Source organism: Streptomyces sp. H51, from assembly GCF_035656535.1.
GTDB lineage: Bacteria > Actinomycetota > Actinomycetes > Streptomycetales > Streptomycetaceae > Streptomyces.
Genome location: NZ_JAYMHD010000043.1, coordinates 1 through 55,645, shown reverse-complemented (window position 1 = coordinate 55,645; position 55,645 = coordinate 1). Strand labels below are relative to the sequence as shown.

The 55,645-nt window shown below is 72.9% G+C and carries 53 protein-coding genes (1 of these 53 cut by a window edge); 34 read left to right on the top strand and 19 right to left on the bottom strand.

What is annotated here, in order from left to right:
- Positions 1–1,148 carry the 3' portion of a hypothetical protein gene (locus tag VKA29_RS12795; RefSeq protein ID WP_324785564.1) on the top strand. 295 nt of this gene lie to the left of the window's left edge, so 1,148 of the gene's 1,443 nt are visible here — the last part of the coding sequence; its start codon lies off the left edge, out of view; the stop codon is at positions 1,146–1,148.
- A 300-nt stretch (positions 1,149–1,448) separates the two neighbouring features.
- On the opposite strand, the gene VKA29_RS12790 is transcribed toward VKA29_RS12795, so the two are convergent.
- A complete protein-coding gene (locus VKA29_RS12790; RefSeq protein WP_420718479.1) occupies positions 1,449–2,837 on the bottom strand; it encodes a PH domain-containing protein in 1,389 nt (462 codons plus the stop codon).
- Positions 2,834–3,337, bottom strand: a complete 504-nt coding sequence (locus VKA29_RS12785; RefSeq protein WP_324785563.1) for a PH domain-containing protein — start codon at positions 3,335–3,337, stop codon at positions 2,834–2,836. Before VKA29_RS12785 ends, VKA29_RS12790 begins: the two co-directional genes overlap by 4 nt.
- A 31-nt stretch (positions 3,338–3,368) precedes the next feature.
- Here VKA29_RS12785 and VKA29_RS12780 point away from each other — a divergent pair, with 31 nt between their 5' ends.
- Positions 3,369–4,520, top strand: coding sequence for an NADH-quinone oxidoreductase subunit D (locus VKA29_RS12780; protein WP_324785562.1), 1,152 nt, complete (start codon positions 3,369–3,371; stop codon positions 4,518–4,520).
- A 16-nt stretch (positions 4,521–4,536) separates the two neighbouring features.
- Here VKA29_RS12780 and VKA29_RS12775 read toward each other — a convergent pair whose 3' ends face one another.
- Complete coding sequence (locus tag VKA29_RS12775) at positions 4,537–5,601, bottom strand: SAM-dependent methyltransferase (protein ID WP_324785561.1); 1,065 nt, start codon at positions 5,599–5,601, stop codon at positions 4,537–4,539.
- A 122-nt stretch (positions 5,602–5,723) separates the two neighbouring features.
- Here VKA29_RS12775 and VKA29_RS12770 point away from each other — a divergent pair, with 122 nt between their 5' ends.
- The 3 genes from VKA29_RS12770 to VKA29_RS12760 all read left to right on the top strand — a co-directional run bounded on the left by VKA29_RS12770 (position 5,724) and on the right by VKA29_RS12760 (position 8,355).
- A complete protein-coding gene (locus tag VKA29_RS12770) occupies positions 5,724–6,926 on the top strand; it encodes a sensor histidine kinase (protein WP_324785559.1) in 1,203 nt (400 codons plus the stop codon).
- 74 nt (positions 6,927–7,000) lie between these two features.
- Complete coding sequence (locus tag VKA29_RS12765) at positions 7,001–7,672, top strand: response regulator transcription factor (protein WP_324785558.1); 672 nt, start codon at positions 7,001–7,003, stop codon at positions 7,670–7,672.
- Positions 7,673–7,722: 50 nt separating this feature from the next.
- Positions 7,723–8,355: an AAA family ATPase gene (locus VKA29_RS12760; protein WP_324785557.1), complete on the top strand. Its 633-nt coding sequence runs from the start codon at positions 7,723–7,725 to the stop codon at positions 8,353–8,355.
- A 45-nt stretch (positions 8,356–8,400) separates the two neighbouring features.
- On the opposite strand, the gene VKA29_RS12755 is transcribed toward VKA29_RS12760, so the two are convergent.
- Both VKA29_RS12755 and VKA29_RS12750 read right to left on the bottom strand, forming a co-directional pair.
- On the bottom strand, positions 8,401–9,507 hold the full coding sequence (locus tag VKA29_RS12755) for a DUF5937 family protein (RefSeq protein WP_324785555.1): 1,107 nt from the start codon (positions 9,505–9,507) through the stop codon (positions 8,401–8,403).
- Positions 9,508–9,614: 107 nt separating this feature from the next.
- Entirely contained in the window at positions 9,615–10,964 is a 1,350-nt protein-coding gene (locus tag VKA29_RS12750) for a threonine aldolase family protein (RefSeq protein WP_324785554.1), read from the bottom strand.
- Positions 10,965–11,150: 186 nt separating this feature from the next.
- Between VKA29_RS12750 and VKA29_RS12745 the strand changes: the two genes are divergently transcribed.
- The 10 genes from VKA29_RS12745 to VKA29_RS12700 all read left to right on the top strand — a co-directional run bounded on the left by VKA29_RS12745 (position 11,151) and on the right by VKA29_RS12700 (position 19,543).
- Complete coding sequence (locus VKA29_RS12745) at positions 11,151–12,116, top strand: Rossmann-like and DUF2520 domain-containing protein (protein ID WP_324785553.1); 966 nt, start codon at positions 11,151–11,153, stop codon at positions 12,114–12,116.
- Positions 12,113–13,153: a pantoate--beta-alanine ligase gene (gene panC / locus VKA29_RS12740; RefSeq protein WP_324785552.1), complete on the top strand. Its 1,041-nt coding sequence runs from the start codon at positions 12,113–12,115 to the stop codon at positions 13,151–13,153. The genes VKA29_RS12745 and panC overlap by 4 nt, the downstream gene beginning before the upstream one ends.
- A gap of 11 nt (positions 13,154–13,164) precedes the next feature.
- Positions 13,165–14,970: an L-aspartate oxidase gene (locus tag VKA29_RS12735; protein ID WP_324785582.1), complete on the top strand. Its 1,806-nt coding sequence runs from the start codon at positions 13,165–13,167 to the stop codon at positions 14,968–14,970.
- Positions 14,971–14,975: 5 nt separating this feature from the next.
- Complete coding sequence (nadC, locus tag VKA29_RS12730) at positions 14,976–15,962, top strand: carboxylating nicotinate-nucleotide diphosphorylase (RefSeq protein ID WP_324785551.1); 987 nt, start codon at positions 14,976–14,978, stop codon at positions 15,960–15,962.
- Positions 15,963–15,967: 5 nt separating this feature from the next.
- Positions 15,968–16,765, top strand: coding sequence for a type III pantothenate kinase (locus tag VKA29_RS12725; RefSeq protein WP_324785550.1), 798 nt, complete (start codon positions 15,968–15,970; stop codon positions 16,763–16,765).
- 183 nt (positions 16,766–16,948) lie between these two features.
- A complete protein-coding gene (locus tag VKA29_RS12720) occupies positions 16,949–17,641 on the top strand; it encodes a hypothetical protein (protein ID WP_324785581.1) in 693 nt (230 codons plus the stop codon).
- 46 nt (positions 17,642–17,687) lie between these two features.
- Positions 17,688–17,864, top strand: a complete 177-nt coding sequence (locus tag VKA29_RS12715; RefSeq protein WP_324785549.1) for a hypothetical protein — start codon at positions 17,688–17,690, stop codon at positions 17,862–17,864.
- Positions 17,865–18,013: 149 nt separating this feature from the next.
- Positions 18,014–18,418: a BlaI/MecI/CopY family transcriptional regulator gene (locus tag VKA29_RS12710; RefSeq protein ID WP_324785548.1), complete on the top strand. Its 405-nt coding sequence runs from the start codon at positions 18,014–18,016 to the stop codon at positions 18,416–18,418.
- A 9-nt stretch (positions 18,419–18,427) separates the two neighbouring features.
- Complete coding sequence (locus tag VKA29_RS12705; protein WP_324785547.1) at positions 18,428–18,976, top strand: amino-acid N-acetyltransferase; 549 nt, start codon at positions 18,428–18,430, stop codon at positions 18,974–18,976.
- A 231-nt stretch (positions 18,977–19,207) separates the two neighbouring features.
- Complete coding sequence (locus VKA29_RS12700) at positions 19,208–19,543, top strand: histone-like nucleoid-structuring protein Lsr2 (protein WP_324785546.1); 336 nt, start codon at positions 19,208–19,210, stop codon at positions 19,541–19,543.
- Here VKA29_RS12700 and VKA29_RS12695 read toward each other — a convergent pair.
- The gene (locus tag VKA29_RS12695; RefSeq protein ID WP_324785545.1) at positions 19,522–20,175 is read right to left on the bottom strand and encodes an SCO3374 family protein; all 654 of its coding nucleotides are present in this window, start codon (positions 20,173–20,175) and stop codon (positions 19,522–19,524) included. The genes VKA29_RS12700 and VKA29_RS12695 overlap by 22 nt on opposite strands.
- A gap of 440 nt (positions 20,176–20,615) precedes the next feature.
- Here VKA29_RS12695 and VKA29_RS12690 point away from each other — a divergent pair, with 440 nt between their 5' ends.
- A complete protein-coding gene (locus tag VKA29_RS12690) occupies positions 20,616–23,141 on the top strand; it encodes an ATP-dependent Clp protease ATP-binding subunit (RefSeq protein ID WP_324785544.1) in 2,526 nt (841 codons plus the stop codon).
- Positions 23,142–23,224: 83 nt separating this feature from the next.
- Here VKA29_RS12690 and VKA29_RS12685 read toward each other — a convergent pair whose 3' ends face one another.
- A complete protein-coding gene (locus VKA29_RS12685; protein ID WP_324785543.1) occupies positions 23,225–23,842 on the bottom strand; it encodes an HAD family acid phosphatase in 618 nt (205 codons plus the stop codon).
- A 496-nt stretch (positions 23,843–24,338) separates the two neighbouring features.
- Here VKA29_RS12685 and VKA29_RS12680 point away from each other — a divergent pair, with 496 nt between their 5' ends.
- Positions 24,339–24,941, top strand: a complete 603-nt coding sequence (locus tag VKA29_RS12680; RefSeq protein ID WP_324785542.1) for a M23 family metallopeptidase — start codon at positions 24,339–24,341, stop codon at positions 24,939–24,941.
- A gap of 100 nt (positions 24,942–25,041) precedes the next feature.
- On the opposite strand, the gene VKA29_RS12675 is transcribed toward VKA29_RS12680, so the two are convergent.
- Positions 25,042–25,638, bottom strand: coding sequence for a helix-turn-helix domain-containing protein (locus tag VKA29_RS12675; RefSeq protein ID WP_324785541.1), 597 nt, complete (start codon positions 25,636–25,638; stop codon positions 25,042–25,044).
- A gap of 117 nt (positions 25,639–25,755) precedes the next feature.
- Between VKA29_RS12675 and VKA29_RS12670 the strand changes: the two genes are divergently transcribed.
- The 4 genes from VKA29_RS12670 to VKA29_RS12655 all read left to right on the top strand — a co-directional run bounded on the left by VKA29_RS12670 (position 25,756) and on the right by VKA29_RS12655 (position 29,488).
- Positions 25,756–27,345 carry an MDR family MFS transporter gene (locus VKA29_RS12670; protein WP_324785540.1) on the top strand — a complete coding sequence of 530 codons (1,590 nt, stop codon included), beginning with the start codon at positions 25,756–25,758 and terminating at the stop codon, positions 27,343–27,345.
- A 352-nt stretch (positions 27,346–27,697) separates the two neighbouring features.
- Positions 27,698–28,129, top strand: a complete 432-nt coding sequence (locus VKA29_RS12665) for a helix-turn-helix transcriptional regulator (protein WP_324785539.1) — start codon at positions 27,698–27,700, stop codon at positions 28,127–28,129.
- 55 nt (positions 28,130–28,184) lie between these two features.
- Entirely contained in the window at positions 28,185–28,628 is a 444-nt protein-coding gene (locus VKA29_RS12660; RefSeq protein ID WP_324785538.1) for a VOC family protein, read from the top strand.
- On the top strand, positions 28,625–29,488 hold the full coding sequence (locus tag VKA29_RS12655; protein WP_324785537.1) for a class I SAM-dependent methyltransferase: 864 nt from the start codon (positions 28,625–28,627) through the stop codon (positions 29,486–29,488). The genes VKA29_RS12660 and VKA29_RS12655 overlap by 4 nt, the downstream gene beginning before the upstream one ends.
- 23 nt (positions 29,489–29,511) lie before the next feature.
- Here the strand turns inward: VKA29_RS12655 and cseC are convergent, their stop codons facing one another.
- The 5 genes from cseC to VKA29_RS12630 form a co-directional block, all read right to left on the bottom strand.
- Complete coding sequence (gene cseC, locus VKA29_RS12650; RefSeq protein WP_324785580.1) at positions 29,512–30,843, bottom strand: two-component system sensor histidine kinase CseC; 1,332 nt, start codon at positions 30,841–30,843, stop codon at positions 29,512–29,514.
- Between the two features lie 17 nt (positions 30,844–30,860).
- A complete protein-coding gene (cseB, locus tag VKA29_RS12645; RefSeq protein ID WP_324785536.1) occupies positions 30,861–31,556 on the bottom strand; it encodes a two-component system response regulator CseB in 696 nt (231 codons plus the stop codon).
- 97 nt (positions 31,557–31,653) lie between these two features.
- Complete coding sequence (locus tag VKA29_RS12640; RefSeq protein WP_324785535.1) at positions 31,654–32,298, bottom strand: hypothetical protein; 645 nt, start codon at positions 32,296–32,298, stop codon at positions 31,654–31,656.
- On the bottom strand, positions 32,286–32,825 hold the full coding sequence (locus tag VKA29_RS12635) for a SigE family RNA polymerase sigma factor (protein WP_324785534.1): 540 nt from the start codon (positions 32,823–32,825) through the stop codon (positions 32,286–32,288). Before VKA29_RS12635 ends, VKA29_RS12640 begins: the two co-directional genes overlap by 13 nt.
- A gap of 222 nt (positions 32,826–33,047) precedes the next feature.
- Positions 33,048–33,959, bottom strand: coding sequence for an A/G-specific adenine glycosylase (locus tag VKA29_RS12630; RefSeq protein WP_324785533.1), 912 nt, complete (start codon positions 33,957–33,959; stop codon positions 33,048–33,050).
- Between the two features lie 151 nt (positions 33,960–34,110).
- On the opposite strand from VKA29_RS12630, the gene VKA29_RS12625 reads away from it, so the two are divergent.
- Complete coding sequence (locus tag VKA29_RS12625) at positions 34,111–34,977, top strand: hypothetical protein (RefSeq protein WP_324785532.1); 867 nt, start codon at positions 34,111–34,113, stop codon at positions 34,975–34,977.
- 383 nt (positions 34,978–35,360) lie between these two features.
- Here the strand turns inward: VKA29_RS12625 and disA are convergent, their stop codons facing one another.
- Both disA and radA read right to left on the bottom strand, forming a co-directional pair.
- A complete protein-coding gene (gene disA / locus VKA29_RS12620) occupies positions 35,361–36,485 on the bottom strand; it encodes a DNA integrity scanning diadenylate cyclase DisA (protein ID WP_324785531.1) in 1,125 nt (374 codons plus the stop codon).
- A gap of 80 nt (positions 36,486–36,565) precedes the next feature.
- Positions 36,566–37,975, bottom strand: coding sequence for a DNA repair protein RadA (radA, locus tag VKA29_RS12615; protein ID WP_324785530.1), 1,410 nt, complete (start codon positions 37,973–37,975; stop codon positions 36,566–36,568).
- Positions 37,976–38,125: 150 nt separating this feature from the next.
- Here radA and VKA29_RS12610 point away from each other — a divergent pair, with 150 nt between their 5' ends.
- Positions 38,126–39,877, top strand: a complete 1,752-nt coding sequence (locus VKA29_RS12610) for a sigma-70 family RNA polymerase sigma factor (RefSeq protein WP_324785529.1) — start codon at positions 38,126–38,128, stop codon at positions 39,875–39,877.
- Positions 39,878–40,003: 126 nt separating this feature from the next.
- Here VKA29_RS12610 and VKA29_RS12605 read toward each other — a convergent pair whose 3' ends face one another.
- Positions 40,004–40,906, bottom strand: coding sequence for a hypothetical protein (locus VKA29_RS12605; RefSeq protein ID WP_324785528.1), 903 nt, complete (start codon positions 40,904–40,906; stop codon positions 40,004–40,006).
- 71 nt (positions 40,907–40,977) lie between these two features.
- On the opposite strand from VKA29_RS12605, the gene VKA29_RS12600 reads away from it, so the two are divergent.
- The 4 genes from VKA29_RS12600 (at position 40,978) to ilvD (ending at position 45,839) form a co-directional block, all read left to right on the top strand.
- Positions 40,978–41,910 (top strand): Ppx/GppA phosphatase family protein, encoded by a 933-nt coding sequence (locus VKA29_RS12600; RefSeq protein WP_324785527.1) that lies wholly within the window; start codon positions 40,978–40,980, stop codon positions 41,908–41,910.
- 315 nt (positions 41,911–42,225) lie between these two features.
- Entirely contained in the window at positions 42,226–43,050 is an 825-nt protein-coding gene (locus tag VKA29_RS12595; RefSeq protein WP_324785526.1) for a sugar phosphate isomerase/epimerase, read from the top strand.
- Positions 43,047–43,652: a TetR/AcrR family transcriptional regulator gene (locus VKA29_RS12590; RefSeq protein WP_324785525.1), complete on the top strand. Its 606-nt coding sequence runs from the start codon at positions 43,047–43,049 to the stop codon at positions 43,650–43,652. The genes VKA29_RS12595 and VKA29_RS12590 overlap by 4 nt, the downstream gene beginning before the upstream one ends.
- A 333-nt stretch (positions 43,653–43,985) precedes the next feature.
- Complete coding sequence (ilvD, locus tag VKA29_RS12585) at positions 43,986–45,839, top strand: dihydroxy-acid dehydratase (RefSeq protein WP_324785524.1); 1,854 nt, start codon at positions 43,986–43,988, stop codon at positions 45,837–45,839.
- A 172-nt stretch (positions 45,840–46,011) separates the two neighbouring features.
- On the opposite strand, the gene VKA29_RS12580 is transcribed toward ilvD, so the two are convergent.
- Positions 46,012–48,108 (bottom strand): serine/threonine-protein kinase, encoded by a 2,097-nt coding sequence (locus VKA29_RS12580; protein WP_324785523.1) that lies wholly within the window; start codon positions 48,106–48,108, stop codon positions 46,012–46,014.
- A 181-nt stretch (positions 48,109–48,289) separates the two neighbouring features.
- On the opposite strand from VKA29_RS12580, the gene VKA29_RS12575 reads away from it, so the two are divergent.
- From VKA29_RS12575 to proC, 6 genes are all read left to right on the top strand, one after another.
- Positions 48,290–48,616: an SH3 domain-containing protein gene (locus VKA29_RS12575; RefSeq protein WP_324785522.1), complete on the top strand. Its 327-nt coding sequence runs from the start codon at positions 48,290–48,292 to the stop codon at positions 48,614–48,616.
- 85 nt (positions 48,617–48,701) lie between these two features.
- Entirely contained in the window at positions 48,702–48,989 is a 288-nt protein-coding gene (locus VKA29_RS12570) for an SH3 domain-containing protein (RefSeq protein ID WP_324785579.1), read from the top strand.
- A 42-nt stretch (positions 48,990–49,031) separates the two neighbouring features.
- Positions 49,032–49,532, top strand: coding sequence for an EamA/RhaT family transporter (locus tag VKA29_RS12565; RefSeq protein WP_324785521.1), 501 nt, complete (start codon positions 49,032–49,034; stop codon positions 49,530–49,532).
- Between the two features lie 151 nt (positions 49,533–49,683).
- A complete protein-coding gene (locus tag VKA29_RS12560; RefSeq protein ID WP_324785520.1) occupies positions 49,684–50,544 on the top strand; it encodes an ABC transporter ATP-binding protein in 861 nt (286 codons plus the stop codon).
- Entirely contained in the window at positions 50,541–51,398 is an 858-nt protein-coding gene (locus tag VKA29_RS12555) for an ABC transporter permease (protein WP_324785519.1), read from the top strand. Before VKA29_RS12560 ends, VKA29_RS12555 begins: the two co-directional genes overlap by 4 nt.
- Before the next feature lie 127 nt (positions 51,399–51,525).
- A complete protein-coding gene (gene proC / locus VKA29_RS12550; protein ID WP_324785517.1) occupies positions 51,526–52,338 on the top strand; it encodes a pyrroline-5-carboxylate reductase in 813 nt (270 codons plus the stop codon).
- Positions 52,339–52,404: 66 nt separating this feature from the next.
- On the opposite strand, the gene VKA29_RS12545 is transcribed toward proC, so the two are convergent.
- Complete coding sequence (locus tag VKA29_RS12545) at positions 52,405–52,986, bottom strand: cysteine hydrolase family protein (RefSeq protein WP_324785516.1); 582 nt, start codon at positions 52,984–52,986, stop codon at positions 52,405–52,407.
- Between the two features lie 75 nt (positions 52,987–53,061).
- Between VKA29_RS12545 and VKA29_RS12540 the strand changes: the two genes are divergently transcribed.
- Positions 53,062–54,063: a GlxA family transcriptional regulator gene (locus VKA29_RS12540; protein WP_324785515.1), complete on the top strand. Its 1,002-nt coding sequence runs from the start codon at positions 53,062–53,064 to the stop codon at positions 54,061–54,063.
- On the opposite strand, the gene trpS is transcribed toward VKA29_RS12540, so the two are convergent.
- Positions 53,997–55,028: a tryptophan--tRNA ligase gene (trpS, locus tag VKA29_RS12535; protein WP_324785514.1), complete on the bottom strand. Its 1,032-nt coding sequence runs from the start codon at positions 55,026–55,028 to the stop codon at positions 53,997–53,999. The genes VKA29_RS12540 and trpS overlap by 67 nt on opposite strands.
- Positions 55,029–55,645: the final 617 nt, after the last annotated feature.

The window sequence follows — 55,645 nt, the reverse complement described above, 5'->3', positions numbered from 1 at the left end:
GCGCGCTGCGCGCCAAGCTCGAGCAGCGGCTGCGGGCGAAGCGTTCCGAGCTGGCGGGGCTGCGCAACGAGCACGCCGCGCTGCTGCGGCGGTACGCCACCGCGGAGACCGAGCGCGCGAGCGCCCTGGAGGGCCGGCGCCTGCTGGAGATCGAGACCACGACCGACACGCCGGTCACGCGCGCGCTGCCGCCGGTGCCGGTGCCGGCACCGAGGACGGAGCCGGTGGCGGGGGCCGGGGCTGTGGCTGTTCCGGCGGAGGCCGACGGTAACGCCGACGGGAACGCCGCAGGGAACGCCGCCGGAGACTCCGACGTGAAGGCGGCGGCTCCCGGGGTCTTCTCGCCCGAGGGCGCCGAGCTGTTCCTGCGGGCCGACGCGGCGCTGAAGCGGTTCGCCGGGGAGGGCGGCCGCTCCGAGGACGACGCGGCCGCCGGAGCGGAGAGCGGCGAGCAGGCCGAGGGCGCCGAGGCGGCGGAGGAGACGGCGGACGACGCCGAAGCCTCCGGGGTGTCCGAGAACGCTGCCGACGGCGCCGAGGGCGCCGAGGGCGCGGAGGTCTCCAAGCAGTCCGAGGACGACTCCCGGCCGTCCCGGCGGCCCGATCAGTCCGGGAACCTCGCGGACTCCCGGCAGCCCCAGGTCGTCCCGGCCTCCGTCGAGGAGGACGGCGCCGCGAAAGGCGAGCCGGTGAGGACGGGCACCGCCGCTGCGGAGGCGGCGCAGGAGGACGAGGCACAGGGGAAGCCGGAGGCGGTCGACGGGCACGAGCGCGCGGCCGCCACCACCCCGGGCAAGCCCGCCCAGCCCGCGCAGCAGCCGTCCGGGCACTTCGTCGCGCCGACCGCGGTGGCCGTCGTGCCGCCCGCTCCGGTGCGGCGTCCGGCGGTCGAGGGCGGGTTCGACTTCTTCGGTACGAAGGGCCAGCCGTCGCAGGGCGCCGCCCTGGAGAACGTGCACAACGCGGACCTCGCCGACGTGGTCGGGCAGGAGGCGCTCGCGCTGCACAAGGCCGAGGCGGAGTCGGAGTTCAAGCCGGCGGACGCGGAGTCGCGCGGCGTCGGCCAGGTCATCGACCTGACGGCGCACGACGAGACGGAACCGATCAAACTGCAGGGTCTGCGCAACGTGCGCAGCGCGGTCTCCTGACGCCGAGCGCGAGGACGGTCGCGGGAGCGAGGACGGTCGCGGGAGCGGGAGCGGGAGCGGGCGTGGGCGCGGGTACGCGGGTGCCGTAGCGCCCCGTACGGGTTCGCGCCCGACGACCGAGCCGGGCGGGTCCTCGCCCGGCGGGGCCGACATGGGGAGCCGTCGCCCACGACCGCCCCGACGGGATCGGCCCCCACGCTCTCAGCTCTCGCGCTCAGCTCTCGCGCCGGCCGCGCTGTCGCAGCCGAGACGCCCTCCGCTCCGCGCCCACCCAGCGGGCGGGGGACAGGCCGACACCGGTCAGGCCATCCACCGGTCGGGCCGTGCCGTCCGTCGGCCCGTCCGTGAACGCTCGGCCTGTGCCCGCAGCAGCTCCGCCGCCTCCCGCGCGTCCCGCAGCCGCGCGGTGACGGTCTTGTCGGCCCCGGTGTCCACGTGCACGTCCGCGAGCCGCCACAGCCGCTGCCACGGCCCCTGGGTCAGCCGCACGCTCTGCACCTTCGCGTGCGGCACGAGTTCCAGCCTGCGGCGCAGCAGCCCGCGCCGCGCGGCGAACACCGTGTCGGTGACGGAGAGCCCGTGCCCGCGCCACCACACCGGAACGCACCACCCGGCGCGCCGCGGCGGCCGTGCCCACGGATCCGCCCACGGGTCCGCCCAGGACCCGGCCGCCCGTTCGGCCGACGGCACGACGACGCCGGGCAGCACGCGCGCGACGACCGCCTCGGCGAGCTCGCGCGGGGCGACCGGCGCCAGCACGGAGTTGGCCGACCCGGCCACGTCCAGCTCCACCCGCACCCAGCCGCGCCGCCGCCACAGCAGCGGCTCCACGATCCGTACGGTCTGCACCCGCCCCGGCGGCACCGTCTCGTGCGTGCGGTCGAGCAGACCGTGATCGATCCGCAGTCCGTCGGGGGACTCGGACACCGTCCAGTCGTACTCCGCGACGAACCGTCCCACGCTGGTCGCGCCCGCCGTCCCCAGCAGCGGCAGGGCGCTGGCGAGCACCGTCCACACGCTGTGGGTGGCCAGCCACAGCACGGGCGGCACGACGAGCGCGGCGGCCAGCGAGCCCCAGGTGGCGCCCGTCAGCACGAGGGAGAGCGCGAGGTGACGCGGGGGCGTGCGCAACAGCTCGTGGGTCGGCGCCTCGCCGAGTTCGCGCGCCGTCTCGGGGGTGAAACCGGCGGCGCGCGCGAGGAGCTCCGCGCGGAGCGCACGCGCCTCGCGCTCCCCGAGGAAGGCGAGCTCGTCCTTCTTGCCGGCGCCTATGACGTCCAGCCGCAGTTTCGCGACGCCCGCCACGCGCGCGAGGAGGGGCTGGGTGACGTCGACGGCCTGGACGCGTTCCAGCCGGATGTGCGCGGTGCGCCGGAAGACCAGCCCGGTGCGGATGCGCAGTTCGGTGTCGGTCACCGCGTAGTGGGTGAACCACCAGCTGAGGAAGCCGTACAGGGCGGCGGCCGGGACGACGACGGCGAGCGCGATCAGGAGTGTGGTGGTGGTCAGCCGGGTCAGCTGGCGCTGCGCCTGGTCGGGGTCGTGGACCGCCCAGCCGATGACCACGGCGACCGGCGCCCACGCCCGCCTGAGCGGCGTCACAGGGTGCAGCCGCCGCTCCACGACAGCCACGGGAGGACCGGCGTCGTGGGCGTGGTGGGCGTCGTCGGCGGCCGGAGGCGTCGTCACAGTCCCGCCGATCGGGCCTCGCCGAGCTCGGTGAGCCGGTCGCGCAGCCGTTCCGCCTCGGCCGGGTCGAGGCCGGGAATGGTGGCGTCGGTCGCCGCGGCCGCGGTGTGCAGCTGCACGCTGGCCAGCCCGAAGTACCGCTCGACGGGACCCGAGGTGACCTCGACGAGCTGCATCCGCCCGTACGGCACGACGGTCTCCTCGCGCCACAGCACCCCCCGGCTGATCAGCAGGTCGTCGGCGCGCTCGGCGTACCGCCACGAGCGCCAGTTGCGGCCGAGCAGCACCCAGCCCCAGCCCGTCAGCGCGAGCGGCACCAGCGCGAGGGCCGCCCAGGCCGGGCCGGCGAGGAATCCGAGCAGCAGCCCGGTGACGAGGGCGCCCGTCCCCAGCCACACCACCAGCAGCAGCCGGCGCATCCGCAGCAGCCCCGGCGGAAGTCCGGTCCACGCCGGCCCGGCCTCCGCGGCACCCGCCTTCCGAGTGCTCCCCGTCTCCATACGGTCAGCCTACGTAGGGGAGACTGTGTCCATGACTCCTACGACGGAGACCATGGTCGGCATCGGCGGCGCCGCGGAGAGCACCGACATGGTGCTCAACATCGGGCCCCAGCACCCGTCCACGCACGGTGTGCTGCGGCTGCGGCTCGTGCTGGACGGTGAGCGCATCACGCGCGCGGAGCCGGTGATCGGTTACATGCACCGGGGCGCGGAGAAGCTCTTCGAGGCGCGCGACTACCGCCAGATCATCATGCTCGCCAACCGCCACGACTGGCTGTCGGCCTTCTCGAACGAGCTGGGTGTGGTCCTCGCCGTGGAGCGCATGCTCGGCATGGAGGTCCCCACCCGCGCGGTGTGGACGCGCACCCTCCTCGCGGAGCTCAACCGGGTGCTGAACCACCTGATGTTCCTGGGCTCCTACCCGCTGGAACTCGGCGGCATCACGCCGATGTTCTACGCCTTCCGGGAGCGCGAGACCCTCCAGACCGTGATGGAGGAGGTCTCCGGCGGCCGGATGCACTACATGTTCAACCGCGTCGGCGGCCTGAAGGAGGACCTGCCCGCGGGCTGGACGGCACGCGCGCGGGCCGTCGTCGCCGACGTGCGCTCGCGCATGGACGTCTACGACGACCTGGTGCTCGGCAACGAGATCTTCCGCGGGCGCACGCGGGGCGTGGGGGCGCTCGCGCCGGAGACCGTGCACGCGTACGGCGTGAGCGGGCCGATCGCGCGCGCCTCGGGGGTCGACTTCGACCTGCGCCGCGACGAGCCGTACCTCGCCTACGGGGAGCTGCAGGACACCCTGAAGGTCGTCACCCGGCGGGAGGGCGACTGCCTGGCCCGCTTCGAGGTGCTGCTGGAGCAGACCCACAACGCCCTCGACCTCGCCGACGCCTGCCTCGACCGCCTCGCCGACCTGCCGCCCGGCCCGATCAACCAGCGGCTCCCGAAGGTGCTCAAGGCGCCCGAGGGCCACACCTACGCGTGGACCGAGAACCCGCTCGGCATCAACGGCTACTACCTGGTCAGCAAGGGCGAGAAGACTCCGTACCGGCTCAAGCTGCGCTCCGCCTCGTACAACAACATCCAGGCCCTGGTGGAACTGCTGCCGGGAACGCTGGTCGCGGACATGGTGGCGATTCTGGGCTCGCTGTTCTTCGTCGTCGGGGACATCGACAAGTAGCCCCGCGCGCGCAGCCCTAAGCGCCGTCCAGGAGCGTGTCCGGGATTCCCACAGGCTGCAGCAGCCAGCCGAAGTCGCCGAGGCCGCCCGGAGCGGTGAGCTCGGCGGCTTCGCCGGCGCTCGCGAGGGCGCGCACGTAAGCGGCGGGGTGTGTGGTCGCCAGGGTGAGCGGGGGGCGTGCGCCCGTGATGCCCAGCGCGCGCAGCGCGTCGCGCTGCCGCATCAGGCGCGCGCCGGGGAGCGTGCGCTCCGTCGCCGGCATCGTCGGGTGCGCCGTGAGCCGCGCCATGCCGTGCGCCGCGCACGCGTCCAGCGCGACGTGCGCCGTGATGTCGCACGACCCGTCCGGCACGGGCGCCGCCGCGCGCCCCTCCCGGAACCCGGTGAGCGTCCCGAACGGGGGGCGCGCGTCCCGGCGGTGCGCGTAGTCGACCGCGACCGCGAGCCCCCGGTCGAGCGTCGCGACCGCGGCGGCCCAGGCCTCGTCCCGGGGCAGCCCGATCTCGGCCCGCAGCCCCTCCTCGGCGCCCAGCGGCCACCACCGGGCGAGCCACTCCGCCTCCGCGCCGCGGACCGGCTCCCCGAGCCGCTCGGTGCCGTCCCGTCGTACGAGCACCCGCCGTGGCAGGCCGGTCGAGTCGGTCTCGGCGATCTCCACCGGAACGTTGTCCAGCCACTCGTTGGCGAACAGCAGCCCGGTGACACCCTGCGGCGGCTCGGCCAGCCACCGGACGCGGTCGTCGAGGCCCGCGGGGCGGTCGGCGAGCTCGACGGCGTACGCGCGGGTGCGGACGGCCACGTCGGCGGGCAGCACGGCCAGCACACCGGCGGCCAGCTCGCCCCGCCCCGCCGCCATGTCGACGAAGTCGAGCGAGGCGGGCCGGCCGAGCGCCTCGTCGACGCGGCACAGCAGCCGGGCCACGGCTTCCGCGTACAGCGGCGACGCGTGCACGGACGTACGGAAGTGCCCGGCCGGCCCCTCCGGCCTGCGATAGAAACCGTCCGGCCCGTACAGGGCGGCCTCGGCCGCCGCCCGCCAGCCGCGCCATTCGTCCGTCTCGTCCGTCGTCTCTGCCGTCACCGGGCCAGGCTAAGCGCACCGGGGAACGGGATCTCCATCCACCTTGCGGAGTATGCGCACCGGCCGCGGATCGGCCCTCCGGTTGACCCCTGCACCTATCCCGCTTCCCTACTCTGGGTTACGTGCAGCGCCTCTATGACTTCCTCCGCAGGCACCCGGCATGGGTCGACGGCTTCTGGGCCGTCTTCCTGTTCGGGATCTCCGCGGTGAGCGCAACCGCCCATCGGGAGGACCGGGGCACCGACGCGCCGCTGGCGATCGTTCCGGTCATCGTCCTGTTGTGCCTGGTGATCGCCATGCGCCGGCGTATGCCCGAGAGGATGCTGCTGCTGACGATCGGCATCGGCGCCGCCCAGGTGGCGCTGGACGTGGCGGTGACGCCCGCCGACTTCGCGATGCTGGTGATCGTCTACACGGTCGCCGCGACCGGCGCCCGCTGGGCCTCCCGGCTCGCGCTGGCCGTGAGCCTCGGCGCGGCCACGGTGGCGCAGCTGCGCTGGCCGAACGACAACAGCGGCGTCCTGGGCAACGTGGCGATCGTGGTCCTGCAGACGGTGCCGTTCGCCCTCGCCTGGGTGCTCGGCGACTCGATCCGCACCCGCCGCGCCTACTTCGCCCAGCTGGAGGAGCGCGCGGCCCGGCTGGAGAAGGAGCGCGAGGCGCAGGCCAAGGTCGCGGTCGCCGCCGAGCGCGCCCGCATCGCGCGCGAGCTGCACGACGTCGTCGCGCACAACGTGTCGGTGATGGTCGTGCAGGCCGACGGCGCCGCCTACGTCCTCGACGCCGCGCCCGACCAGGCGAAGAAGGCCCTGGAGACGATCTCCTCGACCGGCCGCCAGGCCCTCGCCGAGATGCGCCGCCTGCTGGGCGTGCTGCGCACCGGCGAGCACCAGGAGACCAGCGAGTACGTTCCGCAGCCCGACGTCGAGCAGATAGACGAGCTGGTCGAGCAGTGCCGCCACGCCGGCCTGCCCGTCGACTTCAAGGTGGAGGGCACACCGCGCCCGCTGCCCAGCGGCGTCGAACTCACGGCGTACCGGATCGTGCAGGAGGCGCTGACCAACACCCGCAAGCACGGCGGCCCGAACGCGGGCGCCAGCGTGCGCCTGGTGTACTTCGACGACGGCCTCGGCCTGCTCGTCGAGGACGACGGCAAGGGCGCCCCGCACGAGCTGTACGAGGAGGGCGGCATCGACGGCCAGGGCCACGGCCTGATCGGCATGCGCGAGCGGGTCGGCATGGTCGGCGGGACCCTGGACGCCGGCCCGCGCCCCGGCGGAGGATTCCGCATCAGCGCCCTGCTGCCGCTCAAACCGGCGCACTGACGTTTCCGCACGCCCCCGGTTGACACCTGTAACGCTCCTCAGCAAGCCCCTGTACGGACATGGAAGAGGCCTCGATGACGATCCGCGTGATGCTCGTGGACGACCAGGTGCTGCTGCGCACCGGGTTCCGGATGGTGCTCGCCGCGCAGCCGGACATGGAGGTCGTCGCGGAGGCCGGGGACGGTGTCGAGGCACTGCGGGAACTGCGGGCCACCGACGTCGACGTCGTCCTGATGGACGTGCGCATGCCCAAGCTGGACGGCGTGGAGACCACCCGCCGCATCTGCTCGGCGCCGAACCCGCCGAAGGTGCTGATCCTGACCACCTTCGACCTCGACGAGTACGCGTTCTCCGGCCTCAAGGCGGGCGCCTCCGGCTTCATGCTCAAGGACGTGCCGCCCGGTGAGCTCCTCGCCGCCATCCGCGCGGTGCACAGCGGTGACGCGGTGGTGGCCCCCTCGACCACGCGCAGGCTGCTGGACCGGTTCGCGCCGATGCTGCCGAGCACCGGCAACGAGCCCCGGCACAACGAGCTGGAGCGGCTCACCGGCCGTGAACGCGAGGTCATGGTGCTGGTCGCGCAGGGCCTGTCCAACGGGGAGATCGCGGCCCGGCTCGTGCTGTCCGAGGCGACCGTCAAGACGCACGTGGGACGCATCCTGACCAAGCTCGGCCTGCGGGACCGGGTGCAGGTGGTGGTGCTGGCGTACGAGACCGGGCTGGTGCGGGCGGGCGGGCACGGCTGAACCCCTTCGAACGCGCCCCCGACGCGCCCCCCGCCCACTAGGGTCTGCGCATGCTCCTGTGGATCAACGGCCCCTTCGGGGGCGGCAAGACACAGACCGCGCACGAGATCCGGCGGCGCCTGCCCGGCAGCGTCATCTGCGACCCCGAGCACGCCGGCTTCGGGCTGCACCGCATGATGCCGCCCGACCTGCGCGGAGACTTCCAGGACCTGGCGTCCTGGCGGCAGGGCGTCGTGGAGGTCCTCGACCTCGCCCTCACCCGGCACGACGGCGTGGTGATCGCCCCGATGACGGTCACCGACGCCGGCCACTTCGAGGAGACCGTCGGCCGGTTGCGCGGGCTCGGGCACGACGTACGGCACTTCACCCTCCTCGCCGAGCGCGGGACGGTACTGAAGCGGCTGAACGAGCGCGGTTTCGGGCACCTCCTGCGGTACGTCGCCGGGAAGGAGGCCGGTCCGCGGCGGGAGAGCTGGGCCGTAAAGCAGCTGGACCACTGCCTGGAGCGGCTGCGCGAGCCGGAGTTCGCCGAGCACCTGTGGACCGACCACTCGACCGTGCCGAAGACTGCGGACCGCATCGCCGTACTGGCCGGGCTGCCCCTCCGGCCGAACAACGAGGGCGCCCTGCGCACGCGGCTGCGGCAGGCACGGGTCGGGGCGCGGCACATCCGGTTCGACTGAACCCGGTACCGGATCCGGCGCGCCGGGCACGGCCGCACCGGGGACTCAGCGCAGCACGCCCTCCAGGAAGTCGCTGCCCAGCCGGGCCACCACCGCTACGTCCAGCTGGTGCAGGACGTACCGGCCGCGCCGGCGGGTGGTGAGCAGGCCCGCCTTCTTCAGGACGCTCAGGTGCCGGGATATCTCGGGCGGGGTCATGCCGTGCACCCGGGCCAGCTCACCCGTGGTGAAGGCGCTGCGGGCCAGGCTCCGGCACAGCCGCATGCGCACCGGGTGCGACAGGGCCGTCATCCGCAGGGCCAGCTGCTCGACCGAGGCGGGAGCGACCGGGTCGGGGGAGGCCACGGGGTAGTGCAGCACCGGCTGCCAGGCGTGCCGGTGCAGGACCATCAGGTGCGGCCGGCCCAGGCTGGTCGGGACGAGCAGCAGGCCACCGTCCCGAGTGGCCGTGCGTCCTTCGTTGAGTTTGTCGACGGTGACGCAGGCCGCCGCCTCGTCCAGGGCCACGGCCGGCGACACCGCGGCCAGCGCCTCGGCCAGGCCCTTGCGCCGCAGCAGGTCCGTCTTGTGGCGGGCGTCCGCCGCCAGCTGGTGGCGCAGCCGGGCCCAGGTCTCCGCGAAGAACGCCTCGTCGCAGTCCTCCAGGAACTGCCGCAGCCACGCTCTGATCCGCGGCGGGTCGGCCAGCAGCCGCTCGCTGAAGTGCAGCTGCCGCGGCCCGCGGGTGGCCGCGCGCTCCAGCGCGAGCCGCCGCATCCCGGCGTCGGCCAGGGCGCCGGGCCCGGGCAGGCCGTACGGCAGGGCGCAGGTGAACTCCAGCGCGCCGTCGACGAACTGCTCGTCCGTCAACTTGTCGAGCAGGTCCAGGTCCTCGGCGAGCGTCGCACCGGGCAGGGCGGTACGGCCCGGGACGCCCGCGCAGGGCAGGAAGAGGTCCGAGAACGTCGTCCGCCACAGGAAGTCCGCCTCGCACATCCGGTCCGCCAGATGCGGGTCGAGCCGCGCGGTCACCCCGGTCACCCAGCCCTGCAGACCCGGGTGGTGCCCCGGTTCGGACAGCGCGTGCAGCGCCATGCCGAGCTCGGCCAGGGGCGAGGGGACGACGGCGATCCGCTCCGGCCGCAGCCCCGCGATGTCGATGCGCAGGCTCATGACCTCATGGTGCACCCCGCCACCGACAACGCCGCCCCCGTGGGCGGCCGCCGCCGAACGCCGTCCGCGCCGGACCCGGCCCGGTCACGCGTCACCGGCCCACCCCGTCACTCGCGCGCTTCGTGTCTGCCCGCCTCCTCGGTCAGCCGGGCGACGAACTGCGCGGCCGCCGCCCGCACGTCGTCGGCCGTCCACGCCAGGCCCGCGGCGCGTACGCCGACCTCCGTGAACGCCACCCCGGGGCCCTTGGCGTCCCAGGGGTTGGCGAACAGCAGCGTGTTCGTCTCCTCGGCCTGCCGGACGGCCGCCTCGGCGACGACGTCGGGGTCGTAGGGCAGCCAGACCTGGAACGCGTTGGTGTGCGGCACCTCGGGATGTACGCGCGCCCACGGCAGCCCGGCCGCCGCGAAGCCCTCGCGCAGCGCGGCGGCCACCACGCGCGCGTGGCGCACGTACTCGGGCAGCCGGGGCAGTTCACGCTCCAGACCGGCGAGCGCCGACAGCGCGGTCGGGAACTGCTGGAAGACCTGCCCGCCGTACCGGTGGCGCCAGGTCCGCGCCTCGTCGACCAGCGTCTTCGGCCCGGCGAGCGCCGCGCCGCCGTAGCCGTCGAGGGACTTGTAGAAGGAGACGTACACGCTGTCCGCGAGGTCCGCGATCTCGTCGAGCGGCCGGCCGAGCTGGACGGTGGACTCCCACAGGCGCGCGCCGTCGAAGTGCACCACCGCGTCGCGCTCGCGCGCCGCCGCCACGACCTCGCACAGCTCGTCCCAGGACGGCAGCAGGAATCCGGCGTCCCGCAGGGGCAGCTCCAGCATCAGCGCCCCGAAGGGCTCGGCGAAGTCGCGCACCTCCGCCGCGGTCGGCTGGCGCGGCTCGCCGGTCAGCCGGACCGGGCGCAGACCGCTGACCTGGCTGAGGGCATGGCGTTCGTGCACCTCGGGGTGGGACATCGCGTGCAGCGCGACGGCCCGGTCGCCGGTGCGGCCGGCCCAGCAGCGCAGGGCCACCTGCTGGGCCATCGTGCCGGTGGGGAAGAAGGCGGCCGCCTCCTTGCCGAGCAGCCCGGCGACCTTGCGCTCCAGGGCCTCCACGACGCCGTCGCCGTAGACGTCCGACGGCTCGTCGAGGTCGTACAGGTCCGGCGCAGCGTCGAGCAGCGCGAGCCGCTCCCTCAGCGTGCCCCGGAAACCGGGGCGGGCCAGCACCCGCGCGCTCCGGTAGGCGCTCATGCGCCGCTTGTAGCGCTGTGCGCGCCGCGCCTCGTCCGACAGCCGCTCCGGCCGCTCCGCCGGACGTTCCTCCGGCGGGTGTTCCTCCGCCGGTCCCTCCGCCGAACGTTCCTCCGCCGGTCCCTCCGCCGAACGTTCCTCCGCCGAACGTTCCTCCGGCAGTCGCGCCGCCGGGTGCTCCCCCGGCCCGCTCCCCCGCCCGCCCTGCTCCGCGCTCTCGGTCATGCCCCGGATCATGCCGCGCGCCGTCCCTCGCGGGCACGCGTATTTCCGCACCGGCGCCCGCGCGCACGCCGGCGTGCGGTAACCCACAGCCTGTGGACAACCGGCCGCCCCGCGGACCGATCGCGTTAGCATGACGAGAAATCGTCCGGTACCCGAAGCGGACTGGAACGGGAAGGCCGCCGTCGCGTGAGTACAAGCCAACAGTCAGATCCCCAGGACCGCCCCGCGCGGCTCACCGTCGGCGTCGTCGGCGCCGGCCGCGTGGGCCCCACGCTCGCCGCGTCCCTCCAGCTCGCCGGACACCGCCCGGTGGCCGTCTCCGGAGTGTCCGACGCCTCCCGGCGGCGAGCCGCGGAGCTGCTCCCCGACGTGCCGCTGGTGCCGCCCGCGGAGGTGCTCCAGCGCGCCGATCTCGTCCTGCTGACGGTTCCCGACGACGCCCTGCCCGGGCTGGTCGAGGGCCTCGCCGACACCGGCGCCGTCCGGCCGGGCCAGCTGCTCGTCCACACCTCGGGGCGCTACGGCGTACGCGTCCTGGACCCCGCCCTGCGCGCGGGCGCCCTCCCGCTCGCCCTGCACCCGGCGATGACCTTCACCGGGACCCCGGTCGACGTCCAGCGCCTGGCCGGATGCTCCTTCGGCGTCACCGCGCCCGACGAGCTGCGGCTGGCCGCGGAGGCCCTCGTCATCGAGATGGGCGGCGAACCGGAATGGATCGCGGAGCCGATGCGCCCGCTGTACCACGCGGCGCTCGCGCTCGGCGCCAACCACCTCGTCACGCTGGTCGCCCAGTCCATGGAGCTGCTGCGCGCCGCCGGTGTCGAGGCCCCCGACCGGATGCTCGGCCCGCTGCTCGGCGCCGCCCTGGACAACGCCCTGCGCTCCGGCGACGCGGCCCTCACCGGCCCCGTCGCCCGCGGGGACGCGGGCACCGTCGCCGCGCACGTCGCCGAACTGCGCACGCACGCCCCCCAGACCGTGGCCGGCTACCTCGCGATGGCCCGCGCGACCGCCGACCGGGCGCTCGCCCACGGACTGCTGAAGCCGGAACTGGCCGAGGACCTGCTCGGGGTGCTCGCCGACGGAGCCGACGGAGCCGACGGGACCGGCGGGACCGGCGGGACCGGCGGCGCCGAGGGAGACGTCCGATGAGCATCACCCTGCTGCGCACCGCGGACGAACTGCACGCACGCACGCGTACCGGCCGTCGCGCCGTCGTGATGACCATGGGAGCCCTGCACGAGGGCCACGCCTCGCTGGTCCGCACGGCGCGCGGGATCGCCGGACCCGACGGGGAGGTCGTCGTCACCGTCTTCGTCAACCCGCTGCAGTTCGGCGCGGGCGAGGACCTCGACCGCTACCCCCGCACCCTGGACGCCGACCTGGAGGTGGCCGAGCGGGCCGGGGCGGACGTCGTGTTCGCCCCTTCCGTGGACGAGGTCTACCCCGGCGGCGAACCCCAGGTCCGCGTCAGCGCGGGCCCCATGGGCGAGCGCCTGGAGGGCGCCTCGCGCCCCGGCCACTTCGACGGGATGCTCACCGTCGTCGCCAAGCTGCTGCACCTCACCCGCCCCGACGTCGCCCTGTACGGCCAGAAGGACGCCCAGCAGCTCGCCCTGATCCGCCGCATGGTGCGGGACCTGAACTTCGGCATCGAGATCGTCGCCGTGCCGACCGTGCGCGAGGACGACGGCCTGGCGCTGTCCAGCCGCAACCGCTACCTCTCGCCCGAGGAGCGCCGCACGGCGCTCGCGCTCTCCCGCGCGCTGTTCGCGGGCCGCGACCGGCACGCCGCCCAGGAGGCGCTGCGCGCGCGTGCCCGCGAGGTGCCCGCCACGCACGCGCGTGCCGAGGCCCTCAGCGCGATAGGGGAGTCGAGGGCCGCGGCCGACGCGCACGCCGTCGCCCAGGCCCGCACGTCGCCCGCCGCCGCCCCGGGCCACGACGCCGAGGGCCCTGCCTTCCTCGGCGCCCCGTCGGCCGTCCGCGCGGCCGCCCGCCTGGTCCTCGACGACGCCGCCCGGCTGTCCCCGCCGCTGGAACTGGACTACCTGGCTCTCGTCGACCCGTCCGACTTCACCGAGATCGAGGACGGCTTCACCGGCGAGGCGGTACTCGCCGTCGCCGCCCGGGTCGGGGCGACCCGGCTGATCGACAACATCCCCCTCACCTTCGGAGCCGCCTCGTGACCAGCACAGGCATACGCCCGCCCGGCGCCCACCAGCACCCCCGAGCGGGAGCGCTTCACGCTCGCCCCCGCCTGTTCGCGCCCGCGCCCGGGTGGTCCATCGCCGCGGACGTGGTGGTCGTGGGCTCCGGGGTGGCCGGGCTGACGGCCGCCCTGCGCTGCGAGGCGGCCGGCCTGGAGACCGTCGTGGTCACCAAGGCCCGCCTCGACGACGGCTCCACCCGCTGGGCCCAGGGCGGCATCGCCGCCGCCCTCGGCGAGGGCGACACCCCCGAGCAGCACCTGGACGACACCCTGGTCGCCGGCGCCGGCCTGTGCGACGAGGAAGCGGTACGGATCCTCGTCACCGAGGGGCCCGACGCCGTACGCCGCCTGATCTCCACCGGCGCCCACTTCGACACCGACGACGAGGGCGGCATCGAGCTCACCCGCGAGGGCGGCCACCACCGCCGCCGCATCGCGCACGCGGGCGGTGACGCGACCGGCGCGGAGATCTCCCGGGCGCTGGTCGAGGCGGCCCTCGCGCGGGGGGTGCGCATGATCGAGAACGCGCTCGTGCTGGACCTGCTCACCGACGCCGACGGCCGTACCGCGGGCGTCACCCTGCACGTCATGGGCGAGGGCCAGCACGACGGCGTGGGCGCGGTGCACGCCCCCGCGGTGGTCCTCGCGACCGGCGGCATGGGCCAGGTCTTCTCCGCCACCACCAACCCGTCGGTGTCCACCGGCGACGGCGTGGCGCTCGCGCTGCGCGCCGGCGCGGAGGTCTCCGACCTGGAGTTCGTCCAGTTCCACCCGACCGTGCTGTTCCTCGGCCCGGACGCCGAGGGCCAGCAGCCGCTCGTCTCCGAGGCGGTGCGCGGCGAGGGCGCCCACCTGGTGGACGCGGACGGCGTGCGGTTCATGCTCGGCCGGCACGAACTGGCCGAACTCGCGCCCCGGGACATCGTCGCCAAGGGCATCATGCGCCGCATGCAGGAGCAGGACGCCGAGCAGATGTTCCTCGACGCCCGGCACTTCGGCGCCGAGATGTGGGAGCACCGCTTCCCGACGATCCTCGCCGCCTGCCGCGCCCACGGCATCGACCCGGTCACCGAGCCCATCCCGATCGCCCCGGCCGCCCACTACGCCTCCGGAGGCGTGCGCACGGACTCCCACGGGCGGACGACCGTCCCGGGGCTGTACGCGTGCGGCGAGGTCGCCTGCACCGGCGTGCACGGCGCCAACCGTCTCGCGTCCAACTCCCTCCTGGAGGGCCTCGTCTACGCAGAGCGGATCGCCGCCGACATCGCCGCCGACGCCGCCGACGTCACCGCGTCCGCCCGCGCGGACGACCGCGCGGACGGCGCCGCGGGCGGCGGCCGCCGCCACCCGCGCGGGCCGGAGCCGGCCGAGCGTCCCGGCGAGCCGGTCCACCCCCTGCTGGAGCCCGAGGCGCGCTTCGCGATCCAGCGGATCATGACGGACGGCGCGGGCGTACTGCGCTCCGCCGCGTCCCTCGCCAGGGCCGCCGACCGGCTGGAGCGCCTGCAGACCGACGCCCGCGACGCACTCGCCGAGAACGGCAAGACCGCCGAGCCCGGCGTCGACACCTGGGAGGCCACCAACCTCCTGTGCGTGGCCCGGGTCCTGGTCGCCGCGGCGGAGCTGCGCCAGGAGACCCGCGGCTGCCACTGGCGTGAGGACCACGCCGAGCGCGACGACGCCGCCTGGCGCCGGCACATCGTCGTACGGCTGAATCCCGACCGCACACTCGCCGTGCGCACCACCGATACCGCAGACTTCCCCCCGACCCGGCAGCGCCTTCAGGAGCAGTGACACAAGTGAGCACCCCCGACCTCCCCCTCGCGTCCACCGGCGGCTGCGGCGACGGCTGTGCCTGCGGCGCGGAAGCCGACGCGGAAGCCGCGGAATACCTCGAGTGCGGGCTCGACCCCGCGCTCGCCCAGCTCCTGGCGGACGCCGGACTCGACCCCGTTGAGGTCGAGGACGTCGCCAATGTCGCCATCCAGGAGGACCTCGCCCACGGCGTGGACGTGACCACGGTCGCCACGATCCCCGAGGACGCCGTCGCCACCGGCGACTTCACCGCGCGCGAGGCGGGCGTCGTCGCCGGCCTGCGGGTCGCCGAGGCGGTGCTCTCGGTGGTCTGCACGGACGAGTTCGAGGTCGAGCGGCACGTCGAGGACGGCGACCGCGTGGCGGCGGGCCAGAAGCTGCTGTCGGTCACCACGCGCACGCGTGACCTGCTCACCGCCGAACGCAGCGCCCTCAACCTGCTGTGCCGCCTGTCGGGCATCGCCACCGCCACCCGCGCGTGGGCCGACACCCTTCGGGGCACCGGTGCGCGGGTGCGCGACACCCGCAAGACCACGCCCGGCCTGCGCTCCCTGGAGAAGTACGCCGTCCGCTGCGGCGGGGGCGTCAACCACCGCATGTCGCTGTCGGACGCGGCGCTGGTCAAGGACAACCACGTCGTCGCCGCCGGCGGTGTCGCCCAGGCGTTCAAGGCCGTGCGCGAGGCGTTCCCCGAGGTGCCGATCGAGGTCGAGGTCGACACGCTGCACCAGCTGCGCGAGGTCGTCGACGCGGGCGCCGACCTGATCCTGCTGGACAACTTCACCCCCGGCGAGTGCGAGGAGGCCGTGGCCCTCGTCCAGGGCCGCGCCGCCCTGGAGGCGTCGGGCCGCCTGACCCTCGACAACGCGCGCGCCTACGCCGAGACGGGCGTGGACTACCTGGCCGTGGGCGCCCTCACCCACTCCTCGCCGATCCTGGACATCGGCCTCGACCTGCGCGCGGCGGAGTAACGGCCATGCTCCTCACGATCGACGTGGGAAACACGCACACGGTCCTCGGCCTGTTCGACGGTGAGGACATCGTCGAGCACTGGCGCATCTCGACGGACGCGCGCCGCACGGCGGACGAGCTGGCGGTGCTGCTGCAGGGCCTGATGGGCATGCACCCGCTGCTCGGGGACGACCTCGGCGACGGCATCGACGGCATCGCCATCTGCGCGACCGTGCCGTCGGTGCTGCACGAACTGCGCGAGGTGACGCGGCGCTACTACGGCGACGTTCCCGCGGTGCTCGTCGAGCCGGGGGTGAAGACGGGTGTGCCCATCCTCACCGACAACCCCAAGGAGGTCGGCGCCGACCGCATCATCAACGCGGTCGCGGCGGTCGAGCTCTACGGCGGCCCCGCGATCGTCGTGGACTTCGGTACGGCGACGACGTTCGACGCGGTCTCCGCGCGCGGGGAGTACGTCGGCGGTGTCATCGCGCCCGGCATCGAGATCTCGGTCGAGGCACTCGGCGTCAAGGGCGCCCAGCTGCGCAAGATCGAGGTCGCCCGGCCGCGCCACGTGATCGGCAGGAACACGGTCGAGGCGATGCAGGCGGGCATCGTCTACGGGTTCGCCGGCCAGGTGGACGGCGTGGTGAGCCGGATGGCCCGCGAGCTGGCGGACGACCCGGAAGACGTGACGGTGATCGCGACCGGCGGCCTGGCGCCCATGGTGCTGGGCGAGTCCTCGGTGATCGACGAGCACGAGCCGTGGCTGACCCTGATCGGACTGCGGCTGGTGTACGAGCGGAACGCGTCGCGCCTGTAGCCGCCCTCCGCCCCGGCGCCGCCCTCCGCGGGCGTCGGGGCGTGCAGGCGCAGGGGCGCGAGCGGCGCAGAGGCACGGGAACGCGGTGCGGCGCAGGGCCCGACACGCCCTGTTTTATGTCGGTTTTGTCTGATTAGCGCGTATCGTCGGCACATGCCCACGCCATACGGATCCCGCGGCGGCATGGCGTTCGGCGCGGAGGAGCTGCGTGTGCTCCGCCGCGCTCTCGCCCTCGCCCTCCGCCCCGAAACCGCCTCGGCCGAGGAAGTCCAGGACTGCCTCCGCCTCGCCGAGTCCCTCGACGAGGCGATGCGCGAGGGCGCCCGGCTGCGCGCCTTCCTGGTGGCCGATCTCGCCCGCTACCGCGCCGCGCTGCCCGGGACCGCCACCGGCTATCTCGCGCTGCTGGAGGAGGTGCTGGGATCCGGCTACCGTCCGCACCCCGACGACCTCGCCGCGCTGCGCGCCCTGCGCGGCAATCCGGTGGCCGCCGCTCTCCTGGACCGCTGCCAGGTCCTCGCGGAGCAGGACGTACGCGCCCGCCTCGCGCGCCGGGCGGCGCCCCCGGCCGTCCCGGTGGTGCCCGCCTCCCGGGTCCGCCTCACGGCCCTCCCGGGCGGCCTCTCGGTTCACGACGCCGACCCCGCCGACGGCCTCGCCGGTGCCGCGGACCGGGATCCCGCCGAGCGGCCGGAGAAGCCCGTGGAGAAGCCCGCGAAGCCCGCGAAGCCCGCGGAGAAGCCGCCCGCCCCCGAGCCGGCCCCGGCCACGCCGAAGCCGCCCCGCCCCATTCCCACCCCCGGCGAGGTCTTCCCGCGCCGCAAACCGAGCCCCGCGCCGCCGCCGAACCACCCCCGCCAGCTCACCGCGGTCTGAACGACCCCGCCCCGCCCGTCTGCCGCCCCGTGGTTAACCTGGGTGCATGGACTACGTCTCCGCGCTTCTGCCCCCGGTCGTCATGGCCGTGTTCTTCATCGGCGTGATCAGGGTGATCGTGAAGACCCAGGGCGGGGCCAACAAGGCCAAGGAGGACGCGGCCGTCGACGCCGCCATCGCGCAGGCGGAGGCCCGCCGGGCCCCCGCGCGGACCGACGGCTGACCCGCCCGGCCGACGGCACCCCACCGGCGTACGACTGCCCCGTCCGCGGGCGGTCGTGCGCCCTTTTTGTCGCGTTCGGCGGGGTGAGTGTCTGTTCGGCACGCGAATGGCGGGATCTCCCACTAGGGTGCTGAGGTGTGCCCCGCCCATTGGGAGAACTCGAAGACGCGGTCATGACACGGGTGTGGAAGTGGAACCGCCCGGTGACCGTTCGGGAAGTCCTGGAAGACCTTCAGCGGGAGCGGACCATCGCCTACACCACGGTGATGACCGTTTTGGACAATCTCCATCAGAAGGGCTGGGTGCGCCGCGAAGCGGAAGGCCGGGCCTATCGATATGAGGCCGTCTCCACCCGGGCCGCCTACGCCGCCGCCCTCATGAACGACGCCTGGTCCCAGAGCGACAACCCCGCGGCCGCTCTCGTCGCCTTCTTCGGCATGATGAGCGACGAACAGCGGCAGGCCCTGTGGGACGCCGTCCGCATCGTCCAGGGACCGGAAACACCCGAAGCCGAGGAGAACCCCGGCTCCCCGCCGCAGGGGGGCGGGCGATAGCGTCCGGTCATGTCCCGAGAGAGCCCCTCGTCCCCGAGTCCCGAAGTCGGCGCTAAAGCCATCACCGTGCGGCGGGCCCGCACCAGCGATGTTCCGGCCGTGCGCCGTCTCCTTGACGCCTACGTCCGTGACCGCATCCTGCTCGACAAAGCGACGGTGACGCTTTACGAGGACATCCAGGAGTTCTGGGTGGCGGAACGGGACGACAACGCCGAGGTCGTCGGCTGCGGTGCGCTGCACGTCATGTGGGAAGACCTCGCGGAAGTGCGCACTCTGGCGGTCAAGCCCGGCCTGAAGGGCGCCGGCGTCGGCCATCAGTTGCTGGAGAAGTTGCTGCAGACCGCGCGCTGGCTCGGCGTTCGCCGCGTTTTCTGCCTGACCTTCGAAGTGGACTTCTTCGGCAAGCACGGCTTCGTCGAGATCGGCGAGACGCCCGTCGACACCGACGTCTACGCGGAGCTGATGCGTTCCTATGACGAGGGCGTCGCCGAGTTCCTCGGCCTGGAGCGAGTGAAACCGAACACCTTGGGCAACAGCCGGATGCTTCTGCATCTGTGATCGCCGATCACCGCTGAGTATTCCGTCCGGAGCTCTGCCCAGGTTCCCTATGTCCGAAACGCGCATGTTTCCGGACCGGGCCGGGTCTGCCGGTCTCTCCCGGGGGTTTGTGTTTTTCCGGCAAAAGCGGTTTGCTTTCCGACGTACTGCAGTACTGCATATAACAGGGGACGGCGAAACGGCGGACGCCGCAGACCCCCGGCCCACAAGTCATGAATGAAAGGAAATCCGGTGGCACAGAAGGTTCAGGTCCTTCTTGTCGACGACCTCGACGGCGGCGAGGCGGACGAGACTGTCACGTTCGCGTTGGACGGCAAGACGTACGAGATCGATCTCACGACCGCCAATGCGGACAAGCTTCGCGGCCTTCTCGAGCCTTACGTGAAGGGCGGTCGTCGTACCGGGGGCCGTTCTTCGGGCGGGCGCGGAAAGACCCGCGCCGCTTCCGGCGGCAGCCAGGACACCGCGCAGATCCGCGCCTGGGCGAAGGAGAACGGCTACGAGGTCAACGACCGCGGCCGCGTCCCCGCGTCCATCCGCGAGGCCTACGAGAAGGCCAACGCCTGAGCACGGGCGCGACGCAGGCGGATCCGGTGGCACTGCGTCGCCACCGTGTTCACGAGTCGTACGAGATCGGGGGCGCCTTCCCGGCCCCCCATGGCCGACAGCGTCGGCAGCGAGGCCTCGACCTCGCGTCCCGGCCCGGGGGGCCGCAGCCACACGGCGGCCCCCGGAGCCGGTGGCCGCGCTCCGGGCCGCCCGTGCCCGGGGGGCGGCGGAGCGTCCATCGCGTCGCCCTCGCCGAGTGCCGTCAGGTCGAGCGCCAGCGCCCCCCACTCCAGCCAGTCCAGCAGCCCGGACAACTCCTCCGCGCTGCCCGCTGCCACCAGCAGCCGCATCCGACCCTGCTGCACGGCCACCGGTGACCGCGTCGCGAGATGTCTGAGGCCCGCGCGGCCCGCCTCGGCCGGGACGTCCAGGACGTCGAAACGCACCCCCACCGCGAGCCGCACGGCGGACCCGGGGTTCCCGGGCCCCCCGCGCATCGCGGGCATCGTGGGCCACCCCAGTTCGTTCTCGTACCAGTCGCGGACACCGGCGCCCGGGTCGAGCGGGCGGCGGGGGAGCGGGACCGTGAGCTTCGTCCTGTTTGTGACGTTCGTGACATTCGCGGTGACCGGGGGGAGGCTGCCGACCATGCCACGTGCAACCGCCGAAGGCGCTTCGAAGTCACGTTGTGACGTCATCCGGTTTCGCAGAGTGCCGCACGGGGGCGCGCGGGGCGTGTGGGGAGGCGCAAGGTTGTTCGCCCATAGCGGAGGGAACCGGTGCGCGCGGCATGGACTGTCCGCCCCTGCGGGTAAGACATCCCTAGTGGGAGGGGGCGACACGCAGGACAAGGCGTCTCACGTTCGCCATCGGCGTACTGGTGATGGAGGTAAGTGCCTGGCCTGCGGGAACATCGTCTCGCACCATCGGGTTGGAAGAGATGTCGGCGTTCGGGGTCAGGAGGCAGTGTTGGTTCTCGGGCCGGTGTCGGCAGTTGGAATGAGCGGTCCCCGCTTGCGGGACTAAGCTGCGGAAGGACAGAGAGGGGAAGTTCCCCCCACTGCCTGACCGCTCTGAGGAGCGATTAACGATGTTCGAGAGGTTCACCGACCGCGCGCGGCGGGTTGTCGTCCTGGCTCAGGAAGAAGCCCGGATGCTCAACCACAACTACATCGGCACCGAGCACATCCTCCTGGGCCTGATCCACGAGGGTGAGGGTGTCGCCGCCAAGGCCCTTGAGAGCCTCGGGATTTCGCTCGAGGCGGTCCGCCAGCAGGTGGAGGAGATCATCGGCCAGGGCCAGCAGGCCCCGTCCGGGCACATCCCCTTCACCCCCCGTGCCAAGAAGGTCCTGGAGCTGTCGCTCCGCGAGGCCCTTCAGCTGGGCCACAACTACATCGGCACGGAGCACATCCTGCTCGGCCTGATCCGCGAGGGCGAGGGCGTCGCCGCCCAGGTCCTGGTCAAGCTGGGCGCAGACCTCAACCGCGTGCGGCAGCAGGTGATCCAGCTGCTGTCCGGTTACCAGGGCAAGGAGACGGCCACCGCCGGCGGTCCTGCCGAGGGCACCCCCTCGACGTCCCTGGTCCTCGACCAGTTCGGCCGGAACCTCACCCAGGCCGCTCGTGAGTCCAAGCTCGACCCGGTCATCGGGCGCGAGAAGGAGATCGAGCGGGTCATGCAGGTGCTGTCCCGCCGTACCAAGAACAACCCGGTGCTGATCGGTGAGCCCGGCGTCGGCAAGACCGCCGTCGTCGAGGGCCTCGCCCAGGCCATCGTCAAGGGCGAGGTGCCCGAGACCCTCAAGGACAAGCACCTCTACACCCTGGACCTCGGCGCGCTGGTCGCCGGCTCCCGCTACCGCGGTGACTTCGAGGAGCGCCTGAAGAAGGTGCTGAAGGAGATCCGCACCCGCGGCGACATCATCCTGTTCATCGACGAGCTGCACACGCTCGTCGGCGCGGGTGCCGCCGAGGGCGCCATCGACGCGGCTTCGATCCTGAAGCCGATGCTGGCCCGCGGTGAGCTGCAGACCATCGGCGCCACCACCCTGGACGAGTACCGCAAGCACCTGGAGAAGGACGCGGCCCTCGAGCGCCGCTTCCAGCCCATCCAGGTCGCCGAGCCGTCCCTGCCGCACACGATCGAGATCCTCAAGGGTCTGCGCGACCGGTACGAGGCCCACCACCGCGTCTCCATCACCGACGAGGCGCTGGTGCAGGCCGCCACCCTGGCCGACCGGTACATCTCGGACCGCTTCCTGCCGGACAAGGCGATCGACCTGATCGACGAGGCCGGCTCGCGGATGCGCATCCGCCGGATGACCGCGCCGCCGGACCTGCGCGAGTTCGACGAGAAGATCGCCGGTGTCCGCCGCGACAAGGAGTCCGCGATCGACTCGCAGGACTTCGAGAAGGCCGCTTCGCTCCGCGACAAGGAGAAGCAGCTGCTGGCCGCCAAGGCCAAGCGGGAGAAGGAGTGGAAGGCCGGCGACATGGACGTCGTCGCCGAGGTCGACGGCGAGCTGATCGCCGAGGTCCTCGCCACGGCCACCGGCATCCCGGTCTTCAAGCTGACCGAGGAGGAGTCCAGCCGCCTGCTCCGCATGGAGGACGAGCTCCACAAGCGGGTCATCGGCCAGGACGACGCCGTCAAGGCGCTGTCGAAGGCGATCCGCCGCACGCGCGCCGGTCTGAAGGACCCGAAGCGTCCGGGTGGTTCGTTCATCTTCGCCGGTCCGTCCGGTGTCGGTAAGACCGAGCTGTCCAAGGCGCTCGCGGAGTTCCTCTTCGGCGACGAGGACGCGCTGATCTCCCTCGACATGTCGGAGTTCAGCGAGAAGCACACGGTCTCCCGGCTGTTCGGTTCGCCCCCCGGCTACGTGGGCTACGAAGAGGGCGGCCAGCTGACCGAGAAGGTCCGCCGCAAGCCGTTCTCCGTCGTCCTCTTCGACGAGGTCGAGAAGGCCCACCCGGACATCTTCAACTCGCTGCTGCAGATCCTGGAGGACGGTCGCCTGACCGACTCCCAGGGCCGGGTCGTGGACTTCAAGAACACGGTCATCATCATGACGACCAACCTCGGCACCCGGGACATCTCCAAGGGCTTCAACCTGGGCTTCGCGGCCTCGGGCGACACGAAGACCAACTACGAGCGCATGAAGAACAAGGTGTCGGACGAGCTCAAGCAGCACTTCCGCCCCGAGTTCCTCAACCGCGTCGACGACGTGGTCGTCTTCCCGCAGCTGACCCAGGCCGACATCCTGCGGATCGTCGACCTGATGATCGGCAAGGTGGACGAGCGCCTGCGGGACCGGGACATGGGCATCGAGCTCTCCCAGTCCGCCAAGGAACTGCTGTCCAAGAAGGGCTACGACCCCGTGCTGGGCGCCCGGCCGCTGCGCCGGACCATCCAGCGCGAGATCGAGGACTCGCTGTCGGAGAAGATCCTCTTCGGCGAGCTGCGTCCCGGTCACATCGTGGTCGTGGACACCGAGGGCGAGGGCGACGCCAAGACCTTCACCTTCCGGGGTGAGGAGAAGTCGGCGCTGCCCGACGTCCCGCCGATCGAGCAGGCGGCCGGCGGTCCCGGACCGAACCTGAGCAAGGAGGCGTAAGCCTCACGGCACGTGAGAGGGGCCGGTGCCTTCGGGCACCGGCCCCTCTCGCATGCCGCCGTCCGGCTACGTCAGCCGTCCGGCTACGACAGCTGCCCGTCGTAGTCCGGCAGCTTGTACGTCTTCTCGGCATGGCCGCCCGACAGGTCGGTGGCGCTGTTGCCGATGTTCGCGATGATCGTGTAGCCCTTGTTCTCGATGGCGACGCGCTGGGCGGTCTTGTAGACGGCGACGTCCTTGAAGAGGTCGAGCAGGCCGCGGACGTAGAGGCCGGAGACCTCGTAGCCGTCGTGCTCGAGGTTGTACTCGGTGGGCAGGTAGACGATGCCGGGGCGGGCCGTGACGAAGAACAGCGAGACGCCGTGCTCCTGGGCGTACTTCGCGACGTCCAGGACCGGCTTGTTGGCCGGCTGTGGGTAGCTGAAGCCGAAGTCGGTCTCCAGGGTCGTGTTGTCGACGTCGAACACGATCGCCTGCTTCTCGCCCGGCTTCGCGGCGCCGATGCGGGCCTCGAGGTACGACAGGGCCTGGTCCATCACCGCCTGGCAGTCCTGCTGCCAGGTCGCGTGGTCGACGTCCCCGGCGGCGGTCGCGCTGCTCGTGGCCGTCGCGGCGTCGGCGGGGGCGGCCAGGGCCACCAGGGCGGCCGCGGCGACCGTGGTGACGGTGGCGCGGCGGGCCGGGGGGCGTCGTCCTGTCATGGGTGGGGGTTCCTCTCACGTCCGTGACGCTGCTGTTGTCGGGTGCATGCTCGTCGGCGCGGATGGCGTGAGGGGAACCGTAAGGTTACTGAGCGGTAAGTGGGAAGAGGTGTGCGCCGGATGGAGCGTCGAGCGCGGCTCGGCCCGGTTCTCCGGGGTGGGTGGCGCCGGTCACCTCACAGGGGCGCCGGAGGTCGTGCGCCGGTGACATGCCGCACAGGCGATTTGCCCGTTACTAGGGTGGTTAGTGGGTCCGACCTGATGGGCAAAAAGGGCATTTCCCTCAAGGGGTGGGTGTGGGTTGTCGCTTTATGGGGCGATTCATCTCTCATGGTCGTTCTGTCAAGAAGGAAAAGCATTTGAGGTGAAGTACTAGCGATCGTCGTAGATCGCGTTTTTTGGGCTCCGCGGATCCGGGGGTTACCAATGAATCGCCCATCCGGCGGCCGCTCGTGCGCCGGGTGGCCTTTTCCTGCCGCCGTCCCCGAGGGGTCCCATGTCTTCGCCCGTCTCGTCCCGTTCCGCCCGTACGTCCCTGCTGCGCACCCGTGCGGCCGTCCTGGCCGCCGGCCTCGGAGCGTCGGTCGTGCTGGGGGCCGGGGTCGCGGTCGCCGCCGACGCCGGCACCGCTCCCGGCGCGGCAAGCGCCGTCGCGGCCCAGGCCGCCGCCAAGAAGGCCGCGTCCTGGGTCCACCCCGTGAAGAGCTACAGGCTGTCCGCGAGCTTCAATCAGGCCGGCAGCATGTGGCAGTCCACCCACAGCGGGCAGGACTTCGCCGTGCCCAGCGGCACGGACGTCGTCGCCGCGCACGGGGGCACCGTGGTGAAGGCCGGCGGGAACGGCGCCGGTGACGGGCCCGCGTACGGCAACGCCATCGTCATCCGGCACGGCAACGGCACGTACTCGCAGTACGCGCACCTGTCCCGGATAGATGTGCGGGTCGGCCAGGTCGTCGCCACCGGCCAGCACATCGCGCGCTCAGGCAACACCGGCAACTCCAGCGGCCCGCACCTGCACTTCGAGATCCGTACGACCCCGAACTACGGGTCGGCCGTCGATCCGGTCGCCTTCCTGCGCGCCAACGGTGTGACCGTCTGAAACCGTCCAGGGCCGTCCAGGACCGGCCCCGGCCCGTCCAGGATCGTCCTGGACCGTTTCGGGCCGTCCGGGGCGCCGGGCGGGCCCGCGGCGGGCGGGCCTACGACGGGTGTGTCCCCTCGTGTGCCCGCGTGACCAGGTCCGTGGCGACCTCCAGCACCGCCCGGCGCTTCTCCTCGGGGTCGGCCTCGATGTCGTTGAGCACGAACATCCCGGCGTGCAGTGTGAACATCGCGCTGACGCACCGGACCTGGTCGATCAGCTCCGCGTCGGGGTCCATGAGGATGTCGCGCATGCCGAGCATGCGGCTGCGGAACATCTCGCCGATGCGCAGCTCCTTCACCGTCGCCTGGTTCTCCTGCATGAAGCGGAAGAGCGGGGACGCCTCGGCCAGCGCCTCGCTGTAACGGCGGACCAGCTCCTGCTTGGTGGCCAGCGTCCGGGGCTGCTGCCGGCCCCACTCGATCAGGTCCTCGATCGGCCGGGAGAGGTCCTCGAAGATGCTGACGAGGATCTCTTCCTTCGTCTTGAAGTGGTAGTACAGCGCCGCCTTGGTGACGTCCAGGCGCTCGGCGATCTCGCGCAGCGAGGTCTTCTCGTAGCCCTGTTCGGCGAAGAGTTCGAGCGCCACGTCCTGGATGCGCTGGCGGGTGTTGCCGCGGCGCTGCCGCTTGGTGCCGTCCATCGTGTCGCCCATCCTCGTCCCCCGATGAATACTTACTTGACGCCCGGCTAGTTGCGGGTCTACCTTCACCAGTGTAGTCAACTTGCCGGGCGGCAAGTAAGTAGCGGTTGCTCTGGGGGAGTGGGAAAGATGGCGGACACGCGGCAGGCCGACACGGCCGACCCGGGGGCGGGGGAGAAACCCAGGAGCGTCCGGGTCGTCCTCTTCGCGCTGATGATCACGATGATGCTCGCGATGCTCGACAACATGATCGTGGGCACCGCGATGCCGACGATCGTGGGTGAGCTCGGCGGACTGGCGCACCTGTCGTGGGTGGTGACGGCTTACACCCTCGCGACCGCGGCGGCCACCCCGGTCTGGGGCAAGCTCGGTGACATGTACGGCCGCAAGGCCACCTTCATGACCTCGATCGTGATCTTCCTGATCGGGTCCGCGCTCAGCGGCATGGCCCAGAACATGGGCGAGCTGATCGGCTTCCGGGCGGTCCAGGGCCTGGGCGCCGGCGGTCTGATGGTCGGCGTCATGGCGATCATCGGCGACCTGATCCCGCCGCGGGAGCGCGGCAAGTACCAGGGCATGATGGCCGGCATCATGGCGATCGCGATGATCGCCGGACCGCTGGTCGGCGGCACCATCACCGACAACTGGGGCTGGCGCTGGGCGTTCTACATCAACCTGCCGCTCGGCGTGGTGGCCCTCGGCCTGATCAGCGCCGTGCTGCACCTGCCCAGGAAGCGGTCGAAGGCGGGCATCGACTACCTCGGCGTCGTCCTGCTGACCGTCGGCATCACCTCCATCGTCCTCGTCACCACCTGGGGCGGCACGGAGTACGCCTGGAGCTCGGCGCGGATCATGGAGCTGATCGGGATCGGCGTCGCCGCGCTCGTCGGGTTCGTGTTCTGGCAGACCAAGGCCGCGGAGCCGGTCGTGCCGCTGCACATCTTCCGCAGCCTCAACTTCACGCTGATGTCCGTCATCGGCTTCATCACCGGCTTCGTGATGTTCGGTGCGACCCTCTTCCTGCCGCTGTACCAGCAGTCGGTGCAGGGCGCGTCCGCGACCAACTCCGGGCTGCTGCTCCTGCCGATGCTCGGCGCGATGCTGGTGACGTCGATGGTCGCCGGGCGGGTCACCACCAACAGCGGCCGCTACAAGGTCTTCCCGATCGCCGGCGGCGTGCTGATGATCACCGGGCTGTACCTGCTGTCGCTGATGGACACCGGGACCTCGCGCCTCACCTCCGGCGTGTACATGGCCGTGCTGGGCCTGGGCATGGGCTGTCTGATGCAGATCACCATGCTGGTCGCGCAGAACAGCGTGCAGATGAGGGACATGGGCGTCGCGTCCTCCTCGACCACCCTGTTCCGTACGCTCGGTTCCTCCTTCGGTGTCGCCATCATGGGCGCCCTGTTCAACAACCGGGTGCAGGACGTCATGTCCGAGCGGGCCGGGGCGCTGGGATCGAAGATCACCGAGCAGTCCGCGCAGCTCGACGCGGCGAGCCTGGCCAAGCTGCCGGTGGCGGCCCGCGAGGCGTACCAGCACGCGGTGTCCGCCGGCACGCACTCGGCGTTCCTGCTGGGCTCCGCGATCGCCGTGGTGGTGCTGGTGGCCGCCCTGTTCGTGAAGGAGGTCCCGCTGAAGGGAGCCGGACCGAAGGCGGACGAGAGCCCGGCCGACGGCACGGAGGCGGTGGCACCGCTGGCCGAGGCCGTGTGAGCCCGCGCCGAACCGGACCGGCCGAACCGGACCGGCCGAACCGGACCGGCCGAACCGGACCGGCTGATCAGACCCGCTGATCCAGCTCCATTGATCCAGGCCCACTGATCCAGACCTGAAGACCCCCGGCGCGTGTCCGCCCCGGGGGTCTTCGGCCGTCCTCGCCCTGCTCGGCCGGTGCGGCAGGCCGCCGACAGGTCCCATGCCGCGGCCCCGTGCCAGCCGCGTGGCCAGCCGCGTGGCCAGCCCCGTGCCGGGCCCCGTGCCAGCCCTGTGCCGGGCCCCGTGCCGGCCCCGTGCCGGGCCCCGTGCCAAGGGCCCGGTGTCAGTCCCGCGTGTCACCATCGGCCCCATGGACAAGTTGCGGCAGTTGCGGCTGGCGAAGGACGCCATGGACCGTGACTGGTCCGACTCCGCGCTGGACCTGGACGCGGTCGCCGCGCACGCCGGATATTCGCGCTACCACTTCGTACGGGCCTTCAAGGAGGCGTACGGCGAGACGCCGGGCCAGTACCTGACGCACCGCCGCATGGAGCGCGCCGAGGACCTGCTGCGCACGGCCGGCCTGTCGGTGACCGAGATCTGCCACCTGGTCGGCTTCAGCAGCGTGGGCACGTTCTCCACCCGGTTCAAGGCGTGGACCGGGCTGACCCCCAGCGAGTACCGGACGAGACAGGGGGGACGCGGGGCCGCCCTGATACCGGGGTGCTACGCCATGCTCTGGGCGGGCGGCTTCCGGCGCGGGCCCGGCACCGCGCACCGCAATTCCGGAGAAGCGATCTGACGGCGCCGCTGCCTACGGTGGCCGGGCAGGCACCACCGCCGACAGGAGCGACGCGATGATCAAGGGACTCACCATCTCCACGGTCTGGGTACTCGACCAGGACCGCGCCAAGAAGTTCTACACCGAGCAGCTGGGCCTCCAGGTCCGCGCGGACCTCACCATGGGCGTGGGCGGCGTGCGCTGGCTGACCGTGGGCGCCGAGGACCAGCCCGGTCTCGAGCTGACGCTGATGGTGCCGGGCCCGCCCGCCATGGATCCCGAGTCCGCGGAGATGGTCAGGAAGCTGCTCGCCAAGGGCGTCCTCAGCGGGGGCGTCCTGACGACGGACGACGTCCACGGCGACTACCGGAAGCTCAAGGACCGGGGCGTGGAGTTCCTGCACGAACCGCAGGAGCGCCCGTACGGCACGGAGGCGGTGCTCCGCGACGACTCCGGCAACTGGTTCTCCTTCACCCAGCCCCGCGAGGGCGACCTCGACCTCTCCAAGGACTGGGCGTGACGGACGGGACCGCCGGGCCGGAGACCGCGGCACCCGACCACACGGCGGTGCGGGTCGCCCTCTGGCGGGCCCTGCACGTCCGCGCCGACCCGCCGCCGCACGTGCTGCGGGACGAACTCGGCCTGCGTCTCGCGGACGCCGGCGACGACTGGCGGGACCGGCCCGACATGGACGAACGGGCCACGCGCCGGGTCCGGGCGTCCATCGTGGCGCGGGCCCGCTTCGCGGAGGACCTGGTCGAGGAACGGGCCGGGCAGGGCGTGGACCAGTACGTCGTCCTGGGCGCCGGTCTGGACACCTTCGCCCAGCGGCGGCCGGACCTCGCCGCCCGGCTGCGGGTGTTCGAGGTCGACCGGCCGGGCCCGCAGACCTGGAAACGGCGCCGCCTCGCGGAACTCGGCCTCGGCGTCCCCGAGGGGCTGCGGTTCGTGCCGGTCGACTTCGAGGGCGACTGGTGGGGGCGGCTGCTCGCGGCCGGACTCGACCCCGGCCGCCCCGCCGTGGTGGCCTCCACGGGCGTCACCATGTACCTCACCCGGGACGCGGTCGCGGACACCTTCCGGCGCGTGGCCACGCTCGCCGCAGGCTCGACGCTCGTCACGACCTTCCTGCGGCCGCCGGACGACGTCGAGCCGGAGGAACGCCCCCAGTTGCGGGAGGCGATGAAGGGCGCCCGTGCCTCCGGCACGCCGTTCCTCAGCTTCTTCGGGCCGCCGGAGATCCGGGCGCTCGCCGCGGAGGCCGGTTTCCGCGGCACCCGGCACGTGCCGGCGGCGGAACTCACGGAACGCTATTTCGCGGGCCGGACGGACGGCGTACGGCCGTCGAGGGGGGAGGAGCTGCTGCTGGCGGAGGTGTGAGGGCTCCGCCCGGCAGGGGTGATCTACGGCAGCACCGGGTGGCTGCCGGTGTCCGTCGGCGCGTGTTCCGGCAGCCACAGCACCGCCACCGCGCCCTCGGCCGGCACGTGGTCCGGCGCCCCGGCCGGCCGTACGTTGCGGAACGTCAGCCGGGCGCCCAGCACCCGCGCCTGCCCCGCCGCGATCGTCAGGCCCAGCCCGTGCCCCTGGCCGGACCGGTCCCTGCTGCCGGTGCGGAAGCGGCTCGGCCCCTCGGCGAGCAGGTCGGCGGGGAAACCGGGCCCGTGGTCGCGCACCCGGATGACCCGGCCCTCGACGGTGACCTCGATGGGCGGCCTGCCGTGCCGGGCGGCGTTGGCGAGCAGGTTGAACAGCACCCGCTCCAGGCGCCGCGGGTCGGTCGTCACCTCCGACTCGTGCACCACCCGCACCTCGATGTCCGGGTCCTTGGCCGCCACCCGCCGCGCGACGAAGTCGCCCAGCATGATGTCCTGCAGCTCGGCCCGCTCGGAGGCGCCGTCGAGGCGGGCCACCTCCAGCACGTCCTCGACCAGGGTGCGCATGGCCTTCGCCCGGTCCAGGACCAGCTCGGTCGGCCGGCCGGGAGGCAGCAGCTCGGCCGCCGTCAGCAGCCCGGTGACCGGGGTGCGCAGCTCGTGCGCGATGTCGGCGGTGACCCGGCGTTCGGCCTCCAGCCGCTGCTGCAGCGCGTCCGCCATGGCGTCCACCGCGCTCGCCAGATCGTCGGTCTCGTCGCGTACGACTCCGCCGATCGCGTCCCGCACCCGGACGTCCGGCTCACCCCTGGCGACCTCGTTCGCCGCGGCCGCCGCCTTGCGCAGCCGGCGCGAGAGCTGCCCCCCGATCAGCACGCCGAGCGCGCTGCCGCCCAGGACGACGGCGATGGAACCGATCACCAGAGCCTGGTCGAGGTCGTTGAGGATGTCGATGCTGCGGTCGGTGAACCCGGTGTGCAGCGACAGCACGTGCCCGTCCTTGACCGGAACGGCCGCCCAGATGTCCGGCACGCGCCTGGGCCGCTCGCTGACGTAGGTCGCCCGCCGGCCCTGCTCGACCCGCTCGCGCAGCGCCGGCGGCAGCTCCGGGTCGTCGATCTTGACGTTGGGGAAGTTGGGCCGATTGGACAGCTCGTAGTTGCGCTGGGCGATCTGGACGCGCTCGTCGGCGAGGTCGCGCGCGTTGTCCAGCATCGACACCCGGGCCGCGTTGTGCACGACCAGGCTCAGCGCGATCGCCACCAGCGCGCCGACCAGGGCGATGGCCGCACTGAGCTTCCACCGCAGGCCGGTCCGGATGCCGGCGCCCGCACCGAGGCGCCGGAGGATGCCGCGCACGTCCCCGGAGTCCCCGTTCACGCCTTCAACTTGTAGCCGAAGCCGCGGACCGTCTCGATCCGGTCCTGGCCGATCTTCGTGCGCAGCCGCTGCACGTGCACGTCGACCACGCGGGTGTCCCCGCCCCAGCCGTAGTCCCACACCCGCTCCAGCAGTTTGTCGCGCGAAAGGACCGTGCCCGGCGCGGAGGAGAACTCCAGCAGCAGCCGCATCTCGGTCGGCGTGAGCGCCACCGGCTGCCCGGCCCGGCGCACCTCCATCCCCTCGGTGTCGACCTCCAGGTCGCCGAAGGTCAGCACCCCGCCGGTCATCCCGTCGCCGGCCTTGTCGCCGCCGCCGGCGTGGCCGAAGCGGCGCAGCACGGCCCGGATCCGCGCGACCAGCACGGCTCCGTCGAACGGCTTGGTCACGTAGTCGTCGGCACCCGCCTCCAGACCCAGCACGACATCGATCGAGTCCGCCCGCGCCGACAGCATGATCACGGGGACCGTCGACTCGTCCCGGATCCGGCGGCACAGGCTCACCCCGTCGAGGCCGGGCACCATGACGTCGAGAAGCGCGATGTCGGGGCGGTCGGCGCGGAACGCCTCCAGCCCCGACAGCCCGTCGGGCATCGCGGTGACCGCGAAGCCGTCCCGTTCCAGGGCGAGCTGGGTGGCCTCGCGGATGACGTCGTCGTCCTCGACGAACAGGACGTGGGTCTGGTCTGCCATCCCGCTCTCAGTTCTCGGTGTCGTGGGTCTCTGTTGAGGAGACGCGGTGATTGTGCCGCGCGTTGACCGGTACATCGTCGTGGGGGGTCCGAGCGGTTCACGGCGTCGACGAGGGGCCGTCCCCGACGGCGCTGCCGTAGTCGTTGTGCGTGCGGTACCGCTCGGCGAAGCGGCCCGAGATCCAGCGGTAGGTGATCACGTTCTCGCCCGACGGGCTCGACACCGGATCGCCCTTCTCGTAGACCTGCTTGGTCACCACCAGATCGCCGCGGTCGATCTCCGCGTAGACCGGCGGTTCCTCGGCCTTGAACACGTTCTCGTACCGCCCGTGTTCCTCGCGGTACACGTACGAGCCGACTCCGACCGCGTCGCCGCAGGTCAGCACGTTCACCACGACGTCCGCCGCGGAACCTCCGGTCAGGTCGCCGTACGACACGTCGACCGGGTACTCGTCGCCGACGCACGGCTTCAGCTCGCGCCTGACCTCCGCCGAGATCCGTGGGTCGTCCTTCACCAGCTCGACCCCGTCCACGCGCCCGGAGGCCCCGACGGTGCGGGGGGCGACCGACTTGGTGGCGGGCGCCACCGAGTCGGCGTGGGCCGGGCCCTCGTCACGGGCGCCGGTGCCCCCGGTGGCGCAGCCGGAGGCGAAAAGCGCGAGGGCGGCGAACACGGCCACCGCCGTGAACGCCGCCTGCACGGCCCACCGGCCGGTGGGCTCCGCGCCGGTCAGACCGCGCAACGCTCCTGCTCCTCACGCTCCAGGGCCCGCGCGTCCAGATCCCGCCTCTCCAGCTCCTCGCGGAGCCGGGCGAGCGCCCGGTGCAGCGTGCTCTTGACCGTTCCGGCCGACATGCCGAGGGCGGCGGCCGTCTCCTCCGTGGACATCTGTTCCCAGTGTCGCAGCACGACCACACTGCGCTGCTTGGGAGCGAGCACCTTCATGACGTCCATCAGCAGGGCCCGGTCCGCGTGCTGCTCGGTGGAGTCGTCGACGGAGGCGTCCGGCAGCTGCTCGGTCGGCACCTCCTCCAGCTTGCGCGCCCGCCACCACTCGGTCCGCGTGTTGATCATGACGCGGCGCAGGTAGGCGTCCGCCAGCCGCTTGTCCGCGATGCCCTCCCAGCGGCCGTAGGTGCGCACCAGCGCGGTCTGGAGGAGGTCCTGCGCGTCCACCGGGTCCGGGACCAGACGGCGGGCGCTGCGCAGCAGCGCGTCCTGCCGGGTGCGGACGTACTCCTCGAACTCGAGCACCTCGCCCTGCGCCATGATCAACCGCCTCCGATTCCCCGCTCCCGGCCCGCCCGCCGCCGGCTCCCCTGTGTGCACCGCTGCGCGCGGTACGCCGTTGAAACTACGGAGGCGTTGTCACGGCGCTGTCCGAGGCAGCGCGCGACTGTCGATCAGCTGTCCGTCGGTTGTGTAACGGAAGTAGGAAAGGGGTAAGCGGGCGTACCGAATTGCCCCGGTTCGGTGTGATGTGGCGCCCGGTCAGGAGAGGGGCAGCCGGTACAGACCGCCGGGCAGCGGTTCCACGAGACCGTCCGCGACGAGACCGTCCAGCGCCCGTGCGCGCTGCACCGGCTCGTGCCACACACGGTCGAGCACCGTCTGCGGGACGGGCGCGTGCGCCTCGCGCAGCACGGCCAGCAGCTTGCCGCGGACCTGGCGGTCCGTACCCGCGTACGTCTGCCCGCGGCGCGGCGGGCCGTCGTGCTCGGGCTTGCCCGCCAGCCGCCAGGCGCACTGCGCGGCGATCGGGCAGCGGTGGCAGCTCTCGTTCCTGGCCGTGCAGATGAGCGCGCCCAGCTCCATGGAGGCCGCCGCCCAGCGGGCGGCGGTGCGCTCGTCCTCGGGCAACAGGGCGCGCGCAAGCCTGCGTTCGGCGGCGGTGGTGGCGTTCGGCGGGTACTGCACGCCGGTGACCGCACGCGCGAAGACCCGGCGGACGTTGGTGTCGAGGACGGCGTGCCGCTGGCCGTAGGCGAAGGAGGCGACGGCCGCGGCCGTGTACTCGCCGATGCCGGGAAGGGCGAGCAGCTGGGCGTGGTCGGTCGGCACGTCGCCGCCGTGCCGTTCCGCTATGGCGACCGCGGCGCCGTGCAGGCGCAGGGCGCGGCGCGGGTAGCCGAGCCGACCCCAGGCGCGGACGGCCTCGCCAGGGGCTTCCGCGGCGAGGTCGGCGGGGCGGGGCCAGCGGGCCAGCCACTGCTCGTAGACGGGCAGGACACGGCTCACCGGCGTCTGCTGCAGCATGAACTCGCTGACCATCACGCCCCAGGCACCGGCCTCCGGGCGACGCCACGGCAGGTCGCGGGCGTGCTCGTCGAACCAGGCGATGACGGGGGAGTGGAGCGTCGTGCCGGGGGCGTGGCTGTGGGGAGTGTTCGTGGGCGCAGTCATGGCGTTCCGATCCTGCCATGGTCCGCCGCGGTTCGGCCGTCGCGCGGTGCCCACGGGTGCGTCGCGGTGCCGGGATGATGATCTGGAAAAGTTGGGGCTCCAGCGGCGGGTGGGGCAAGCGAACGTGCCGATCTCTCGTACAGTTTGCGCCGTGGGATCTCTGCGCAATCCGATCGGGCCGCTTCCCTCCTCCATCTACTGGCGACGGAGGGCCGTACTGCTGTCCGTGATCGCCCTGTTGGCGCTGCTGATCACCTGGTTCGTCACATCGGACGACGGTGGCGGCAAGAAGAGCGACGACGGCGCGAACGGCAGGACTCCCGCGCCCACGATCTCCGCCGGGCCGTCGGGTTCGGGCCCCGCCATCAGCCAAGCGCCGGGCGGGCGCGACGAGTCGAGCGGTGGAGACTCCAAGGGGTCAGATTCCGGGGGGAGTTCGGGTTCCGGGGGCGATTCCTCCGGGACCGGGAGCGGGTCCGGATCGGATTCCGGTTCCGGCTCCGATTCCGGTTCGGGGGGCGCCGACGGGTCCGGTGGCGGCACGGGCGGCGGTTCGGACGCGGCCGTGGGCACCGGCGTCGGTGCGGGCGACACGGTCCCGGCCGGCTCGACGCTGCCCGACTGCGGAGCGAGCGCGGTGAAGCTGAGCCTGCGCAGCCTGCACAACGCCTACGAGCCCGGTCAGACGCCCACCCTCCTGCTGACCGCGACGAACTCCTCCGGCAGCGACTGCAAGGTCGATCTCGGCCCCAGGACCGCGGTGCTGACGATCACCAAGGCGGGCGGCGACGACGACTACTGGTCCTCCGCCGACTGCCCCAAGGGCTCCGGCAGCCTGGTGTTCCGGGCTCCCGCCGGCAACAGCATCACGTACACCGTGAAGTGGGACCGCAAGCCGAGCGCTCCGAAGTGCGCCACGCCTCCGGCCGGGTCGGCCGGGGCCGGGACGTATCTGGTGGAGGCGAAGGCGCCGGGCTTCGCGAAGGCGCAGACGTCCTTCGTGCTGCAGGACGCCTGAGCCGGGCGCCTGAGCCGGGCGCCCGAGGCCCGAGGCGGGCGATCGCGGCGGCGGACCGGTGCGGTCGGCCGAGGCTTTGGCCGACTCGGTCGGCCGGGGTGAGCCGGGCCGGGCGATCGCGGCGGCGGGCCGGGGTGGCGGACCGATGTGGGCGGCCAGGGCGGTGACCGGGACGGGTGCCCCACTGGAGGTCGGCCGGGGTGGCCGCACGCGGCGGCGGGCCGGGGCGGCGGACCGATGCGGCCGGCCGGGGCGGGGGCCCGGCCGAGGCGGTCGTGGCCGGTGGTGGGCCGACGCGGTGGTGGCCGGTGGTCGGCCGGGGCGAGCGCGGCCGGTGGTGGCCGGTGACCGGCCGGGGCGATGGGCGGGGTGGCGGGCCGGGGTCAGACGTACCGTTCGAGGATCGAGGACTCCGCCAGGCGGGACAGGCCCTCGCGCACGCTCCGCGCGCGGGCCTCGCCCACGCCGTCCACCGTCTGCAGGTCGTCGACGCTCGCGGCGAGCAGCTTCTGCAGTCCGCCGAAGTGCTCGACGAGCCGGTCGATGATTGCGCCGGGCAGCCGCGGGACCTTGGCCAGGAGGCGGAAGCCGCGCGGGGACACCGCCGAGTCGAGGGCCTCCGGAGAGCCCGTGTACCCCAGCGCCTTGGCCACCGTGGACAGTTCGAGCAGCTCGGCGTGGGTGAGGGCGTCGAGCTCGTAGAGGGCCTCGTCGACCGTGCGGGAGCGCTTGGCGGTGGGCTCGGGGACGTAGTCCCGGACGACGAGTTCACGCTCGGGCTCCACGCCGGCGATCAGCTCGTCCAGCTGGAGGGCCAGCAGCCGCCCGTCGGTGCCCAGTTCGACCACGTATTCGGCGATTTCGGTGGCGATGCGGCGCACCATCTCCAGACGCTGGGCCACCGCCGAGACATCACGGACCGTCACCAGGTCCTCGATCTCCAGCGCCGACAGCGTCCCCGCGACCTCGTCCAGGCGGAGCTTGTAGCGCTCCAGGGTCGCCAGGGCCTGGTTGGCGCGGGACAGGATCGCCGCGGAGTCCTCCAGGACGCGGCGCTGCCCGTCGACGTACAGGGCGATCAGGCGCATGGACTGCGACACGGACACCACCGGGAAGCCGACCTGCTTGGAGACCCGGTCCGCCGTGCGGTGCCGGGTGCCGGTCTCCTCCGTGGGGATCGTCGCGTCGGGCACGAACTGCACGCCCGCCCGCAGGATCTTCGACAGGTCCGAGGACAGCACGATGCCGCCGTCCAGCTTGCACAGCTCCCGCAGTCGCGTGGCCGTGAACTCCACGTCCAGCACGAAACCGCCCGTGCACATGACTTCGACGGTCTTGTCGAAGCCCAGCACGATGAGACCGCCGGTGTTGCCGCGGAGCACCCGCTCCAGGCCGTCGCGCAGGGCGGTGCCCGGAGCCACAGCGCTCAGCGAGGCGCGCATCAGGCCATCGGAACCGGCACTCCCACCGGACTTTCCGGGAGCCGCTGCCCGGTCGTTGGCTGCCACTGCACTCCTCCGGTCGCAGGTTCTGGGGCGCTCCCGTATCGCACATTCGGTCGTACGGACGGGCGAGACCAGGGCAAAGTCTACCGGCGCTCCTCCGCCTCCCGTGGGGCGTCTCGGCGACGGGAGCGCGGAAGGACCCGCAGGGCGTCCCCTATGTCGGCCACTTCCAGCACCTTCATGCCGGCAGGGATCTTGCCCGGGTCGCCCGGTACCAGGGCGTGCGTGAAGCCCAGGCGGTGCGCCTCGGACAGCCGGCGCTGCACGCCCGTGACCCGTCTGACCTCGCCCGCGAGGCCCACCTCGCCGATCGCGACGAGGTTCTTCGGCAGCGGGGTGTCGCTCGCCGCCGACGCCAGCGCGAGGGCGATGGCGAGGTCGGCCGCGGGCTCCGACAGCCGCACCCCGCCGACCGTGGCGGAGTAGATGTCCCGCTTGCCGAGCGCGCTGATGCGGCCGCGCTGCTCCAGCACGGCGAGCATCATCGACACGCGCGAGGTCTCCAGGCCCGAGGTGGTGCGCCGCGGAGAGGGGATCTGCGAGTCGACGGTGAGCGCCTGTACCTCGGCGACGAGGGGGCGGCGGCCCTCCAGGGTGACGGTCAGGCAGGTGCCCGGCACCGGCTCGTCACGCCGGGTCAGGAAGAGTCCGCTCGGGTCGGCGAGGCCCGTGATGCCCTCGTCGTGCAGTTCGAAGCAGCCGACCTCGTCCGTGGCGCCGTACCGGTTCTTCACGCCGCGGACCAGGCGCAGGCGCGCGTGCCGGTCGCCCTCGAAGTGCAGGACGACGTCCACCAGGTGCTCCAGCAGGCGGGGGCCCGCGATGGCGCCGTCCTTGGTGACGTGGCCCACCAGCAGCGTGGACATGCCGCGTTCCTTGGAGGCGCGGATGAGGGCGCCGGCCACCTCGCGCACCTGCGCCATGCCGCCCGGGGCGCCGTCGATCTCGGGGGAGGCCACCGTCTGCACCGAGTCCAGGATCAGCAGCGACGGCTTGACCGCGTCCAAGTGGCCGAGCACGGCCGAAAGATCGGTCTCCGCCGCGAGATACAGGTGGTCGTCGAGCGCCTTGATGCGGTCGGCGCGCAGCCGGACCTGGCTCGCCGACTCCTCACCGGTGACGTAGAGGGTGCGGTGCTCCTCGCTCGCCGACTTCGCCGCCACGTCCAGCAGGAGCGTCGACTTGCCGACGCCGGGCTCGCCCGCGAGGAGCACCACCGCGCCGGGCACCAGCCCGCCGCCGAGCACCCGGTCGAGCTCCGGCACGCCGGTGGTGCGGGCGGTGGCCTGACGGCCGTCGACCTGGCCGATGGGCAGCGCTGACGTCGTCACGCGGCCCGGCGCCGTCGTCCGGACGGCGGGCGCGCCGTACTCCTCGATCGTCCCCCAGGCCTGGCACTCGGGGCAGCGGCCGAGCCACTTGGCCGTCTGCCAGCCGCACTCGGTGCAGCGGTAGGAGGGGCGGTCCTTGGTGGTCTTGGTACGGGCAGCCATGCGCAAACCGTAACCGCCGCCACCGACAACGCCGCCCCCGCCGGGGAAGCGGGGCCGCCCGTCCCCGTTTGAGGGATCGTTTCACCCGTATGGATTAAATGTGCTCAAGGGGGAGGAAACCCCTGGTCTCCGGCCTCTACGGTCACATGGATGACGAGCAGCAGTCCGGAGACCTCCACCCGCATCACCGGTGCGGAGACCTCACCCCGCGTCACCGGTGCGGACCGGGCGCGTCGGGAGGCGCGAGACCGCGCCGCGGCGCGCACGGTCGCGAAGCGGCCGCCCGCGCCGCCCTCGCAGCCCGCACCGCCCGCGCGCTACGAGCCGTACCTCGACGGGCTGTTCACCTACTGCCTGTCCGTGCTCTGCGACCACGACGCGGCGACCGCCGCCCTGGGGGACGTCCTCGCCCTCGCCGAGCGCCGCCGCGGCCCCGAGGCGGCCGGGGACCGGCGGGCCTGGCTGTACGCGCTGGCCCGCTGGGCGTGCCTGCGCAAGCTCGCCGAGGCCAGGCAGAAACGTCAGAGCACGCACGCGGCGGGCCGCCCGGCGGGTCCCCGGCAGCCCACGGCCCCGTCCGTGCCCGACGCCGTCCAGCAGGCCAGGCGGCGCGAACTCGCCCTGCTGGCCTGGCCGGAGGCCGCCGGCACCACGCCCGAGCAGCGCGAGGCCCTCGAACTCGCCGTGCGTCACCACCTCGCCGCCCACGAGGTGGCCGCCGTCCTCGGCACGGCTCCCACCGCCGCCCGCGAACTGCTCGCCTCCGCCGCCTGCGAGGTCGAGCGCACCCGCGCCGCCCTCGCCGTGGTCGAGACCGGCACCTGCCCGACCGTGGCCCGGCTCACCGGCGAGGGCCGGCTGGTGCTCAGCACGGCCCTGCGCAAGGAACTCGTCCGGCACGTGGACGACTGCCCGCGCTGCCGCCGCGGCGCCGAGCGCGCGATCCCCGGCCGCTGGCCCGGCGCGAGCGTCACCCCGGCCGCCGAGCTGCACGTGCTCCCGGCGCCCCGCGCCGCCCTGCACGCCGCCATGGCGCACTCGCCACGCGCGCGTGGCGCCGCCGCGCCCCGGTTCGACCGGCGCGGCTTCCCGATGGACCCCAGGGACCGCGCCGCCCGCCGGGCCCGGCTGCGCACGCGTGCCGTCACCACGACCGTCGTCGCCACGGTCGTCGCGGCGCCCGTGTTCGCCCTGTGGGTCGCCTACCGCGGCGCGCCCGCCGGTGGGGGAGCCGACGGCGCCTCCACCGGCGCCGACGAGGCGCACGGCCCCGGCCGGCCCGCCGGCGAGGGGGCGGGCGGCGGCTACGAGAACGCCGGCAACGCGGACGCCGGGCCGGACCCCCGCTTCGGCGGGCGCGCCGGGACGGACGTCTCCGCGGAGGTCGTCGGCGTGGCCGGCGCGGGTCGCAAGGGCGCCGGGCAGATCGAGGTGTCGGCCCGCACCAGCGGCGACACCACCCTCATCACCCTCACCGCCACCGGCTCCGCGGTGCGCTGGTCCGCGACGACCAGGACGCCCTGGCTGTACCTGAGCCGGACGTCGGGCATCCTCGCCCCGGGCGAGTCGGTGACCGTCAGGGTGCACGTCGACCAGTTGCGGGAGCCGGCGGGGAACTGGCGGGCGCAGGTGGCGGTGTCTCCGGCCGGCGCCGTCGTCAGCATCGACGGCCGCGGCGTCGCGCCCAGCCCCTCGGACCACGATCCCAGCGGTCCCGCCGCCCCGTCGTCGCCCGGTCCCGGCCCGACTCCGACGACCACGTCGGCGCCCCCGGACCCCACCCCGAGCGACCAGCCGTCCTCGTCGCCCCCGCAGCCCACGCCCAGCGGATCCGCCCCGTCCGACCCGGCGGGCTCGTCCCCGCCGCCCACCGACGGCGACCCGAGCCCGTCCGCCTCCTGACCGGCCCTCCGGCTGTCCGACCGACTGGCCCTCCGGCTGTCCGACCGACCGGCCGACCGGGCCGTCCGACCCGAGCCTGTCCGCTGCCGAGCGGACAGCCGACCCGGGTCCGTCCGCTCCGAACGGTCAGCCCACGGGATCCGCGGGATCCACGGGATCCGCAGGTTTCGCGGGATCCGCGGGGTGCGGTGCCACCAACGGCAGCCGCGAGGCCAGCCGTGCCTCGCACAGCTCCACCAGGCGGTCGTAGCCGGCCTTGCCCATCAGCTCGGTCAGCTCCGCCCGGTAGGAGACGTACACCGGCTCGCCCGCGCCGTGCGCCGAGGTCGCCGACGTGCACCACCAGTGCAGGTCGTGGCCGCCCGGACCCCAGCCCCGGCGGTCGTACTCGCCGATCGACACCTGCAGCACGCGCGTGTCGTCGGGCCGGTCGATCCAGTCGTACGTGCGCCGGATCGGCAGCTGCCAGCACACGTCCGGCTTGGTCTCCAGCGGCTCGCGGCCCTCGCGCAGGGCCAGGATGTGCAGCGAGCAGCCGGCGCCGCCCGGGAAGCCGGGCCGGTTCTGGAAGATGCAGGAGCCCTGGTAGGGACGGGTCTGCCGGTCGCCGTCCTCGTCCTCGGACACCCAGCCGTTCCGCGTGCCCTCGGCGTGGTGCTGCCAGATCTCCGGCGTCAGCCGCGCCGCGTGCTCCGCGACCCGCTTCTCGTCGTCCTCGTCGGAGAAGTGCGCGCCCAGCGTGCAGCAGCCGTCCTCCGCGCGGCCCTCCTGGATCCCCTGGCAGCCGCTGCCGAAGATGCAGTTCCAGCGTGAGGTCAGCCAGGTCAGATCGCATCGGAAGACCTGCTCGTCGTCCGCCGGATCAGGGAACTCCACCCACGCGCGCGCGAAGTCGAGGCCCTTCTCGTCCGCCTCCCGGACCTTGCGCGACTTCTTCGGCGACCTCACCCGGGGAGCGACGGCGGAATCCGCGGCGGTTCCGGCTCCCGCTGCCGACTTGTCGGCCTTTGCCTTTTTCGTCTTTGGCACCAGACCAGGGTACGGCGCTCCTGGCGGCCTGAGGGACCGAGGACCGCCCAGGTGGCAGTAGCGTTCCGTACATGAGACTCGGTGTCCTCGACGTGGGATCGAACACGGTGCATCTGCTGGTGGTGGACGCACACCCGGGCGCGTGCCCGCTACCCGCGCACTCGCACAAGGCGGAGCTGCGCCTGGCCCAACTCCTCGACGAGGACGGGGCGATCGGCCCCGAAGGGGTCGACAAACTGATCGCCGTCATCCATGACGCGCTGCAGGCCGCCGAGGACAAGGGAGTGGAGGATCTCCTGCCGTTCGCGACCTCCGCCGTGCGCGAGGCCAGCAACGCCGACGAGGTCCTCGCGCGCGTGCAGCGCGAGACCGGCGTCGAGCTGCAGGTCCTGGCCGGCGCCGAGGAGGCCCGGCTGACCTTCCTGGCCGCCCGCCGCTGGTTCGGCTGGTCGGCCGGGAAGCTGCTCGTCCTCGACATCGGCGGCGGCTCCCTGGAGATCGCCTACGGCATCGACGAGCAGCCCGACGCGGCCGTCTCGCTGCCGCTGGGCGCGGGCCGGCTGACCGCCGCCCGGCTGCCCGGCGATCCGCCCACCCCGGACGCGGTGCGGGCACTGCGCCGCCACGTGCGGGCCGAGATCGCCCGGACGGTCGGCGAATTCAGCCGCTTCGGCGCCCCCGACCACGTCGTCGCCACCTCCAAGACCTTCAAGCAGCTCGCCCGCATCGCCGGCGCCGCCCGGTCCACCGACGGCCTCTACGTCCAGCGCGAGCTGAAGCGGGAGTCGCTGGAGGCATGGGTCCCGCGCCTGGCCGGCATGACCGTCGCCCAGCGGGCCGAGCTGCCCGGCGTCTCGGAGGGCCGCGCGGGCCAGCTGCTCGCCGGGGCGCTGGTGGCCGAGGGCGTGATGGACCTGCTCGGCGCGGAGTCGGTGGAGATATGCCCGTGGGCGCTCAGGGAGGGAGTGATCCTGCGCAGGCTCGACCACATGGGATCGGCGTGACGTCCCGCGGGGGCGCGGACCGGGACCGGCGAGCCCCCGCGGACCCGTACTCGCGAGTCCTGGCGGACCTGGACCGGCGGGTCCCGGTGGACCTGGACCGGCAGGTCCCGGTGGACCCGGACCGGCGGGTCCCGGCGGACCCGGACCGGCGAGCGCCGGCGGACACGTACGCGCGAGTCCCGGTGGACCCGGACCGGCGAGCCCCCGCGGACCCGTACCCGCGAGCCCCGACCGAACGGCGTCCGCCCGTGGCGATGGCCACAACGGCGTACTGGGGCCCGGCCGCACGCACCGGCACCCCGTAACCTGTCACCCATGGCAGAGCCAGTCGTACGCATCCCGGATGCGAAGGTCGCCCTGTCGACGGCGTCCGTCTATCCGGAGTCGACGGCGACGGCCTTCGAGATCGCCGCGCGTCTCGGATACGACGGTGTCGAGGTCATGGTGTGGACCGACCCGGTCAGCCAGGACATCGAGGCCCTGCGCAGACTCAGCGACTACCACCAGATCCCGATCCTCGCCGTGCACGCCCCCTGCCTGCTCATCACGCAGCGCGTGTGGTCCACCGACCCCTGGGTCAAACTCCAGCGCGCCCGCGCCGCGGCCGAGAAGCTGGGCGCGACCACGGTCGTCGTCCACCCCCCGTTCCGCTGGCAGCGGCAGTACGCGCGCGACTTCGTCGACGGGATCTGGCGGATGGCGAACGAGACGGACGTCCGGTTCGCCGTCGAGAACATGTACCCCTGGCGCTACCGCGACCGCGAGATGCTCGCCTACGCCCCCGACTGGGACGTCACCAAGGACGACTACCGTCACTTCACGATCGACCTCAGCCATGCCGCGACGGCCCGCACGGACGCCATCCAGATGGTCGACCGGATGGGCGACCGCCTGGGCCACGTGCACCTCGCGGACGGCCGGGGATCTGCGAAGGACGAGCACCTGGTCCCCGGCCGCGGCACCCAGCCCTGCGCCGAACTGCTGGAGCGCCTGGCGCTCAACGGCTTCGGCGGGCACGTCGTCATCGAGGTCAACACCCGCCGGGCCATGTCCGGCGCCGAACGCGAGGCCGACCTGGCCGAGGCGCTGGCCTTCACGCGCCTGCACCTGGCGTCCGCGGTGCAGGTGCCCCGACCGTGACCGAGGCCACGTCCCGGCGCCGGGGCCGCCGTACGCGCACCGAGTCGGCCGACACCCGCGACCGCATCCTGACGGTGGCCCGCGAGGAGTTCTCCCTGCGCGGCTACGACAAGACGTCCGTGCGCCAGATCGCCAAGGCGGCCGGCGTGGACTCGGCGCTGGTGCACCACTACTTCGGCACCAAGGAACAGGTCTTCGCGGCGGCCATCGAGACCGCCTTCGCGCCGGCCCGCCACGCGCCGGACGCGGTCGCCGACGGCCCGCTGGACGGCGTCGGCGAACGGCTCACCCGCTTCATCTTCGGCATCTGGGAGAACCCCACGACCCGCACACCGCTGCTGGCGATCGTCCGCTCCGCCGTGAACAACGAGACCGCGGCCGGTGTCTTCCGCGACCTGGTCGCAGCTCAGCTGCTGCGCCGCATCGCCGTGCAGCTCGACGTGCCGGACGCGGAGCTGCGCGCCGAGCTGGCGGCCGCGCAGCTGGTCGGGTCGGCCATGCTGCGGTACGTGATCAAGGTGGAGCCGCTGGCCTCCGCGGACGTGGAGCAGATCATCGCGCGCGTGGCCCCGGTGGTTCAGGGACACCTGACCGGACCCTGACGGCGCGGCCCGGACCGCGATGCACCGGGCGGCGCACCACTTGGACGGCGCGGCACCGGCAGCGGCATCCCGGACGGCGACCTGCCGGACCGTGAGATCCGGACCGCGATGCACCGGACCGCGATGCACCGGACGGCGCGGCACCGGACGAGGTCCCGACCGCACGGCGCAAGACACGCGTCCCGTATTCCGGACACCTCGTCCCGACACCTGGATGACCGGCGTACGCTCGACGTGGGGTCGGTACTGACCTCGAACCGACTGACAACCGACTGACAACCGACTGAACACCGACTGAATCGTCCGACGGCAGTCCTGAAGGAGCGAGCGACGATGCCCGAGCTGAGGTCCCGCACAGTCACCCACGGCCGCAACATGGCGGGCGCCCGCGCCCTGATGCGTGCCTCCGGTGTACCCGGTGCGGACATCGGCCGCAAGCCGATCATCGCCGTCGCCAACAGCTTCACGGAGTTCGTGCCGGGCCACACCCACCTCCAGCCGGTCGGCCGGATCGTCAGCGAGGCGATCACCGAGGCGGGCGGCATCCCGCGTGAGTTCAACACCATCGCGGTCGACGACGGCATCGCCATGGGCCACGGCGGCATGCTCTACAGCCTGCCCTCCCGCGACCTGATCGCGGACTCGGTCGAGTACATGGTCGAGGCCCACTGCGCCGACGCCCTGGTCTGCATCTCCAACTGCGACAAGATCACCCCGGGCATGCTGATGGCCGCGCTGCGGCTGAACATCCCGACGGTGTTCGTCTCCGGCGGCCCGATGGAGGCCGGCCGCGCCACCCTGGTCGACGGCACGGTCCGCTCGCTGGATCTGATCGACGCGATCGCCGACGCCGCGAACGACAAGATCTCCGACGAGGACATCCTCCGCATCGAGGAGAACGCCTGTCCGACCTGCGGCTCCTGTTCCGGCATGTTCACCGCCAACTCGATGAACTGCCTGACCGAGGCGATCGGCCTCTCCCTCCCCGGCAACGGCTCGGTCCTCGCCACCCACACGGCCCGCAAGCAGCTCTACGTCGCCGCGGCCCGCACGGTCATGGACATCACCCGGCGCCACTACGAGCAGGACGACGACACGGTCCTGCCGCGCTCCGTCGCCACCTTCGCCGCCTTCGAGAACGCGATGGCCCTCGACATCGCGATGGGCGGCTCCACGAACACGATCCTGCACCTGCTGGCCGCCGCCCAGGAGGCGGGCGTGCCGTTCGGCCTGGAGCAGATCGACGCGGTCTCGCGCCGCGTGCCGTGCCTGGCGAAGGTGGCGCCCAACGTCGCGAAGAACCGCACGTACTACATGGAGGACGTGCACCGCGCCGGCGGCATCCCCGCCCTCCTCGGCGAACTGCACCGTGCGGGCCTGCTGAACGAGGACGTGCACTCCGTCCACAGCCCGTCGCTGGCCGACTGGCTGAAGACCTGGGACGTCCGCGGCGGCTCCCCCTCCCCCGAGGCGGTCGAGCTGTGGCACGCGGCCCCGGGCTGCGTCCGCTCGGCCGAGGCGTTCTCCCAGTCCGAGCGCTGGGAGACCCTCGACGAGGACGCCGAGAACGGCTGCATCCGCTCCGCCGAGCACGCGTACTCCAAGGACGGCGGTCTGGCGGTCCTCAAGGGCAACCTGGCGGTCGACGGCTGCGTCGTGAAGACGGCCGGCGTCGACGAGTCCATCTGGACCTTCGAGGGCCCCGCGGTGGTGTGCGAGTCGCAGGAAGAGGCCGTCGAGAAGATCCTCAACAAGCAGGTGACGGAGGGCGACGTGGTCGTCATCCGCTACGAGGGTCCCAAGGGCGGCCCCGGCATGCAGGAGATGCTCTACCCGACGTCGTTCCTCAAGGGCCGCGGCCTCGGCAAGAGCTGCGCGCTGATCACGGACGGCCGCTTCTCGGGCGGCACGTCGGGCCTGTCGATCGGCCACGCGTCCCCCGAGGCGGCGTCCGGCGGCACGATCGCCCTCGTCGAGGACGGCGACCGCATCCGCATCGACATCCCCGGCCGCACGATCGAGCTCCTGGTCGACGACGCCGAGCTGGCCCGCCGCAGGGAGGCGCTGGGCGGCACGTACGCCCCGCGGAACCGCGACCGCAAGGTCTCCGCGGCGCTGCGGGCCTACGCGGCGATGGCGACCAGCGCGGACAAGGGCGCGGTGCGCGACGTGACCAAGCTGGGCTGACAGTCCGGGCCGGCAGTCCGGGCCGGCAGTCTGGACTGACAGTCCGGGCCGGCAGCCCGGGCTGGCAGTCCGGGCTGAAAATCCGGTCTGACCCCGCCCGGCACCGGGGCCGCTCCCTCCGGGGGCGGCCCCTTCGCCGTCCCCGCCCGACGGGCGCCGCCTACCGGGCCGCCTACCAGGCCGCCGGATCCCGCGAGTCGACGGCGAAGACGGTGCCGTCGGGGGCGGCGGCGTAGACGCGGGGGGCGGCGGGCTGGGGGGCGGGGAGGGCTGCCATGAACGCGTCCGCGCGGGAACTGAGCCGCGGCCGGGTCTGCCCGAGCAGCTTCCCCTTCCCCGCGTCCACCCCGAGCAGCCGTCCGTCAGCGGCGCTGAAGTACACGCGACGGCCCTCGACGACCGGTACCGAGCCACGGCTCACGGACGTCTCCACGGACCACAGCTGCCTGCCGGCATCCGTGTCGACCAGCGTCAGGGAACCCCCGGTTCCCAGCAGACAGACGAGATTCCCGCGCACGGTGGCCTGCGCCTGATCGATCGGTACGGTCAGCGGCACGCGCCGCGTGACCCTCGACTCCGGTTCGTAGCGGACCACCGCGCTCGCCGTGCCGACCTCATTGCCGCCGGCCAGCAGCACCACGCTGTCGCCGGTGACACCGGCGATCGTCAGCCGGCCGTCGAACCACGCGCTCCAGCCCTTCCGCCCGGCGGCGGCGTCGACCGCCGTGACCTTCGTCCGCGTTCCATCGGCCGACGGGGTCGCGGCGAAGGCCCAGCGGCTCTTGGGGAACGACACGAAGTACGGCTCGTCCAGCCCCGTTATCCTCCGACTCCACTCGGTTTCCCCGGACAGGCTGTCCACGCCGGTCACCTTGCCGCCGGAACCGGTCAGCAGCAGCGTGCCGCCCGCGTAGCGGATGCTGCTGTAGGCGGAGACGTCTCGTGCCCACCGCACCCTGCCCGATGACGGATCGAGCGCTTCCACCCGCTTCCCGGCCTGGGTCAGGACGTGCACCAGGCCTCCTGAGAGGACCGGTGACACGTCGGGAGCGTCACCACCGGAGAGACCGTGCCGCCACCGCACGCTCCCGTCGTCGGGGTCGAGGGCGGACAGCAGGCCGGGCTGTGCGCACAGCAGCAGCCGCGTCCCGTACGTGCAGTGGGGCAGGCCGCCCGCCGTGCCCGCCGGCCTGGTCGCCCAGGCACTGAACGGGGACGGCTCCCCGGCGCCCGTCCTGCCCGGTGCGCCGTCCCCGCCGTCCAGCAACCGGGCCCCGGCGAACGCGGCGCCCGCGACCAGGAGCAGGGCCAGGGCCGGCACCGCCGCCCGCTTGCGACGGCGCCATCCCGTCCGCCGGGGCGGCGGCTTCTCGGGTTCCGTCGCCGGACGCGGTGCGTCGGCCGCTCGCTGCGCGGGTATGAACGCCTGCGTGTCGTAGGAAGCGGCGACGGACCGGAGTTCGCGCATCAACTGATCCGGCGTAGGCCGGTCCTCCGGCTCCTTGGCCAGGCAGCGCAGGACGAGCGGCGCGAGGTTCTCCGGCACCCCGGTCAGATCGGGCTCGTCGTGCACGACCTGGTAGGCGACGACGTAGGGGCTGTCGGAGTCGAACGGCCCGCGGCCGGTCGCCGCGTGCACCATCACGGACCCCAGCGCGAAGACGTCGGCGGCGGGCCCCACCTCCCGCGGCCGACGGAACTGCTCCGGCGCCATGAAGGGCGGGGTGCCGATCAACTTGCCGGTCTCGGTGCGCAGTTCGCTGTCCATCGGCCGGGAAATCCCGAAGTCGATGACCTTCGGCCCGTCCTCGGCGAGCAGTACGTTGCTCGGCTTCAGGTCCCGGTGCACGACTCCGACCCGGTGGATGTCGCGCAGCGCTTCGGCCAGCCCGGCCATCAGGCGGCGCAACTGGGCGGGAGCCATGGGCCCGTTCCGCTTCACGTGCTCGGACAGGGTGGGTCCCGGAATGAACAGCGTGGCCATCCAAGGCCGTTCGGCCTCCGGATCGGCATCGACGACGGAAGCGGTGAAGGCTCCGCTCACCCTGCGGGCCGCGGCCACCTCCTGCCGGAAACGCCCCCTGAACTCGGGATCCTTGGCGAACTCGGCGTGCACGACCTTCACCGCGAGCTTCATGCCCGAGGTGCTGCGGGCCAGGTGGACGACCCCCATGCCGCCCGAGCCGAGGCACGACTCCAGACGGTAGTGACCGGCGTACTCGGGCAGTTCCGCTTCCGCGCCCGCTCCGGCGTTCCGCTGCGGCGCCATGGGACCACCCCCGTGCTGTTCGTCCATGCGCGCGACGCACGGAGCCTAGTCGATGACTCGTACGGGACAGCGGCGGCTTGCCAGCGTTCACGAGCCGGTCGCACAAGCATGTTTCATGGCGCGTTTCACGGGTATCAACGGGGCCCCATGGCACGCATGGGGTTGAACGGGGGAGTTTTCCATGTCTGTTGACCGCGTCGAACAGATCGAAGGCGGCGAGGAGGAGGCCGTCACGGCGACGGCCGCGTCGGCATCCGTGACCTACTACTCGGTGGCTCCGGGCGCCAGGCTGAACGTCCGCAGCGGCCCCGGCACCAGCTACCCGATCGTCAAGGTCCTGCCCGAAGGGTCCAGAGTGGGAATCCTCTGCCAGACACCGGGCACCACTGTGTCGGGCTACTACGGCACGTCGAACATCTGGGACTGCATCGGCAGCGCCGAGTACGTCTCCGACACCTACGTGAACACCGGCAGCGACGGCTACATCCGCCCGCGGTGCGGATCCTGACCCACCACACCACTACCAGGGGTCATCCATGACTTCCCGCAGGCGCATGTCCGTCCTGCTCGCCGGCGCCGTCGGAGCCTTCCTCATGGTGACGGCGGCTCCGGCGACCGCTTCGGCGGCAACAGTGCGGTATTACCCGATCGCGCCCGGCGTCGAGCTGAACGTCCGCAGCGGTCCCGGCACCGGTTACCCCCTGGTCCGGGTGCTGCGGGCGGGCTCCCAGGTACCGATCTTCTGCCAGAGGCCGGGTACGACGGTGTCGGGCTACTACGGCACCTCGAACATCTGGGACAACATCGACAACGGCGAGTACGTGTCGGACGCCTACGTGAACACGGGCAGCGACGGCTACGTAGCCCCGCGCTGCGTCTGACCCTCCCGGAGCCCGCGCCCGTCCGCGAGCCATAATCGTCCCGTGAGCGACGAAACCGGCCCCCAGGACAGCGCGGGCTCCACGGGTCCCCGCCCGGAACCCCTCCGCTTCTTCGGCACCACCTGGGTGAACCACGACCACGGCTACGGCCTCCGCCGCACCGGCGCCGCCGTCGGCTCGCTCGCCGCCGCCGTCGCCTCCTGCCTCGTCCTGCGCTTCGCCTACGAGGGCCTCCAGATCGCCGACACCGGCGCCTTCGTCACCGTCCTGGTGGTCGCGATGTTCGCGATCTGCAGCGCGCTGGCCTTCCGGCACACCTGGGACGGCTTCGGCGCCCGTCCCGACCCGCAGCGCCAGGCGTCCCTGCGCGGCCTCCTCGCCATCGGCTTCGTCGGCTCCCTCCTCGCCTATTTCTTCCGCTCCCTCACCGAGGCCCCCGGCGAGAAACTGCACCGCCAGGAGTACGAGGCGGCACTCGCCCGGCACGCCAAGCGCGGCGCCCGCCGCACCGGCAACCCGTCCAAGAAGCGCCGCCGCCCCTAGAACGCGCCACCCACGCCCGTACCGCCCCTCCGGCCGCCGGCCGGCCCTCAGCCGTGCCCGCGCACCTCCTCCGACGCCCACCCGGCACCGGCTCAGACGGTCGTCCGGGTTCCGCTTGACAGCCCCGGCGGACAGGAGGATTGTTCAGCACATGATGAATATAAGCCGCGGCGACGCCGACGCCCCCGATCCCGGAGCCGCGCCCGCCGCGCCCGCCGCCCTCGGCGCGCCCGCCGCGCCCGCCGCGCTCGGCGCGCCCGCCGTGCGCGCCGAGGGCCTCTCCGTGGTCCGCGGCGCCCGCACGGTCGTGCGCGGCATCGGCTTCCTCGTCCCGCGCGGCCAGGTCACCGGCCTGCTCGGCCCGTCCGGCTGCGGCAAGACCACCCTCATGCGGGCGATCGTCGGCACCCAGGCCAAGGTCACCGGCACCCTGGAGGTCCTCGGCCGGCCCGCAGGCGACCCCGCCCTGCGCACCCGCATCGGCTACGTCACCCAGGACCCGTCCGTCTACGACGACCTGTCCGTCCGCCAGAACCTGGACTACTTCGCCGCGGTCCTCGCCCCCGGCGCCCCGGCCCACGAGCGCCGCCAGGACGTCGACCGCGTCCTCGCCGAGGTCGACCTCACCGGCCACGCCGACGCCCTGGCCCGCAACCTCTCCGGCGGGCAGCGCAGCCGCGTCTCCCTCGCCGTCTCCCTGCTCGGCCGCCCGGAACTCCTCGTCCTCGACGAACCCACCGTCGGCCTGGACCCGGTCCTGCGCCGCGACCTGTGGAACCTCTTCCACCGCATCGCCGCCGAGCGCGGAGCCACCCTCCTGGTCTCCTCCCACGTCATGGACGAGGCCGAACGCTGCCACCGCCTCCTGCTCATGCGCGCGGGCGAGATCCTCGCCGACGACACCCCGGACGCCCTGCGTGCCCGTACCGGCTCCGACACCGTCGAGGAAGCCTTCCTGCACCTGGTGGACAAGGCGGCCGCCGCCGCACGCGCGAAGGAGACCACCGGATGAGCACCACCCCGAGCACGCCGAGCACGCCGAGCACGCCCAGCACCCCGAGCACGCCCAGCACCCCGAGCACCGCGGCCACCGCGTCCCCGGCGGCCAAGCCCGTCCCCACCGGCGTGCTGAACCTCCACCGCACCACCGCCACCGCGACCCGGGTCCTGCGCCAGCTGCGCCACGACCCCCGCACCATCGCCCTGATGATCCTGGTGCCCTGCCTGCTGCTGTTCCTGCTGCGCTACGTCTTCGACGGCAGCCCGCGCACCTTCGACAACATCGGCGCCTCGCTCCTCGGCATCTTCCCGCTGATCACGATGTTCCTGGTGACGTCCATCGCCACCCTGCGCGAACGCACCTCCGGCACCCTGGAGCGCCTCCTCGCCCTGCCCCTGGGCAAGGGTGACCTGATCGCCGGCTACGCCCTCGCCTTCGGCCTTCTCGCGATCATCCAGTCCGCCCTGGCCACCGGCCTCGCGGTCTGGTTCCTCGGCCTGGACGTGGTCGGCAGCCCCTGGCTGCTGCTGCTCGTCGCCCTGCTCGACGCCCTGCTGGGCACCGCCCTCGGCCTCTTCGTCTCGGCCTTCGCCGCGTCCGAGTTCCAGGCGGTCCAGTTCATGCCGGCCGTGATCTTCCCCCAGCTCCTCCTCTGCGGCCTGTTCACCCCGCGCTCCGACATGCACCCGGTCCTGGAGGGCATCTCCGACGTCCTGCCGATGTCCTACGCCGTCGACGGCATGAACGAGGTCCTCAAGCACACCGACATGACCGCCACCTTCGTACGGGACGTGCTGGTCGTCGCCGGCTGCGCGGTGCTGGTCCTCGGCCTGGGCGCGGCGACGCTGCGACGCCGAACGACCTGACCGGTCACCCCCACCGGCCGCCGCCGCACCCGCGTCCCACGTCCGCCCACCGGACAAGCGCCCCGTACGCGGACGCCCGGTGCGAGGATGAGTCCGGACGACGCAACCCTCGGAGGGCACCCCAGCCATGACGCAGAAAGTCGCAGTCCTCGGCACCGGCAAGATCGGCGAAGCCCTGCTCAGCGGAATGATCCGCGGCGGCTGGGCCCCAGCCGACCTGCTGGTCACCGCCCGCCGCCCGGAGCGGGCCGAAGAGCTCCGCGCCCGCTACGGAGTCACCCCGGTCACCAACCCGGAGGCGGCCAAGACCGCCGACACCCTGATCCTCACCGTCAAACCGCAGGACATGGGCGCCCTCCTCGACGAACTCGCCCCCCACGTCCCCGCCGACCGCCTGGTCATCAGCGGAGCGGCCGGCATCACCACGGCCTTCCTCGAGGAACACCTCGCCACCGGCGTCCCGGTCGTCCGCGTCATGACGAACACGCCGGCTCTCGTCGACGAGGCCATGTCGGTCATCTCCGGCGGCAGCCACGCCACCGCCGACCACCTGGCCCACACCGAGGAGATCTTCGGCGCCGTCGGCAAGACGCTGCGCGTCCCCGAGGCCCAGCAGGACGCCTGCACCGCCCTCTCCGGATCCGGACCGGCGTACTTCTTCTACCTCGTCGAGGCCATGACCGACGCCGGCATCCTGCTCGGCCTGCCCCGCGACAAGGCCCACGACCTGATCGTCCAGTCCGCGATCGGCGCCGCCGTCATGCTCCGCGACAGCGGCGAGCACCCCGTCAAGCTCCGCGAGAACGTCACGTCCCCCGCGGGCACCACCATCAACGCCATCCGCGAACTCGAGAACCACGGCGTGCGCGCCGCCCTCATCGCCGCCCTCGAAGCCGCCCGCGACCGCAGCCGCGAACTCGCCTCCGGCAAGAAGGACTGACGCCCCGCCGGGGGCGGCCGCACCGCACTCACCGCCCCCGCCCCCCCGCCGTCACCGCCCCCGCGGTCAACGCGCCGCGTCCACGACCTCCTTCGTGGTCACCACCCGCGCGAAGCCGCCCCCGTGCAGCGACACCGCCGACGCCTGCGCCACCTCCTCGGCGCTCCGCCGCCAGCCGAACGGCCCCTCCAGGTCGAAGGTGTACGTGGCGTCGTACGCGACCACCACGTCGTACCCGAGGTTGCCGCCCATCCGGGCCGTCGTCTCCACGCACATGTTGGTCTGGATCCCGGCCACCACGAGTTGCGTGACCCCCGCCGCCCTCAGCCAGGCGTCCAGGTCCGGCGTCCCGTAGAAGGCCGAGTTCACCGTCTTCGTGACCAGCAGCTCCGCCGGCGTCCTGCCGCGCCGCCGCTCCACGTACTCCTTGAAGTCGTTGCCCGCCTGCCCCTGCCGCAGCGGTGACCGCGGACTGACGGAGTCGTGCCGCACGAACACCACCGGACGCCCCGTCGACTGCCACGCGTCGATGAGCGCGGCGATGTTGTCGTCCGCCCCGGGATTGTTCCGCGGCCCCCAGAAGCCGGCGTCCTCGAAACCCTGCTGTACGTCCACGACCACCAGGGCCGCGTTCTCCGCGATGTCCATGCCCATGATGCTGCCGCGCCGCCCCCTGCCCTCCCAGCGGCGCGGAAGACAGCGATCGATGGTTTACTGCCACTCATGGCCAGCGCCCACCGCGTCGCCCTCGTCGCCTTTCCCGGTATCCGCGCCTTCGACGTCGCCGTCATCACCGAGGTGTGGGGCACCGACCGCACCGACCGCGGCGCCCCCGCCTTCGATCTGCGCCGCGTCGCCGCCGACCCCGCCCCCGTCCCGATGCGCGGCGGCCTCACCCTGCTGCCCGAGCGCACCCTCGCCTGGCTCTCCCGCGCCGACCTGATCGTCGTCCCCGGCCTCGACGACCACCTCAGCCCCGCACCCGCGGCCGTCCTCGACGCCCTCCGCCGCGCCCACGCCCGCGGCACCACCGTCGCCGCCCTCTGCGGCGGAGCCTTCACGCTCGCCCAGGCCGGCCTCCTCGACGGCCGCCGAGCCGTCACCCACTGGAACCTCGTCGACCTCCTGCGTGCACACCACCCCCGGGTCACCGTCGTCCCCGACGCCCTCTTCATCGAGGAGGACGGCATCTGGACCTCCGCCGGCACCGCCGCCGGCATCGACCTGTGCCTCCACCTCGTCCGCCGGGCGCACGGCGCGGAGGCGGCGGCCACCATCGCCCGCTCGATGGTCACCGCCCCCTTCCGCACCGGCACCCAGGCCCAGTTCATCGAGCAGCCCACCCCGCGCGCGGACCGCGACGCCGATGCCCTCGCCGCCGTACGCGAACACGCCCTGCGCCGGCTGCACGAGCCCCTCACGGTCGCCGACCTGGCCGCGCACGCGGGCATGTCACCGCGCAGCTTCGCCCGCCGCTTCACCGCGGCCACCGGCACGACCCCGCTGCGCTGGCTCCTGGACCAGCGCATCGCCGCCGCCCAGAAACTCCTCGAACGAACCGACCTGCCCATGCCCGAGGTCGCCCGCCGCGCGGGCTTCGGCAGCGAGGTCACCATGCGCCAGCACTTCGCATCGCGCCTCGCCACCAGCCCGCGCGCCTACCGGGCGGCGTTCGGCGCCGGATCCGCGCCGGAGACGGCCGGCAGCAGCCCGATCGCGCGGTAGGCGGCGTCCACGGTGGGCCGCGCCATGGCCCGCGCCCGCTCCGCGCCGTCCCGCAGCACACCGTCCACGTATCCGGGGTCCGCGCACAACGCCTGGTGCCGCTCCCGCAAGGGCCTGAGCACCTCGACCACGGCGTCGGCGGTGTCCTTCTTCAACGCGCCGTACGACGCGTAAGAACCGGCCAGCTCCTTCGGATCCCCGCCCGTGCAGGCGGCGAGGATCTCCAGCAGGTTCGCCACACCCGGCCGTTCCTCCCGGTCGTGGACGACGTCCCGCCCGCTGTCGGTCACCGCCCGCATGACCTTCTTGCGCACCACGTCCGGCTCGTCGAGCAGGTAGACGATCCCCGGTCCCGCGTCGTCGCTCTTGCCCATCTTCGACGTCGGGTCCTGAAGGTTCATCACCCGTGCGCCCACCGTCGGCGGCGTCGCCTTCGGCACCGTGAACGTGTGGCCGTAGCGCTGGTTGAACCGCACCGCCAGGTCCCGCGTCAGCTCCACGTGCTGCGTCTGGTCGTCACCCACCGGCACCTCGTCCGCCCCGTAGGCCAGGATGTCCGCCGCCATCAGCGCCGGATACGTCAGCAGTGACAGCCGCACGCTCCCGCCCCGCGCCCGCTCCCGCGGGGCCTTCTCCTTGTACTGGATCATGCGCCGCATCTCACCGTCGGTCGCCACGCACTCCAGCAGGTACGACAGCCGGGTGTGCTCGTCGACGTGACTCTGCACGAACACGGTGCACAGCTCCGGGTCCAGTCCGGACGCCAGCAGCAGCGTGGCCGCCTGCCGACTGAGCCTGCGCACCCGCGCCGGGTCGTGCTCGACGGTCAGCGCGTGCAGATCGACGATGCAGAACAGCGCGTCCGCCTCGTGCTGGTCCACCGCGGCCCACCGCCGCATGGCTCCCAGATAGTTCCCGAGCGTCAGGTGCCCGGTCGGCTTGACCCCGCTGAAGACTCGCGTCATCCCTCTTCCACCTCCTGGTCGAGGCCGCCTGCCCCGGCGGCCCGCCCTCAGGAGCTTCTGGAGGGAGATACGAGAACGGCCGCCGAAAGCGGCGGCCGTGGGTGCGTACGTGACTGCGGCCGCCGTCAGGCGGCCCACCAGAACTGGTTGCACGTACGCGTCGTCATGCCCCACAGAGTACGCCTCCCGAACGCGTCCACCAGGCGGTTCCCAGCGTGTCCGGTCCCAAGTTGACACGCTCCGGGCCGGTCCGTAGTGTTCTCCGAGTTGTCCGACGTGAGCGTCGACTCCGGTCGGTCCCCGGACAGCCATTCCGCAGTACCAACCAAGACCGGCGATCTGTCGATCATTCGACCTACCGCCGTGTCTTCGGCATGTGTATTCGCGAAATGAGGAATCCGCGTCCGAAAGGCCGCAGCCCCCGATTAGCTCGGGAGCGAGGAATCCGCTAAAGTCTCACTCGTCGGAACGGCCCAACGGCCGGGAAGACAGCCCCGCTGACTGGGAATCAGACACCGAAAGGATCTGGTAAAGTCGGAGCCGCCGGAAAGGGAAACGCGAGAGCGGGAACCTGGAAAGCACCGAGGAAATCGGATCGAGAAAAGATCTGATAGAGT

What these genes read in the sequence shown, in the direction of transcription:
- VKA29_RS12760 (WP_324785557.1), top strand. Translation starts at nt 7,723, where the DNA reads ATGCTCCTGTGGATCAACGGCCCCTTCGGGGGCGGCAAGACACAGACC.
- VKA29_RS12580 (WP_324785523.1), bottom strand. Translation starts at nt 48,108, where the DNA reads ATGGCGCCGCAGCGGAACGCCGGAGCGGGCGCGGAAGCGGAACTGCCC.
- VKA29_RS12680 (WP_324785542.1), top strand. Translation starts at nt 24,339, where the DNA reads ATGTCTTCGCCCGTCTCGTCCCGTTCCGCCCGTACGTCCCTGCTGCGC.
- VKA29_RS12690 (WP_324785544.1), top strand. Translation starts at nt 20,616, where the DNA reads ATGTTCGAGAGGTTCACCGACCGCGCGCGGCGGGTTGTCGTCCTGGCT.
- VKA29_RS12725 (WP_324785550.1), top strand. Translation starts at nt 15,968, where the DNA reads ATGCTCCTCACGATCGACGTGGGAAACACGCACACGGTCCTCGGCCTG.
- radA (WP_324785530.1), bottom strand. Translation starts at nt 37,975, where the DNA reads ATGGCTGCCCGTACCAAGACCACCAAGGACCGCCCCTCCTACCGCTGC.
- proC (WP_324785517.1), top strand. Translation starts at nt 51,526, where the DNA reads ATGACGCAGAAAGTCGCAGTCCTCGGCACCGGCAAGATCGGCGAAGCC.
- VKA29_RS12670 (WP_324785540.1), top strand. Translation starts at nt 25,756, where the DNA reads ATGGCGGACACGCGGCAGGCCGACACGGCCGACCCGGGGGCGGGGGAG.
- VKA29_RS12540 (WP_324785515.1), top strand. Translation starts at nt 53,062, where the DNA reads ATGGCCAGCGCCCACCGCGTCGCCCTCGTCGCCTTTCCCGGTATCCGC.
- panC (WP_324785552.1), top strand. Translation starts at nt 12,113, where the DNA reads ATGAGCATCACCCTGCTGCGCACCGCGGACGAACTGCACGCACGCACG.
- VKA29_RS12595 (WP_324785526.1), top strand. Translation starts at nt 42,226, where the DNA reads ATGGCAGAGCCAGTCGTACGCATCCCGGATGCGAAGGTCGCCCTGTCG.
- ilvD (WP_324785524.1), top strand. Translation starts at nt 43,986, where the DNA reads ATGCCCGAGCTGAGGTCCCGCACAGTCACCCACGGCCGCAACATGGCG.
- VKA29_RS12560 (WP_324785520.1), top strand. Translation starts at nt 49,684, where the DNA reads ATGATGAATATAAGCCGCGGCGACGCCGACGCCCCCGATCCCGGAGCC.
- VKA29_RS12785 (WP_324785563.1), bottom strand. Translation starts at nt 3,337, where the DNA reads ATGGAGACGGGGAGCACTCGGAAGGCGGGTGCCGCGGAGGCCGGGCCG.
- VKA29_RS12750 (WP_324785554.1), bottom strand. Translation starts at nt 10,964, where the DNA reads ATGACCGAGAGCGCGGAGCAGGGCGGGCGGGGGAGCGGGCCGGGGGAG.
- VKA29_RS12545 (WP_324785516.1), bottom strand. Translation starts at nt 52,986, where the DNA reads ATGGACATCGCGGAGAACGCGGCCCTGGTGGTCGTGGACGTACAGCAG.
- trpS (WP_324785514.1), bottom strand. Translation starts at nt 55,028, where the DNA reads ATGACGCGAGTCTTCAGCGGGGTCAAGCCGACCGGGCACCTGACGCTC.
- VKA29_RS12660 (WP_324785538.1), top strand. Translation starts at nt 28,185, where the DNA reads ATGATCAAGGGACTCACCATCTCCACGGTCTGGGTACTCGACCAGGAC.
- VKA29_RS12695 (WP_324785545.1), bottom strand. Translation starts at nt 20,175, where the DNA reads ATGGTCGGCAGCCTCCCCCCGGTCACCGCGAATGTCACGAACGTCACA.
- VKA29_RS12755 (WP_324785555.1), bottom strand. Translation starts at nt 9,507, where the DNA reads ATGAGCCTGCGCATCGACATCGCGGGGCTGCGGCCGGAGCGGATCGCC.
- VKA29_RS12575 (WP_324785522.1), top strand. Translation starts at nt 48,290, where the DNA reads ATGTCTGTTGACCGCGTCGAACAGATCGAAGGCGGCGAGGAGGAGGCC.
- VKA29_RS12675 (WP_324785541.1), bottom strand. Translation starts at nt 25,638, where the DNA reads ATGGGCGACACGATGGACGGCACCAAGCGGCAGCGCCGCGGCAACACC.
- cseB (WP_324785536.1), bottom strand. Translation starts at nt 31,556, where the DNA reads ATGGCAGACCAGACCCACGTCCTGTTCGTCGAGGACGACGACGTCATC.
- VKA29_RS12720 (WP_324785581.1), top strand. Translation starts at nt 16,949, where the DNA reads ATGGCGTTCGGCGCGGAGGAGCTGCGTGTGCTCCGCCGCGCTCTCGCC.
- VKA29_RS12630 (WP_324785533.1), bottom strand. Translation starts at nt 33,959, where the DNA reads ATGACTGCGCCCACGAACACTCCCCACAGCCACGCCCCCGGCACGACG.
- VKA29_RS12610 (WP_324785529.1), top strand. Translation starts at nt 38,126, where the DNA reads ATGACGAGCAGCAGTCCGGAGACCTCCACCCGCATCACCGGTGCGGAG.
- VKA29_RS12685 (WP_324785543.1), bottom strand. Translation starts at nt 23,842, where the DNA reads ATGACAGGACGACGCCCCCCGGCCCGCCGCGCCACCGTCACCACGGTC.
- VKA29_RS12765 (WP_324785558.1), top strand. Translation starts at nt 7,001, where the DNA reads ATGACGATCCGCGTGATGCTCGTGGACGACCAGGTGCTGCTGCGCACC.
- VKA29_RS12635 (WP_324785534.1), bottom strand. Translation starts at nt 32,825, where the DNA reads ATGGCGCAGGGCGAGGTGCTCGAGTTCGAGGAGTACGTCCGCACCCGG.
- VKA29_RS12555 (WP_324785519.1), top strand. Translation starts at nt 50,541, where the DNA reads ATGAGCACCACCCCGAGCACGCCGAGCACGCCGAGCACGCCCAGCACC.
- VKA29_RS12705 (WP_324785547.1), top strand. Translation starts at nt 18,428, where the DNA reads ATGTCCCGAGAGAGCCCCTCGTCCCCGAGTCCCGAAGTCGGCGCTAAA.
- VKA29_RS12780 (WP_324785562.1), top strand. Translation starts at nt 3,369, where the DNA reads ATGACTCCTACGACGGAGACCATGGTCGGCATCGGCGGCGCCGCGGAG.
- VKA29_RS12570 (WP_324785579.1), top strand. Translation starts at nt 48,702, where the DNA reads ATGGTGACGGCGGCTCCGGCGACCGCTTCGGCGGCAACAGTGCGGTAT.
- VKA29_RS12665 (WP_324785539.1), top strand. Translation starts at nt 27,698, where the DNA reads ATGGACAAGTTGCGGCAGTTGCGGCTGGCGAAGGACGCCATGGACCGT.
- VKA29_RS12715 (WP_324785549.1), top strand. Translation starts at nt 17,688, where the DNA reads ATGGACTACGTCTCCGCGCTTCTGCCCCCGGTCGTCATGGCCGTGTTC.
- VKA29_RS12600 (WP_324785527.1), top strand. Translation starts at nt 40,978, where the DNA reads ATGAGACTCGGTGTCCTCGACGTGGGATCGAACACGGTGCATCTGCTG.